This window comes from Jatrophihabitans lederbergiae (assembly GCF_031845305.1).
Lineage (GTDB): Bacteria > Actinomycetota > Actinomycetes > Mycobacteriales > Jatrophihabitantaceae > Jatrophihabitans_A > Jatrophihabitans_A lederbergiae.
In genome coordinates this window covers 1-57,671 of record NZ_JAVREH010000011.1, presented here as the reverse complement: position 1 = coordinate 57,671, position 57,671 = coordinate 1, and the positions used below count along the sequence as shown (strand labels likewise).

General features: G+C 68.4%; 42 protein-coding genes, 1 tRNA gene and 1 pseudogene (1 of these 44 running past the window's edge). 19 read left to right on the top strand and 25 right to left on the bottom strand.

Annotated elements, in window-relative coordinates:
• Nucleotides 1–2,424, bottom strand: the 5' portion of a protein-coding gene (locus tag RM423_RS10810; protein WP_311423038.1) for a bifunctional acetate--CoA ligase family protein/GNAT family N-acetyltransferase. Its footprint begins 237 nt before the window's first position; only the first 2,424 of its 2,661 coding nucleotides appear in the window; the start codon lies at nt 2,422–2,424; its stop codon lies beyond the left edge, outside the window.
• Entirely contained in the window at nt 2,417–3,607 is a 1,191-nt protein-coding gene (locus tag RM423_RS10805) for an acetoin utilization protein AcuC (RefSeq protein WP_396327681.1), read from the bottom strand. The genes RM423_RS10810 and RM423_RS10805 overlap by 8 nt, the downstream gene beginning before the upstream one ends.
• Before the next feature lie 226 nt (nt 3,608–3,833).
• Between RM423_RS10805 and RM423_RS10800 the strand changes: the two genes are divergently transcribed.
• The 4 genes from RM423_RS10800 to RM423_RS10785 all read left to right on the top strand — a co-directional run bounded on the left by RM423_RS10800 (nt 3,834) and on the right by RM423_RS10785 (nt 7,846).
• Nucleotides 3,834–4,127: a hypothetical protein gene (locus RM423_RS10800; protein WP_311423036.1), complete on the top strand. Its 294-nt coding sequence runs from the start codon at nt 3,834–3,836 to the stop codon at nt 4,125–4,127.
• An 83-nt stretch (nt 4,128–4,210) separates the two neighbouring features.
• Nucleotides 4,211–5,050 (top strand): hypothetical protein, encoded by an 840-nt coding sequence (locus RM423_RS10795; RefSeq protein ID WP_396327678.1) that lies wholly within the window; start codon nt 4,211–4,213, stop codon nt 5,048–5,050.
• 32 nt (nt 5,051–5,082) lie between these two features.
• Nucleotides 5,083–7,068 carry a fumarate reductase/succinate dehydrogenase flavoprotein subunit gene (locus RM423_RS10790; protein WP_311423034.1) on the top strand — a complete coding sequence of 662 codons (1,986 nt, stop codon included), beginning with the start codon at nt 5,083–5,085 and terminating at the stop codon, nt 7,066–7,068.
• A gap of 28 nt (nt 7,069–7,096) precedes the next feature.
• Nucleotides 7,097–7,846, top strand: a complete 750-nt coding sequence (locus RM423_RS10785; protein WP_311423033.1) for a succinate dehydrogenase/fumarate reductase iron-sulfur subunit — start codon at nt 7,097–7,099, stop codon at nt 7,844–7,846.
• Between the two features lie 28 nt (nt 7,847–7,874).
• On the opposite strand, the gene RM423_RS10780 is transcribed toward RM423_RS10785, so the two are convergent.
• Nucleotides 7,875–9,047 (bottom strand): cystathionine gamma-synthase, encoded by a 1,173-nt coding sequence (locus RM423_RS10780; RefSeq protein ID WP_311423032.1) that lies wholly within the window; start codon nt 9,045–9,047, stop codon nt 7,875–7,877.
• Between the two features lie 322 nt (nt 9,048–9,369).
• Here RM423_RS10780 and RM423_RS10775 point away from each other — a divergent pair, with 322 nt between their 5' ends.
• The gene (locus RM423_RS10775) at nt 9,370–10,098 is read left to right on the top strand and encodes a serine hydrolase (protein WP_311423031.1); all 729 of its coding nucleotides are present in this window, start codon (nt 9,370–9,372) and stop codon (nt 10,096–10,098) included.
• 34 nt (nt 10,099–10,132) lie between these two features.
• On the opposite strand, the gene RM423_RS10770 is transcribed toward RM423_RS10775, so the two are convergent.
• A complete protein-coding gene (locus RM423_RS10770; protein ID WP_311423030.1) occupies nt 10,133–11,527 on the bottom strand; it encodes a cystathionine beta-synthase in 1,395 nt (464 codons plus the stop codon).
• Between the two features lie 63 nt (nt 11,528–11,590).
• Between RM423_RS10770 and RM423_RS10765 the strand changes: the two genes are divergently transcribed.
• Complete coding sequence (locus tag RM423_RS10765) at nt 11,591–12,634, top strand: SGNH/GDSL hydrolase family protein (protein WP_311423029.1); 1,044 nt, start codon at nt 11,591–11,593, stop codon at nt 12,632–12,634.
• Nucleotides 12,635–12,681: 47 nt separating this feature from the next.
• Nucleotides 12,682–13,899: pseudogene (locus RM423_RS10760) on the top strand (acetyl-CoA C-acetyltransferase); the annotation flags it as partial.
• Between the two features lie 12 nt (nt 13,900–13,911).
• Here the strand turns inward: RM423_RS10760 and RM423_RS25580 are convergent.
• From RM423_RS25580 to RM423_RS10750, 3 genes are all read right to left on the bottom strand, one after another.
• Nucleotides 13,912–14,598, bottom strand: a complete 687-nt coding sequence (locus tag RM423_RS25580) for a Bax inhibitor-1/YccA family protein (protein ID WP_396327679.1) — start codon at nt 14,596–14,598, stop codon at nt 13,912–13,914.
• Nucleotides 14,599–15,097: 499 nt separating this feature from the next.
• Nucleotides 15,098–15,170 (bottom strand) — tRNA-Leu (locus tag RM423_RS10755).
• 55 nt (nt 15,171–15,225) lie between these two features.
• On the bottom strand, nt 15,226–16,539 hold the full coding sequence (locus tag RM423_RS10750) for an NAD(P)/FAD-dependent oxidoreductase (RefSeq protein ID WP_311423028.1): 1,314 nt from the start codon (nt 16,537–16,539) through the stop codon (nt 15,226–15,228).
• A gap of 162 nt (nt 16,540–16,701) precedes the next feature.
• On the opposite strand from RM423_RS10750, the gene RM423_RS10745 reads away from it, so the two are divergent.
• Nucleotides 16,702–17,040: a DUF4235 domain-containing protein gene (locus tag RM423_RS10745; RefSeq protein ID WP_311423027.1), complete on the top strand. Its 339-nt coding sequence runs from the start codon at nt 16,702–16,704 to the stop codon at nt 17,038–17,040.
• 17 nt (nt 17,041–17,057) lie between these two features.
• Here RM423_RS10745 and RM423_RS10740 read toward each other — a convergent pair whose 3' ends face one another.
• The 7 genes from RM423_RS10740 to RM423_RS10710 form a co-directional block, all read right to left on the bottom strand.
• Nucleotides 17,058–18,038, bottom strand: a complete 981-nt coding sequence (locus RM423_RS10740; RefSeq protein WP_311423026.1) for a Ppx/GppA phosphatase family protein — start codon at nt 18,036–18,038, stop codon at nt 17,058–17,060.
• Entirely contained in the window at nt 18,035–18,559 is a 525-nt protein-coding gene (locus tag RM423_RS10735) for a DUF501 domain-containing protein (RefSeq protein ID WP_311423025.1), read from the bottom strand. Before RM423_RS10735 ends, RM423_RS10740 begins: the two co-directional genes overlap by 4 nt.
• Entirely contained in the window at nt 18,556–18,906 is a 351-nt protein-coding gene (locus tag RM423_RS10730) for an FtsB family cell division protein (protein WP_311423024.1), read from the bottom strand. Before RM423_RS10730 ends, RM423_RS10735 begins: the two co-directional genes overlap by 4 nt.
• A gap of 117 nt (nt 18,907–19,023) precedes the next feature.
• Nucleotides 19,024–20,310 carry a phosphopyruvate hydratase gene (eno, locus tag RM423_RS10725; RefSeq protein WP_311423023.1) on the bottom strand — a complete coding sequence of 429 codons (1,287 nt, stop codon included), beginning with the start codon at nt 20,308–20,310 and terminating at the stop codon, nt 19,024–19,026.
• Between the two features lie 192 nt (nt 20,311–20,502).
• Entirely contained in the window at nt 20,503–21,231 is a 729-nt protein-coding gene (locus tag RM423_RS10720) for an ANTAR domain-containing protein (protein ID WP_311423022.1), read from the bottom strand.
• 152 nt (nt 21,232–21,383) lie between these two features.
• On the bottom strand, nt 21,384–22,220 hold the full coding sequence (locus RM423_RS10715) for a MazG family protein (RefSeq protein ID WP_449555806.1): 837 nt from the start codon (nt 22,218–22,220) through the stop codon (nt 21,384–21,386).
• Nucleotides 22,154–22,762: a hypothetical protein gene (locus RM423_RS10710; RefSeq protein ID WP_311423020.1), complete on the bottom strand. Its 609-nt coding sequence runs from the start codon at nt 22,760–22,762 to the stop codon at nt 22,154–22,156. Before RM423_RS10710 ends, RM423_RS10715 begins: the two co-directional genes overlap by 67 nt.
• A gap of 128 nt (nt 22,763–22,890) precedes the next feature.
• On the opposite strand from RM423_RS10710, the gene RM423_RS10705 reads away from it, so the two are divergent.
• Nucleotides 22,891–23,238, top strand: a complete 348-nt coding sequence (locus tag RM423_RS10705) for an MmcQ/YjbR family DNA-binding protein (RefSeq protein WP_311423019.1) — start codon at nt 22,891–22,893, stop codon at nt 23,236–23,238.
• Between the two features lie 83 nt (nt 23,239–23,321).
• Here RM423_RS10705 and RM423_RS10700 read toward each other — a convergent pair whose 3' ends face one another.
• Nucleotides 23,322–23,921 (bottom strand): YdeI/OmpD-associated family protein, encoded by a 600-nt coding sequence (locus RM423_RS10700; protein WP_311423018.1) that lies wholly within the window; start codon nt 23,919–23,921, stop codon nt 23,322–23,324.
• Between the two features lie 41 nt (nt 23,922–23,962).
• Nucleotides 23,963–27,559 (bottom strand): transcription-repair coupling factor, encoded by a 3,597-nt coding sequence (gene mfd, locus RM423_RS10695; RefSeq protein ID WP_311423017.1) that lies wholly within the window; start codon nt 27,557–27,559, stop codon nt 23,963–23,965.
• A 286-nt stretch (nt 27,560–27,845) separates the two neighbouring features.
• Between mfd and RM423_RS10690 the strand changes: the two genes are divergently transcribed.
• A complete protein-coding gene (locus tag RM423_RS10690; protein WP_311423016.1) occupies nt 27,846–29,366 on the top strand; it encodes a glycerophosphodiester phosphodiesterase in 1,521 nt (506 codons plus the stop codon).
• 39 nt (nt 29,367–29,405) lie between these two features.
• Here RM423_RS10690 and RM423_RS10685 read toward each other — a convergent pair whose 3' ends face one another.
• A complete protein-coding gene (locus RM423_RS10685; protein ID WP_311423015.1) occupies nt 29,406–29,858 on the bottom strand; it encodes an adenylyltransferase/cytidyltransferase family protein in 453 nt (150 codons plus the stop codon).
• Between the two features lie 136 nt (nt 29,859–29,994).
• On the opposite strand from RM423_RS10685, the gene galE reads away from it, so the two are divergent.
• From galE to RM423_RS10655, 6 genes are all read left to right on the top strand, one after another.
• Nucleotides 29,995–31,011 (top strand): UDP-glucose 4-epimerase GalE, encoded by a 1,017-nt coding sequence (galE, locus tag RM423_RS10680; RefSeq protein WP_311423014.1) that lies wholly within the window; start codon nt 29,995–29,997, stop codon nt 31,009–31,011.
• Nucleotides 31,008–31,793, top strand: a complete 786-nt coding sequence (locus tag RM423_RS10675; protein ID WP_311423013.1) for a CDP-alcohol phosphatidyltransferase family protein — start codon at nt 31,008–31,010, stop codon at nt 31,791–31,793. The genes galE and RM423_RS10675 overlap by 4 nt, the downstream gene beginning before the upstream one ends.
• Nucleotides 31,790–33,343, top strand: a complete 1,554-nt coding sequence (locus tag RM423_RS10670; RefSeq protein WP_311423012.1) for an oligosaccharide flippase family protein — start codon at nt 31,790–31,792, stop codon at nt 33,341–33,343. Before RM423_RS10675 ends, RM423_RS10670 begins: the two co-directional genes overlap by 4 nt.
• 164 nt (nt 33,344–33,507) lie before the next feature.
• Nucleotides 33,508–35,193 carry a Wzz/FepE/Etk N-terminal domain-containing protein gene (locus RM423_RS10665; RefSeq protein ID WP_311423011.1) on the top strand — a complete coding sequence of 562 codons (1,686 nt, stop codon included), beginning with the start codon at nt 33,508–33,510 and terminating at the stop codon, nt 35,191–35,193.
• Nucleotides 35,190–35,648 (top strand): PssD/Cps14F family polysaccharide biosynthesis glycosyltransferase, encoded by a 459-nt coding sequence (gene pssD, locus RM423_RS10660; protein WP_396327677.1) that lies wholly within the window; start codon nt 35,190–35,192, stop codon nt 35,646–35,648. Before RM423_RS10665 ends, pssD begins: the two co-directional genes overlap by 4 nt.
• Complete coding sequence (locus RM423_RS10655) at nt 35,591–36,196, top strand: glycosyltransferase (RefSeq protein WP_396327676.1); 606 nt, start codon at nt 35,591–35,593, stop codon at nt 36,194–36,196. Before pssD ends, RM423_RS10655 begins: the two co-directional genes overlap by 58 nt.
• Before the next feature lie 51 nt (nt 36,197–36,247).
• On the opposite strand, the gene RM423_RS10650 is transcribed toward RM423_RS10655, so the two are convergent.
• The 7 genes from RM423_RS10650 to RM423_RS10620 all read right to left on the bottom strand — a co-directional run bounded on the left by RM423_RS10650 (nt 36,248) and on the right by RM423_RS10620 (nt 51,524).
• A complete protein-coding gene (locus RM423_RS10650; protein ID WP_311423009.1) occupies nt 36,248–37,546 on the bottom strand; it encodes an O-antigen ligase family protein in 1,299 nt (432 codons plus the stop codon).
• 2 nt (nt 37,547–37,548) lie between these two features.
• Complete coding sequence (locus RM423_RS10645) at nt 37,549–38,505, bottom strand: glycosyltransferase family 2 protein (protein ID WP_311423008.1); 957 nt, start codon at nt 38,503–38,505, stop codon at nt 37,549–37,551.
• A 100-nt stretch (nt 38,506–38,605) separates the two neighbouring features.
• The gene (locus RM423_RS10640; protein ID WP_311423007.1) at nt 38,606–39,487 is read right to left on the bottom strand and encodes a glycoside hydrolase family 16 protein; all 882 of its coding nucleotides are present in this window, start codon (nt 39,485–39,487) and stop codon (nt 38,606–38,608) included.
• A 175-nt stretch (nt 39,488–39,662) separates the two neighbouring features.
• The gene (locus RM423_RS10635; RefSeq protein ID WP_311423006.1) at nt 39,663–41,075 is read right to left on the bottom strand and encodes a glycoside hydrolase family 16 protein; all 1,413 of its coding nucleotides are present in this window, start codon (nt 41,073–41,075) and stop codon (nt 39,663–39,665) included.
• Nucleotides 41,076–41,629: 554 nt separating this feature from the next.
• Nucleotides 41,630–45,256 carry a fibrinogen-like YCDxxxxGGGW domain-containing protein gene (locus tag RM423_RS10630; RefSeq protein WP_311423005.1) on the bottom strand — a complete coding sequence of 1,209 codons (3,627 nt, stop codon included), beginning with the start codon at nt 45,254–45,256 and terminating at the stop codon, nt 41,630–41,632.
• A gap of 100 nt (nt 45,257–45,356) precedes the next feature.
• Nucleotides 45,357–49,811, bottom strand: a complete 4,455-nt coding sequence (locus RM423_RS10625; protein ID WP_311423004.1) for an Ig-like domain-containing protein — start codon at nt 49,809–49,811, stop codon at nt 45,357–45,359.
• A gap of 267 nt (nt 49,812–50,078) precedes the next feature.
• On the bottom strand, nt 50,079–51,524 hold the full coding sequence (locus tag RM423_RS10620) for a sugar transferase (RefSeq protein WP_311423003.1): 1,446 nt from the start codon (nt 51,522–51,524) through the stop codon (nt 50,079–50,081).
• Between the two features lie 524 nt (nt 51,525–52,048).
• Here RM423_RS10620 and ppc point away from each other — a divergent pair.
• From ppc to RM423_RS10605, 3 genes are all read left to right on the top strand, one after another.
• Nucleotides 52,049–54,892 carry a phosphoenolpyruvate carboxylase gene (gene ppc, locus RM423_RS10615; RefSeq protein ID WP_311423096.1) on the top strand — a complete coding sequence of 948 codons (2,844 nt, stop codon included), beginning with the start codon at nt 52,049–52,051 and terminating at the stop codon, nt 54,890–54,892.
• 73 nt (nt 54,893–54,965) lie between these two features.
• A complete protein-coding gene (locus tag RM423_RS10610) occupies nt 54,966–56,501 on the top strand; it encodes an AlkA N-terminal domain-containing protein (RefSeq protein ID WP_311423002.1) in 1,536 nt (511 codons plus the stop codon).
• Complete coding sequence (locus RM423_RS10605; protein ID WP_311423001.1) at nt 56,498–56,971, top strand: methylated-DNA--[protein]-cysteine S-methyltransferase; 474 nt, start codon at nt 56,498–56,500, stop codon at nt 56,969–56,971. Before RM423_RS10610 ends, RM423_RS10605 begins: the two co-directional genes overlap by 4 nt.
• 16 nt (nt 56,972–56,987) lie before the next feature.
• On the opposite strand, the gene RM423_RS10600 is transcribed toward RM423_RS10605, so the two are convergent.
• Nucleotides 56,988–57,533, bottom strand: a complete 546-nt coding sequence (locus tag RM423_RS10600) for a hypothetical protein (protein WP_311423000.1) — start codon at nt 57,531–57,533, stop codon at nt 56,988–56,990.
• Nucleotides 57,534–57,671 lie beyond the last annotated feature (138 nt).

Below are 57,671 nucleotides of genomic sequence, written 5' to 3'. Positions count from 1 at the left end.
GGGACCACTGATCAATTCCGCGGCGTCCAGGGACGTCAGCGGCACCACCGCGTAGGCCCGGTCGTGGAGCAGATCGGTCGCCAGGCCGCCGACCCCGAAGGAGATCAGCGAGCCGAAGGAGCGATCGTCGTGCATCTGCAGGATGGTGTCGACGCCGCGTGGTGCCATGAGCTGGACGACGGCCTCGGATTGCCCGGTGAGGTCGAGGGATTGCCACGCCTCGGCGACATCACGGGCGCCGGCGAGGTGCAGCCGCACCGCGCCAGGGACCTTCAGCGCCACCGGCCAGCCGAGTTCGGCCGCCGCCGCGTCCACGGCGGCCGACTGCCCTCGTACGGTCCGGCAGGGCACCAACGTGATCCCGAAGTACCCGAGCAGGCGGTGTGATTGCGCCAGCGACAGGGCTTGGCCGGCCGGCTCGGCCGCCATCAGAGCGTCCGCGTACTGCCGTGCTGCCTCGGGATCGACGCCGGACAGTTCCGGAACCTGGCCACCATCTCGCCGCCGCCACTGGGCGTACCGCATCACCTGCGCCAGGGCGGTGACCGCACGTTCCGGTGAGGAGTACGACGGAATCGAGCCACGCGTCGGGAAGAACTCGCCCGGCACGGCGAGGGCTGCCGGAATGCCGTGGAATCCCAGGAAGGTGGACAACACCGGCTTCGCCTGTCCCCCGATGGCGCCGCGCAACTGCCGCGCCACCTCGTCCTCTTCGCCCCTGCGCATGGGGGGAACGAAGATGGTCACCACCGCATCCACGTCCTCGGCAGCAAGGGCAGTCCGCAGCGCGTCGCCGAACTCGACGGGGCTGGCGTCCACCCCGACATCGACGAGCCGGGCCAACGGCAGGCCGGCGGTGGCCAGCGCGTCGGCGACGAGTACGCCCAGGGCGGTGGAATGGCCCACCACGGCAACACGATCACCGGTGGGCAACGGCTGGGTGGTCAGCAGCATCGCCACGTCGAACAGTTCGGCAAGGGTTTCGGTACGGATCACCCCCGACGCCTCGAAGAGGGCCTGCACGCTCGCTTCAGGCACCTCCACGGAGGTGTGCTGCAGGCCTGCCACCATGGAGCCCCGGCCACTCTTGACTGCGACGATCGGCTTGCGCCTGGCGAACCGGCGAGCCAGCCTGGCGAACTTGCGCGGGTTGCCGAAACTTTCCAGGTACAGCAGCGCGATCTCGGTCGCCGGATCGCCTTCCCAGTACTGCAGCAGGTCATTGCCGGACACGTCGGCGCGGTTGCCGGCCGACACGAAGGTCGACACTCCGATTCCCCGGCGGGCGGCCTCGCCGAGCACCGCCACTCCGAGCGCCCCGGATTGGCAGAAGAATCCAACCCGTCCCGGCAGCGGGGCGACTGGCGCGAGCGAGGCGTTCAGCGAGACGCCGGCATCGGTGTTGATCACTCCGAGGCAGTTCGGGCCGACCACCCGCATTCCGTGCGCCCGCGCCTGCGAGACCAGCCGCCGCTGGGCGTCGTGTCCCTGGCTGCGCGAATGCTGGTCACCCGATTCGCCGAAGCCGGCGGAGATGACGATCAGTCCGTGCACGCCGCGCGCCCCGCACTCGGCCACCACCTCGCCGACGTCGGACGCCGGAACTACCAGTACCGCGAGGTCGACCTCGCCCGGGACATCACGGATGCTCGGGTAGGCCAGCACGCCATTGATCGAGCGGGCATGCGGATTGACCGGATAGATGGGACCGGTGAACGGCGTCCGCTGCAGATTCTCCAGCACCAGGTGGCCGATCTTGCCGGGGTCGGCGCTGGCGCCGATGACGGCCACCGACGTCGGGAACAGCAGCCGCCGGATCGAGCGGGATTCCGCGCGCAGCTCACGTTCCCGCATCACCTTCTCGGTCCGCTCGGTGGCGGCGATGTCGAACTCCAGAGTCACCTCGGAACCGTCACGGTGCCGGCTGGGTTGGAAGCCGGCGTCGAGGAACACCCGCATCATCGTGAGATTCTCAGCCAGCACCAGTGCCTCGAACCGCTCGATGCCGCGCTCGCGGCCGATCTGCGCCAGATGCTCCAGCAGCACCGAGCCGATGCCCCGTCCCTGATGCTCGTCGGCCACCACGAAGGCGACCTCGGCGACCCTGCCCAGCCGGGTCGGATCGTTGTCGGGCAATCGATCGAAGCGACCCACCGCGATGATCTCGCCGCCGAGCCACACCGCGAGCGCGACCCGATCGATGTGGTCCACATGGGTGAACCGGATCAGGTCCCGTTGCGGAATGATGGGATAGGCCGAGAAGTAGCGCAGGTAGCGGGTCCGGACGGACAGCCTTGCGTGAAAGGCCACCAGCGCGTCCGCGTCGCCGGGCGTCAGCGGCCGCAGGTGCACGGTGCCGCCGTCCGACGCCACCACATCGGCCTCCCAGCGCGGCGGGTAACCCTCGTGGTCCGCGTCAGTCACGGGGATCCTGGGGGTCCAGGCCCAGCAACGGGAAACTCGCGTTCCGGGTGGCCCAGATGGAGCGGTCGAGCCAGGACTCGCCACCGGGCATCCAGAGCTCCGGTGCGGGTGTCCGGCCCTCGCCCATGGTCTCGGGCAGTGTCGTGGTCACACCTCGCGAGCGCAGATTCCGCGACCAGGACGGGGGAATCTCGGTATCCGGACGAAGCGGCCGTCCGGACACTTCGGCCAGCAGGTGGGTCCAGGTCCGGGGTACGCAACGCAGCGCGCCGTAGCCGCCACCGCCGAGGGCCAGCCACTTGCCGGCCGCCGCCCGGTGTGCCAGCTGGTGCAATGCCGCGTAGGCCGCTCGCTGGCCGTCGACGGTGAGCGCCAGATCGGCCAGCGGGTCCTCGTGATGGGTGTCGCAACCGCACTGGGTCACCAGGATCTCCGGACGGAACGCGGTGACCGCGCTGGGCACCACGGCGTTGAACGCGCGCAACCAGCCGTCGTCGGCAGTCCCTGGTGGAACAGCCAGGTTCACCGCGGTGCCCTCACCCGCGCCGGTGCCGGTCTCGGTCGCCGTGCCGGTGCCTGGATAGAGCGTTCGCGGGTCCTGGTGCACCGACAGGGTCAGCACCCGCGGATCGTCGTAGAAGGCGGCCTGGACGCCGTCACCGTGGTGCACGTCGATGTCGACGTAGGCGATCCGCTGAGCCCCGGCATCCAGCAGCGCGCGGATGGCGACCACCACGTCGTTGATCACGCAGAATCCGGCCGCGCTGTCGCGCATCGCGTGGTGCAGCCCACCGGCGATGTTGACCGCGTGCTGGCTGCGACCGCTCCAGACGTCGAGCGCCGCCATCCGGGACCCACCGGCGATCAGCGAGGCGGCCTCGAACATCCCCTCGAACACCGGGTTGTCCGCGCTGCCGAGTCCGAAGCCGACGTAGCCCGGGTCAGCGCTCGCCGCGCTGATCGCGTCGAGGTAGTCCGGGCTGTGGACTTCGAGCAGCTGTGCGCGGTCGGCCGGGTGCGGCTCGATCACGGTGAGGTGGTCGAGCACGCCGAGCTCGCGCGCCAGCGAGACGGTCAGGTCCAGGCGCACCGGAGTCATCGGATGCTCGCCGAAGTCATATCCGAGGTAGCCGTCGCCCCACACGAACGTGGCGGCACAACCGGCCGTCCCGCGACTGAACATCTGATCGCTGCCGGTCTCGCGCTCTGAGCCCATGGCACTCACGGTATCGCCGCGATAGACATCCCACGGCGAGCACGCCTGCCGAGGCAGCCTCTTTTCGCGGCCTTCTCCACGCCGGCGAGCGGTCCATCTCGGTGATCCTCTTGGCTAGCTCGGTGATGTTCGCCATACTCACTGGTAGCTGTTCCTCAGTCGCGCAAACCTCGCCTGCTGATCGGAAGTGCCAATGATGTCGGTGTCCGTCGAGCTCAAGTCGTTCAACCGCGCTGTCGAGGACCTGCGCGCGGCCGTCCGGTCACTGCACGGCAGGTACGGCGACGTGCCGGCCGTGAGCCGGTTGCGCAACGACCTGGAGCGGCTCGAGATCGACGTCCGGGACCTGGCCGCGTTACCGATTCTGCGGTCCGGCACGGCCACCGTGGAGATGCAGCAGCTCACCGACGAGCCGTACGACACCGCGATGTGGGCCGAGGACGCCGACGACGAGGGCCTTGGCGGCTACCGCGGCACCTCGCGATGACCCGGATCGATCCGGTCGGCTCAGCAGCCGGTGGTCGCCACTCGCGGGAAGCGACCGCGGCAGCAGACACGGCAGCGACGGACATGGCGACACCGGCACCGATAGCGACAGCGGGCCCGGGTCGGCGACAGCGCGGAACCGGTGTGAACTCAGCCGGTCGGGCGCGCATCGGTGCTCGGACCCTGCGCACCGACCGCTGGTGGATGCCGCAGCTCATCACCGGCGCGGTGCTCGGATTGTTCGCGATCTACGCCACCCTGCGGGCGTTCCAGAACGGCGACTACTACTCCGAGCCGTACCTGACACCGCTGTACTCACCGTGCCTCAGCACGACGTGCGTGCCGAACTCCAGCGACTTCGGCACGCCGGTCGGTCATTGGTTCCCACTCTCGCCGGCGATCATCGTCTTGATCTTTCCGCTGGGCTTCCGGATGACCTGCTACTACTACCGCAAGGCGTACTACCGCGCGTTCTGGATGTCACCGCCTGCCTGCGCGGTGGCGGAGCCGCATGCCCGCTACAGCGGCGAGACACGGTTTCCCCTGATCCTGCAGAACATCCACCGGTACTTCTGGTACGTGGCCATGCTGTTCTCGGTCATCCTCAGCTACGACGCGATCCTGGGCTTCCGCGACGAGCGCGGGCGATGGGGCCACGCGGGGCTGGGCACCCTGATCCTGCTGGTGAACGCGGCGCTGATCTGGGCGTACACGCTGTCCTGCCACTCCTGCCGCCACATCACCGGAGGAAGGCTGAAGCACTTCTCGCAACACCCCATGCGGTACTGGGCCTGGACGAAGGTGTCCGCGCTCAATGCCCGGCACATGCAGCTCGCCTGGGTTTCGCTGGTGTGGCTGGTGGTGACCGACTTCTACATCCTGCTGCTCGCCCGCGGCGCCCTGTCCGACGTCCGATTCTTCTAGCAACGACACCTCAACACCGAGGGACCCCGCTGATGACCGAATACGAAGAGCACCGCTACGACGTCGTGATCATCGGCGCGGGTGGAGCGGGCCTGCGCGCCGCGATCGCCGCCCGTGAGGCCGGCATGCGGACCGCCATCATTTGCAAGTCGCTGTTCGGCAAGGCGCACACCGTGATGGCGGAGGGCGGCATCGCGGCATCGATGGGCAACGCCAACGCCCGGGACAACTGGCAGGTGCACTTCCGCGACACCATGCGCGGCGGCAAGTTCCTGAACAACCCGCGGATGGCCGAGCTGCACGCGAAGGAGGCGCCGGACCGGGTCTGGGAGCTCGAGACGTACGGGGCGCTGTTCGACCGGACCGCCGACGGCAAGATCAGCCAGCGAAACTTCGGCGGCCACGAGTACCCCCGGCTCGCGCACGTCGGCGACCGGACCGGCCTGGAGCTGATCCGCACGCTGCAGCAGAAGATCGTCTCACTCCAGCAGGATGACGGCGCGCACTCCGATGGCCGGCACTCCGACGGCGCGCATTCCAACGGCGTTCGCTCCAATGGCTCGCACTCGCATGCCGCCACGGCGTCCGAGGGCAAGCTCAAGGTCTTCGCCGAGCTGACCGTCACGGAGCTGCTGCGCGACGCCGGTGGCGCGATCGCCGGCGTGTTCGGCTACTGGCGCGAGTCCGGCAGGTTCGTAGTGCTGCGCGCGCCTGCCGTGGTGCTGGCGACCGGAGGAATCGGCAAATCGTTCAAGGTGACCTCGAACTCGTGGGAGTACACCGGCGACGGCCATGCCCTGGCGTTGCGGGCGGGTTCCACCTTGCTGAACATGGAGTTCGTCCAGTTTCACCCGACCGGAATGGTGTGGCCGCCGTCGGTGAAGGGCATTCTCGTCACCGAGTCGGTCCGCGGCGACGGCGGCGTACTGCGCAACTCCGAGGGCACCCGCTTCATGTTCGACTACGTTCCGGACGTCTTCCGCAAGAGCTACGCCCAGACCGAGGACGAGGCCGACCGCTGGTACTCAGACCCCGAGCACAACAAGCGGCCACCGGAGCTGCTGCCCCGCGATGAGGTTGCCCGAGCGATCAATTCCGAGGTCAAGGCGGGGCGCGGATCGCCGCACGGCGGGGTTTTCCTCGACGTCTCAACGCGATTGCCTGCCGAAGAGATCATCCGCCGACTGCCGTCGATGCACCACCAGTTCAAGGAGTTGGCCGATGTCGACATCACCAAGGAGCCGATGGAGGTCGGTCCCACCTGCCATTACGTGATGGGCGGTGTCGAGGTGAATCCCGACACCGCGGCCGCGACCGGGGTTCCGGGACTGTTCGCCGCCGGCGAGGTGGCGGGTGGCATGCACGGTTCGAATCGGCTCGGTGGCAACTCGCTGTCGGACCTGCTGGTGTTCGGTCGCCGGGCCGGGATCAGCGCCGCCGAGTACGTGACGGGGCTCGCGGGGCGGTACCCGGCGGTCAGCGAATCGTCGGTGGCGACGGCGGCCACCGCGGCTCTGGCACCGTTCCAGACGGACGCAGGCGAGAACCCGTACACACTGCACCAGGAACTGCAGCAGACGATGAACGACCTGGTGGGCATCATCCGCAAGGCCGCCGAGATGCGTCACGCTTTGGACCGGCTCGCTGACCTGAAGGTGCGGGCGACAAGAGTCTGCGTCGAGGGCCACCGTCAGTTCAATCCCGGCTGGCATCTGGCGCTGGATCTGCGCAACATGATCGCCGTCAGCGAATGCGTCGCTCGGGCCGCGCTGTTGCGCGAGGAGAGCCGCGGCGGGCACACCCGGGACGACTTCCCGGCGATGAGCGCGGAGTGGCGCCGCAAGAACCTGGTGTGTGCGGGCACGGTCACCCCGGCCGGCGTGGTTGACATCTCGGTGTCGGAGCAACCGATTCCCGACATCCGCCCGGACCTGTTGCGGCTGTTCGAGTCCGACGAGCTGTCGAAGTACCTGACCGAATCCGAACTCCCCGCACAGCTCGCCAAGGAGACCCGATGAGCGTTCGCGCGAAGGAAAAGGACCAGCGATGAGCTATGACGCGAAGTTCCGGGTCTGGCGCGGTGACGCGACGGCCGGGGAGCTGCGAGATTTCACCGTGGCGGTCAACGAGGGCGAGGTCGTCCTCGACATCATCCACCGGCTGCAGGCGACCCAGGCCTCGGACCTGGCGGTGCGCTGGAACTGCAAGGCCGGCAAGTGCGGTTCCTGCAGCGCGGAGATCAACGGGCGGCCGCGGCTGCTGTGCATGACCCGGATGTCCACCTTCACCGAGACCGAGACCATCACGGTCACACCGCTGCGCGCATTCCCGGTCATCCGCGACCTGGTCACCGACGTCTCGTTCAACTACCAGAAGGCCCGCGAGATCCCGTCCTTCGCGCCGCCGAAGGACCTCGCGCCGGGTGAGTACCGGATGCAGCAGGTCGACGTCCAGCGGTCCCAGGAGTTCCGCAAGTGCATCGAGTGCTTCCTGTGCCAGGACACCTGCCACGTGGTGCGTGACCACGAGGAGAACAAGGAGTCCTTCGCCGGGCCGCGGTTCCTGATGCGGATAGCGGAGCTGGACATGCACCCCCTGGACAGCCTGGACCGCAAACGCCAGGCCCAGGACGAGCACGGCCTCGGCTTCTGCAACATCACCAAGTGCTGCTCGGACGTCTGCCCGGAACACATCAAGATCACCGACAACGCGCTGATCCCGATGAAGGAACGGGTGGCCGACACCAGGTATGACCCGCTGGTGTGGCTGGGAAACAAGATCCGCCGCCGGAGCTAGCCCGCAACGAATGCCGGGCGAATAGCTCTCAGGCCAGCGCGGCGGTGAGGTCGGCGAGCAGGTCGTCGATGTCCTCGATGCCGACGGACAGCCGGATCAGGTCCGCGGGCACTTCGAGCAGGGAGCCGGCCACGCTCGCGTGAGTCATCCGGTGCGGGTGCTCGATCAGTGACTCGACCCCGCCGAGGGACTCCCCCAGCGTGAACACCTCGGTCAGCTCGCAGGCCTTCAACGCGGCCTCTTCGCCGGCGCGCACCCGGAACGACACCATGCCGCCGAAGCCGGTCATCTGACGCGCGGCAACCTCGTGGTTCGGGTGGCTGGGCAGCCCCGGGTACAGCACCGTGGACACCGCCGGGTGCTCGCCGAGGAACTCGACGATCCGCTCGGCGTTCGCGCAGTGCCGATCCATCCGTACGCCGAGGGTCTTGATGCCGCGCAGCACCAGCCAGGCGTCGAACGGCCCGCTGACGGCACCCATCGCGTTCTGGTGGAAGGCCAACTGCTCGCCGAGCTCGGCGTCGGCCGCGACCAGCGCGCCACCCACCACATCGGAGTGACCGCCCAGGTACTTGGTGGTGGAGTGCACGACGACGTCGGCGCCGAGCGCCAGGGGCTGCTGCAGGTACGGCGAGGCGAAGGTGTTGTCGACCACGACGGTGGCCTGCTGGCTGTGCCCGATCTCGGCCAGCGCGGCGATGTCGATGACGTTGAGCAACGGGTTGGTCGGCGTCTCGATCCAGACCACCGTGGTGTTCGGGCGCATCGCGGCCGCCACCGCGGCGGGATCGTGCATGGCGACGGGCGTGTGCTCGACACCCCATCGGCTCAGCACCCGGGAGATGAGCCGGAAGGTGCCGCCGTAGGCGTCGTTCGGCAGCAGCACGTGGTCACCCGGGGCGCACAGCGTCCGCAGCGCGGCGTCCTCCGCTGCCAAACCCGAGGCGAAGGCCAGCCCGCGGGCGCCGTTCTCCAGCGCCGCCAGGCATTCCTCCAGAGCGGTACGGGTCGGGTTCGCCGACCGGCTGTACTCATAACCCGATCGCAGCCCGCCGACACCGTCCTGCTTGTACGTCGATGTCTGGTAGATCGGCACCACAACGGCGCCGGTCGTGGCGTCCGCCTCTTGCCCCGCGTGGATCGCTCGGGTGTTGAAGCCACGGTGGTCTGCGGCTCCGCTGCCGCCGGAAGAAGAGGTCATGCCCCCACGATACGTGTCGACATTTGCCTCACACTGGACGCACAGCACTAGCCTGCGGGATACCGCTCGTCCTGACAGTATGGTGATCATGATGATGCGCAGGCGGGGCTCAGTCGCCGCGCTCGTCATCGGTGCCGGCGCGCTCACGCTTGCGGCGCATGGAATTACCAGTGGCGAGTCCCGCCTTGCCAGCACGGCCGGCTCATCGCCGTCTCCCAGGCACATCGAGATCGCGGCGCCCCTGCCGACGTCCTCCGCGACTTCATCGGCCCTACCCACACCATCAGCCACACCCACGCCGACGCCATCAGCCAGCCGATCGATGCCCCAGGACACCTCACCGGCCGGTATCGATGCCTCGCTGCTGCAGCTGTTCGGCTCACCTAGCGCGTACTCCGCCGCCGCGGTGGACCTGGTCACCGGACGCTCCGTCACGCTGGGCGCCGGCAGCGAGATGTACGCGGCGAGCGCCATCAAGCTGAACTTCCTGGAAACGATGCTCTATCAGCACCAGCAGAGCGGTGAGGAACTGACCAGCGACGAGCAGGCCGACGCCACCGCCATGATCGAGCAGAGCGACAACGACGCGGCCGACCGGGTCTGGCGCGACGCCGGAGCGAGCGACGGGATCAACGCCTACAACCAGATCGCCGGTCTCACCAGCACCACGATGGACCCGGACGGCTACTGGGGCCTGTCGACCTCCTCCGCGGCCGATCAGATCATCCTGCTGCGCAACCTGACGTCGTCCTCATCGCTGTTGAACGCGGCCTCGCGCGCGTACGCCCTCGACCTGATGAGCAACGTCGACCCGGATCAGCGGTGGGGTGTCAGCGTGGCGGCCGACGCGGGCACCGCGACGGCCGACAAGAACGGCTGGCTCGCCATCGATCCCGACAACGACCTGTGGGCGGTGAACAGCCTCGGCGTGCTCACCGTCCACGGGCATCCGGTGCTGATGGCGGTGCTCAGCCAGCACGAGCCGGACTTTCAGACGGGCGTGGACCGGGTCGAGCAGGCCGCGGCCGAGCTCTCCGCCGGGCTGGGCTGATCGCAGCGGACGCGCCCCCAGCCCGACGCCGAGGCTAGCGGCTGCTGGTGAGGTGGCCGAGCAGGTCCTGGCGGGTCAGCACGCCCGCCGGCTTGCCGTCGATGTGAACCAGCAGGGCGTCGGCGCTCTCCAGCGCGGTGACCGCGCTGCTGACCGGCTCTCCGGAGCCGATGATCGGGAGCACGGCCGACATGTGCTTCTCCAGCGGGTCCGCCAGGGTCGCGTCGCCGGCGAAGAGCGCGTCCAGCAGCACCTTCTCCGACACCGATCCGACGACCTCGCCGGCGGTGACCGGCGGTTCGGCCCCGACGACGGGCATCTGGGACACCCCGTACTCGCGCAGGATGTCGATGGCGTCGCGCACCGTCTCGTTGGGGTGGCCGTGGACCAGCGCCGGGGTTCCGCCGTCCTTGTCGAGCAGCACCTCGCCGACCGTGATCGCGCCCGGCGTCTCGAGGAATCCGTAGTCGCTCATCCACTTGTCCGAGAAGATCTTGGCCAGGTAGCCGCGGCCGCCGTCGGGCAGCAGGACGACGATGACGTCGTCCGGGGCGGCCTTCTCGGCGACCCGCAGCGCGGCGGCAACCGCCATGCCGCAGGAGCCGCCGACCAGCATGCCCTCCTCGCGAGCCAGCCGGCGAGTCATGTCGAACGAGTCGCGGTCGGACACCGCGATGATCTCGTCCGGGATGCTGCGGTCGAACGCCTCGGGCCAGAAGTCCTCACCGACCCCCTCGACCAGGTACGGACGGCCGGTACCGCCGGAGTACACCGAGCCCTCGGGGTCCGCGCCGATGATCCGGACGGGACCGCCCGCGCGGTGGGCCGACATCTCTTTCAGGTAGCGGCCGGTGCCCGAGATGGTGCCGCCGGTGCCGACCCCGGTGACGAAGTGGGTGATCCTGCCGTCCGTCTGGTCCCAGACCTCGGGGCCGGTGCTCTCGTAGTGCGACAGGGCGTTGCTGGGATTGGCGTACTGGTTGGGCTTCCACGCGCCCGGGATCTCACGGGTGAGGCGGTCCGACACCTGGTAGTAGGAACGCGGATCCTCGGGCGCGACCGCGGTGGGGCAGACCACCGTCCGGGCGCCGTAGGCCTGCAGAATGCTGATCTTGTCCGCGGCGACCTTGTCCGGCAGGACGAACACGCAGTCGTAGCCACGCTGCTGCGCCACGATGGCCAGCCCCACCCCGGTGTTTCCCGACGTCGGCTCGACGATGGTGCCGCCCGGCTTGAGAGCACCGGACTTCTCGGCCTCGTCGATCATCCGCACGGCGACCCGGTCCTTGACCGACCCGCCCGGATTGAAGTATTCGACCTTGGCCAGCACGATCGGTGCCTTCGCCGGGTCGAGGTGGCTGGTGACGCTGCGAAGCTGAACGAGCGGGGTGTCGCCGATCAGGTCCACGAGCGATGTGTAGTAGCGCATAGCGCAAAGGTTAACCTCGACAGTGCACCCAAGAGACCCGAACCCGCGGACGGGAAGTGACACATGAGCCGTGCCTCCCGAGCACGCCGGGTGGTCACCGCCGCGGCGTTCGGCGGCGGCGGTCTCGGCGCGTTGAGCGCGGCCGCCGTCGGCGTCATCTACGGCGAGACGAAGCTGGCACGCCGCCGGATCACCCCGGCCGAGACCGATCCGCCACGCGCCGACGGGACGTGGTCGGCACCCGCGCTCGACACCACCGCCGAGCCACTGGTGCTCGCCATGCTCGGTGACTCCTCCGCCGCCGGCTACGGCGTGCACGTCGACGCCGACACCCCGGCGGCGAAGATCGCGGTGGGGCTGTCCCGGCTCTCGCAGCGGCCGGTCCGGCTGCGAAACGTCGCGATGGTCGGCGCCCAGACCTCCGACCTGGTGCGCCAGGTGGCCTTGGTGATGCCCGAGCGGCCGGACCTGGCCGTGATCATGGTCGGGACGAACGACGTCACCCATCGCATCCGGGCCTCGGAGTCCGTTCGGCACCTCAATGCCGCGCTGGCCGCGCTGACCGAGGCCGACGTCGACTTCGTCCTGGGGACGTGCCCGGACCTGGGAACCATCCGCCCCATCGCCCAACCGCTGCGCTGGCTGGCTCGCCGGCTCTCGCGCACGCTGGCCGCCGCCCAGGCCGTGGCGGTGGTGGCCGCCGGCGGACGCGCCGTGAGTCTCGGCGACATCCTGGGCCGGGAGTTCGCGGCGCGGCGGGAGTTCTTCTCCGACGACCAGTTCCATCCGTCCGCGATCGGCTATGCCCGGGCGGCCGAGGTGCTGCTGCCCTCCGCCGCGGCGGCGCTCGGGCTGACCACCGTGTCGCAGCCGGCCGGACCGTTCACCTCGACCCGGGCCCGCCCGGTCGCCCGAGCCGCTGCCCGGGCGGCGAGCCTGCCCGGTACCGAGGTGGTCGGTGCCGAGGTGCGGGGCGAGCGCACCGGACGTCGCGGGCCGTGGGCGCGGTTGACCCGTCGGCGTACGGAAACCGTGATACCGACCACGTCCACCGACGCGGACCCCCGCCAGCCTGCCACCATGGGTCGGACCGACCAGTCGGTCTGACAGCCATCACACCGCGGCCTGGATCGGCCGCAGATCGGAGCCGGATCATGCCTGAGGCAGTCATCGTCGCCACCGCCCGCTCGCCCATCGGCCGAGCCGGCAAGGGATCACTGGCCACCATGCGCCCGGACGACCTCGCCGCCCAGATGGTGTCAGCCGCGCTGGCCAAGGTTCCCGAGCTGGACCCGAGGGACATCGACGACCTGATGCTCGGCTGTGGCCTGCCCGGCGGCGAGCAGGGCTACAACATGGCCAAGATCGTCTCCGGGCTGCTGGGCTACGACTTCCTGCCCGGGGTCACGGTGACCCGGTACTGCTCGTCGTCGCTGCAGACCACCCGGATGGCGATGCACGCGATCAAGGCCGGTGAGGGTGACGTGTTCATCTCGGCCGGCGTCGAGACGGTGTCCCGCTTCGGAAAGGGCTCGTCGGACGGCCTGCCCGACACCAAGAACCCCCTGTTCACCGACGCGCAGGCACGGACCGAGGCGGTTGCGGCCGAGGGGACCGACGAGTGGCAGGATCCGCGCGAGAGCGGTGAGCTACCCGACGCCTACATCCCGATGGGCCAGACGGCCGAGAACCTGGCGCGGCTGAGGGGCGTCTCGCGGGAAGAGATGGACCACTTCGGCGTCCGCTCGCAGAACCTGGCCGAGAAGGCGATCGCCAACGGCTTCTGGGCCAGAGAGATCACTCCGGTGACGCTGCCGTCCGGCGAGGTCGTCAGCTCCGACGACGGCCCCCGGGCCGGCGTGAACTACGAGGCCGTGTCGAAGCTCAAGCCGGTCTTCCGCCCGGACGGACGGATCACGGCCGGCAACTGCTGCGCGCTCAACGACGGGGCGGCCGCGCTGGTGATCATGAGTGAAACCAAGGCTGCCCAGCTCGGCCTGACCCCGCTGGCCCGGATCGTCTCGACCGGCGTGACCGCCCTGTCGCCCGAGATCATGGGCCTGGGACCGGTCGGTGCGTCGCAGCAGGCTCTGGCCCGCGCCGGGATGTCGATCGCGGACATCGACCTGGTCGAGATCAATGAGGCCTTTGCCGCGCAGGTGATCCCCTCGTATCAGGAGCTGGGCATCAACCTGGACCGGTTGAACGTCAACGGCGGGTCCATCGCGGTCGGGCACCCGTTCGGCATGACCGGAGCCCGCATCGCCACCACCCTGATCAACTCGTTGCAGACGCACGACAAGCAGTTCGGGCTCGAGACGATGTGCGTCGGCGGTGGCCAGGGCATGGCGATGATCCTCGAGCGGCTCTCGTTGTGTCTGGTGCTAGTCGTTTCGTCCGGTCAGGTAGCTGAGCAGTCGCAGGATCTCCAGGTACAGCCACACGAGGGTGACCAGCAGGCCCCACGACAGGTACCAGCCGACCTTCTCGTCCACGCCGCGGCGGACCGACTGCTCGATCATGTCGAAGTCGATGATCAGGTTCGACGCCGCGATCACGATGCACAGCAGGCTGAAACCGATCGCGATGACCGGGCTCTGCGCGTCACGCAGACCGAGCCCGCCAGGCGTGAAGAAGCCCGCGACGAGGTTGACCAGCATCAGGCCGGCCACACCCAGGGTCGAGGCGAACACGATCTTGGTGAACTTGGGAGTCACCCGCACCGCGCCGGTCTTGTAGACCACCAGCACGCCGCCAGCCACCATGATGGTTCCGGTGACCGCCTGTACGACGATGCCCGGCCACTGCCGGTTGAACAGCTCGCTGATGCCCCCGAGCGCCAAGCCTTCGAGCGCGGCGTACGCGACGGCCGTGCCCGCGTTGGCCTTACCCGAGAAGCCCATGTAGAGCCCGAGCCCGAGCGCACCGATAAAGCCGACGCCTACGGTCAGCCCGACGGCGCTGTCCGGAACCGCGAACCACGCGAAGCCGGCCGCGACCAGCAGCGTGCCGAGCAGCACCAGCGACCGGGTGACGACATCGTCGATGGTCAGGTAGCGCGACGGTGCCACCGGAGCGGGCGGCTGCCCGAAGGACGGCTGGGCATACCAGTCGTTGAGCTGTGACGCCGAGGGCGGTGGTGGCACCGCACGTCCGCCCTGACCATTGGGCGCGGCCACGCCGGGTCGCCCGGTCTTTTCAAAGCCCCGCAAGACAGGGTTACTGGCCACTGTTGTCCCTCCACTCGATACCGCATCCGCTAGGTGATGCGTCTAGGTACACAGTGATAACGCACGACAGGGTGCTCAGGGTTCCCGTCGCGACGGCCGGTGTGGCAGGTCAGTCCCCGAGCAACTCGCGAAGCCACTCCAGCTGCTCGTCGGAATGGTCGGGGGGTTGTAAATGCCGAAAGCTCGCCACCGACTCGGGCGCTCGCCCGGTGGCGCAGTTACCTACACTTCGCGCGCTCCTGCTCCTCAAGGGAGGCGATATTCGGGATGTCTGATGGTCCGGAAGGTCCTCCGAAGACGGTCCCGGGCCTGCTGCGGGCTAATACCACCGCACATGCGGTACCCCCGGTCGGACTCGAACCGACACTGTGCGGATTTTAAGTCCGCTGCCTCTGCCATTGGGCTACGGGGGCGCCCGACCACCCTAGCGACAGCAGCGGCCGGACCGGTGCCGGCTGGCGCGGCCGGTTACGAGATTGCGGCCGCCCGCGCGAAGTCACTGCGTGGGGTCTGGAGCTGCCCGAGCGACACCACCTCGCGCGGGAAGAACAGCGCGGCGGTCCAGTCGGCGAGCACCCGCACCTTGCGGTTGAACGTCGGCACCCGCGACAGGTGGTAGCTGCGGTGGATGAACCAGGCCAGCGGCCCGCGCACCTTCACGCCGTACAGCTCGGCGACGCCCCGGTACAGGCCGAGCGAGGCGACCGAACCCGCGTAGCCGTGCTTGTAGTCCTCGAGCGCCTGGCCGTTGACGGTGCGGACCAGGTTCTCACCGAGCACCCGGGCCTGGCGGACGGCGTGCTGTGCGGACGGGCCGCAGAGGGCGTTCGGGTCCTTCTTCGACAGGTCGGGCACCGCCGCCGTGTCACCGGCGGAGAACACACCGGTCAGGCCCTTCACGGTCAGGTTGGCGTTACAGGTGAGCCGGCCCCGCTCGTCCACCGGCAGCTTGGACTTCGCGGCCAGCGGGTGCGAGCGCACGCCGGCCGTCCACACCAGGGTGTCGGACTGGAATGCCTCGCCGTCGGACAGCACGATGTGACCGTCCACGGCGGAGTTCAGGCGAGTGTCCAGCCGGACGTCGATGTTGCGCTCGCGCAACCGGTCCGCGGTGTAGGAAGACAGGCCGACCGACACCTCGGGCATGATCCGGTTCGCCGCCTCGACCAGCACCCAGCGCATCTCGCTCGGGTCGATGGTCGCGTAGTAGCGGCAGGCGTACCGGGCCATGTCCTCGAGCTCGGCGAGCGCCTCGACGCCGGCATAACCGCCGCCGACGAAGACGAAACTGAGCGCCCGCTTGCGCGCCACCGGGTCCTCCACGGACGCGGCGAAGTCCAGCCGTCCGAGCACGTGGTTGCGCATGAAGATAGCCTCGCCGATGGTCTTGAAGCCGATGCCCTGCTCGGCCAAACCTGGGATGGGCAGCGTTCTGGCGATCGATCCGGGAGCGACCACGAGCAGGTCATAGCTCACGTCGTAGGACTCACCGACGCCCGGCCGCACCTGCACCGAGCGCCGCTCGTGGTCGATCTCGGTGACCGCGCCGGTGAGCACCCGGCACTTTTTCAGCACCCGGCGCAACGGCACCACGACGTGCCGGGGCTCGACGCTGCCGGCCGCCGCCTCGGGTAGGAAGGGCTGGTAGGTCATGTTGGGCTGGGGGTCTATCACGATGATTTCGGCGCTGCCCCGGGACAGTTTCTTCTGCGCCCGCAAGGCCGTGTACATGCCGACATACCCACCGCCGACGATGACGATCCGCTTCGGTCCGCTATTCATGTGCCAGCCCTCCTCGGGTCTGTTTCCACGTTACAGAGTTGGCTGTGGCTTTAGGGGTGATCGATCGCCGCCACCTAGTGCCCGCGGCTGGCCCACCGGGGCGCCCGTGCCCCACCGCTAGACTGGCCGAAAGATCGCGGGCTGGACTGAGAGGGATCGACGATGGCGGGCGCAGTAGGACGAATCAGCTTCAAACTGGTCGCCACCGTCGTGGCCATCCCGATCGGGCGGATCGTCACCAAGGCCACCCGCAAGGCGTGGGCGACCGCGCGGCCGAACAATCCGCCGGTGAACCCGAAAGAGGTCGACACCGACTGGAAGGACGCCATCGTCTGGGCCGGCCTGACCGGCGTCGGAGCAGGCGTCGCGCAGCTGCTCACCACCAAGGGCGCGGACACCCTGTGGCGGGCGATCACCGGAACACCATCGCCCCGGCCCAAGCACCCCGGCGTCAGCCCCGAGGTGGCGCGACGCACCGATTCGGACCTCGAAACCGCCTAGCGACTAGCGCGTAACGGTTAGGGCAACAGGCTCATCGCGATGCCGTCGAGGATGTCGTGCTCACTCGCGATCACCTCGTCCGCGCCGATGAATTCCATGACGGTCCGCAGCACCAGCGCACCGCCGCCGATCACATCCACCCGGCCGGGATGCATCACCGGCAGGGCGGCGCGCTCGGCATGCCGCATCCGCAGCAACATCTCGGTGACCTCGGCTACCCGCTCGTAGCTGACGACCGCGCCATGGATGGCGGCCGGGTCGTAGCCGGGAAGCTTCAGCGCCAGGGCGGCAATGGTCGTCACCGTCCCGGCGACCCCGACGAAGGCGGCGGTTTCGCGCACCGGAACCTCGGCCGTGGCCTCGGTCAGTGCCACCCGCAGGTCCGCGATCGTGGCCTGGATCTGGTCCGGCGTCGGCGGATCGGTCCGCAGGTGGCGCTCGGTCATCCGCACGCATCCGACGTCCATGCTGTGCGAGGCGATCACGCGGGGACCGGCCTGGACGTGCCCAACCTGCGCCGAGCGTGGTGAGCCCCTACCCGGAGAGCCCAGCACCAGCTCGGTGGAGCCGCCCCCGATGTCGGCCACCAGCAGCGGGTCCGCCACGCCAGGAAGCCCGGCGACCGCTCCGCTGAACGACAGCGCGGCCTCTTCGGCACCGGAGATGACCTCGGCCTCGGCTCCGAGGGTTGCCCGAACCATGGCGCGGAAGTCCTCGGCGTTCTCGGCATCACGCGACGCCGACGTTGCCACCATCCGGACGGCCCCGGCGCCCAGTCCGCGGATCCGGTCGGCGTAGTCCACCAGCGCCAGCCTGGTCCGTTCGAGTGCTTCGGGCGCAAGTCGGCCGGTGCGGTCGACTCCTTGACCCAGCCGGACGACCCGCATCTCGCGGTGCACGTCCACCAGGCCGGATTTCCCCGGGTCGGCGACGAGCAACCGGATGGAGTTGGTCCCACAGTCGATCCCGGCCACCCGGCCTGTGGTCGTACTGCTCATCGGGACTCCTCCGTCACCGTGTCGGCCACCACGCACGGACCGTCGGCCCACCACTGTGGCAGCAGCGCGAGCGCCTCGTCGCCGAGCGGGTTGACGCCCCGCCCCGCCGCCAGCGAGTGCGCGACCAGGACGTGCAGGCACTTCACCCGGTCCGGCATGCCCCCGGCCGAGATGCCCTCGATCTCGGGCACCGGGCCATGGCTGCCGCGCCGGGCCAGGTAGGCCTCGTGAGCCGCCCGGTAGGAGCCGGTGAGTTCCGGTTCGGACCGGAGCCGCTGGGTCATCTCGGTCATCAGACCGGATGCCTCCAGAGTGCCGATCGCCGACGATGCCTTGGGGCAGGTCAGGTAGAACAGCGTCGGAAAGGGCGAGCCGTCCGGTAGCCGCGATGCCGTCTCGACCACGTCAGGATTGCCGCAGGGGCAGCGGTGCGCGACCGAGCGGATCGCCCTGGGGGCGCGCCGCAACTGCTCGGCAACGATGTCCAGATCACGCTGATCGATGGCGGCATCAGAACTCACTTGGCGTTGTCGGCCTCTTCGACGCTGGTCCACAGGGTGGCATTCCAGTTCGGCTGGTGCCCCGCTCGGGCCACTTTCGTACTGCTGGACGTCGACGCACTGGTGCGCGGCGTGCCATCGGCGTTCAGCACGGTGTACAGGGTGTCGCCCGGACGGATGTACTGCAGCCGAACCCGGGCCTGCCGTTCGACGAAGGCTGGGTCCTGCCACTGCGCCGTTTGGTGCTGCAACTGCGCCACCTGGGCGTTGAGTTGCTGTTGCTGGCGCTCGGAGTTCGCCACCGACGCGCGCCGGCCGAGGTAGGTCTGAAGCGGCGATGCCAGGATGACCAACAGGAAGAGCGCCATGGCGGCGATCATCATGTTCCGTCCGGTCAGCCACGGACGCCGCGACGGCGACCTGTCCGGTCGCGTCGACCGTGCTCGGCCGGCCGGTCCGGCATCGCCGCGTCGATCTGCCATTGGCTAGCTGCCTGCCGGGTTGTAGCGGGGGAACGCAGCGGCGCCGGCGTATCGGGCCGCGTCGTCCAACTCTTCCTCGATGCGTAGCAGCTGGTTGTACTTGGCGACCCGCTCCGAGCGCGCTGGGGCCCCGGTCTTGATCTGACCGCAGTTGGTCGCCACCGCGAGGTCGGCGATGGTGGTGTCCTCGGTCTCGCCCGAACGGTGACTCATCATGCAGCGGTATCCGGAGCGGTGCGCCAGATCCACGGCGTCGAGGGTCTCGGTCAGCGTGCCGATCTGGTTCACCTTCACCAGCAGGGCGTTCGCCGCTCCGGTGGCGATGCCGCGGGCGAGCCGCTCCGGGTTCGTCACGAACAGGTCGTCGCCGACGATCTGCAGCGCCTCGTCCAGCTCGGTGGTCAGCGAGATCCAGCCGTCCCAGTCCTCTTCCGACATCGGGTCCTCGAGCGACACGATCGGGTAGCTGCTGACCAGGTCCTTGTAGTAGGCGACCATCTGCTCCGAGGTCTTGGGAGCGCCCTCGAACTGGTAGTGGCCGTCGGAGTAGAACTCGGTGGCGGCGACATCCATCGCGAAGACGATGTCGGTGCCGACGCGCAGGCCGGCCTTCTCGACCGCCTCGGTGATGACGTCGAGCGCCGTCCGGTTGGACTCCAGGCTGGGCGCGAAGCCGCCCTCGTCGCCCAGGCCGGTGGACAGCCCCTTGGACTTCAGCACCGACTTCAGAGCGTGGTACACCTCGGTGCCCTGGCGCAGGCCCTCGGCGAAGGTCGGGGCACCGATGGGGGCGATCATGAACTCCTGCACGTCGACGTTGGAGTCAGCGTGCGCGCCGCCGTTGAGGATGTTGAGCATCGGCACCGGCAGCAGGTACGCGTTCGGCCCGCCGACGTAGCGGAACAGCGGCAAGCCGGACGAGGCTGCAGCCGCGCGGGCGACGGCGAGCGAGACGCCCAGGATGGCGTTCGCGCCGAACTTCGACTTGTCGGGCGTGCCGTCGAGGTCGATCAGCGCGGCATCGACCAGCCGCTGCTCACTGGCCTCGAAGCCGAGCAGTTCCGGGCCGATGTCGTCCAGGACCGCCGACACCGCCTTGCGGACCCCCTTACCGCCGTAGCGGGCGTCACCGTCGCGTAGCTCGACAGCCTCGAAGGCGCCGGTGGACGCTCCGGAGGGAACCGCCGCCCGGGCAAGGGTCCCGTCGTCAAGGGCCACCTCTACTTCGACGGTGGGGTTTCCCCGGGAATCCAGGATTTCACGGGCGCCTACGGCCTCGATGCTGGCCACAACTGGTCCTCTCGACGTTCTTGCACACTGGTTCGCTCAGCCCGCGCGACGTTGCAGGACCGATGGTCAGCCTATCTGGCACGGGCGGGGAAGCCGCAGGTACTCGCCGGGGCCGGACCACGCAGAACCGGGCGGGGACGCGCAGAAAGACACCGAAGATACCCAGCAGGTAAGGGACCCGGGGCAAGCGCCTCAGGCCGTCCCGCTGCCGACCCCGGTAACGGTGACGTCCCTGGCGAGTGGCGGCAGGTCCGGCAGAGCGCCGGTTTCGGCGACCACGGCGGCCACGTCGCGCAGCTTGCGGTGCAGGTGCTGGCTGGCCGTCCGGAGCATGGTGAAGGCCTGCTCCTCGGTGACCTTGTGGTGCGCCATCAGAATGCCCATCGCGGTACCGATCTGACGGCTGCTTTGCAGCGCCGTGGCCAGGTGCTGGCGCTGGTCCTCGGACTGGCTGAGCGCCACCAGTCCGGTGGCATGCGCGGCGAACACCGTGGCCGCGGCGATGGCGTCGTCGTCGAAGGCAGCCGGCTCGGTGGCGTACAGGTTGAGCGCTGACTGCTCCGATCCGGCCAGTCGGATGGCCAGGACGCACCGCACCGGCGTGTCCCGCGACGCGGCTGCCACGAAGAGCGGCCAGCGCGACTCGTGCTCCACGTCGAACAACAGGCAGTTGGCGGCGTGGGTCGCCGACTCCACGCACGGGCCTTGACCCAGTTGGTGCTGCAAGGCATCGATGCTCGTGGCCACGGCGTCCGACGTCGCGATACTGACGCCCTTGCCGTGCCGGATGGACGTGATGCTGGCGGAGATGCAGCCGGGAATGTGCTTGACCGCGAGTTCCACCAGCCGCTGCAGCGCCGCACCGTTGTCACCATCGCCCTGGATGGCGGCTGCCAGGTCGGCGAACTCGGTCGCCATCATTACCATTTCGTCTGATTCCACTGCGGTCCTTCGGTAGGTCGCGAGATCGCCGCAGCGTGTCCTCAGCTGGCAGCGCACAGAAGATCGGGGCTTACTTCAAAACCCGCGACGTGATCTTAACGCGCACTGACCGTACGGCCACCACAAGCGGCTCAGGAACCCGGCCGGACTCGTCGCTCCTCGTCGAGGATCGCCTCGCGGTAGGCCCGCGCCGTCTCCCGTAGGGCGTGCTCCGGGTCCACTCCCGCCCGCACCGCGGCGTCCACCAGCGAAAGCAACTGCTCGCCGAAGCCGTCGCCGGCAGGCACCGGCACGGCGAGACCCGCCTTGCCGGAGCGTCCGACCAGCTTGGCAGCCAGCGCCAGCGCGGGCTGACCGAGCGGCACCCCGTCGGTCACCGACTCCCGCTGCTTCTCGACCTTCTTGATCTCATCCCAGCTCTGCGCGACTTGCGCTGCGGACAGTCCACCATCGGCTGGATCGGCTGGATCGGCTGGATCGGCTGGATCGGCTGGATCGGCTGGATCGGCTGGATCGGCTGGATCGGTTGGATCGGCTGGATCGGCTCGGTCCGCTGGGTCGGCGAACACGTGCGGATGCCGGCGGACCAGCTTGGCGACCAGATCGCGGGCTACGTCATCGATGGTGAAGCGCTCGGCTTCCGGTGCCTCATCAGCCAGTCGGGCATGGAACAGCACCTGCAGCAGCAGGTCCCCGAGCTCCTCGCGCAACGAGGTGAGGTCGTCGGACTCGATGGCGTCCAGCGTCTCGTAGGCCTCTTCCAGCAGGTACGGCGCGAGCGACTGGTGAGTCTGGTCCGCGTCCCACGGGCAGCCACCGGGCGAGCGCAGCCGGTCCATGATCTGGACGGCGCGCAGCAATTGGGCGCCGGGGGTGGAGTCCTCGGCGGGGCCAGGCCGGCTCACTGCTGGGTGGGCAGCTTCACGTCGCCGGGCAGGGTGCCCTCGAAACTCAGCACGGACGGCAATTGTTTCTTGCCGACGCCGACCAGCGAGAGGCTCTGCTGGTTCCAGCTGCCGTACCGGGGGCTGATCGAAACGCCCTGTCTCAGCTTCGCGATGGCAGCGGTCGCCTGCTGGTTGGAGGTCAATTTCGCCTGCAGGATGGTGAGCAGCTCGTGGTTGCGCAGCACCACGGGCTCGAACTTCGACGTGAAGCCTGCCTTGGTGATCTGGTCGGTGAGAACCTGCTCGTCGCCGCCGTGCAGCACGCTGGTCTTGGCCGTGGCAAGGTCGGCCTCGGTAACCGGAGAGCCGTTCGCCGCGAGCAGTGCGGAGAAAACCTCGTTCTGGACGAGGTACTGCAGCGCGAAGGTCTTCGCCGCGATGCTGCTGGAACCGTCACTGCTCCGGACCGGAGGCGCGTCCGGGCGAAGGTAGCTCGACAGCTGGGTCTCTGAGATCTTGTGGCCACTCACCACCGCGGCGGTCCCCGCTTTGGAGTCACAGCCAGTCAGACCGACACAGGCCAGCGAGAGGACGGGCAGCACTGCCACCAGGCGGATCTTCACTCGACGATCTCCGACTTCCAATTTTCGACGGGGCAACCGACACGCGGCCTTCTCCAGTTTCGCATGTTGGCCGTCGTCAACCCAGCTCAGGGCTGTCCGGGTCCGGGTCGGCGTGCTAGAACTCACCGATGGACGGCGACGGCGCTCTGGCCTACGCGCTCAGCCTGCCGGGCGCCTGGGCTGACAATCCCTTTCACGAGGACCGGCAGCTCGCCAAGGTCGGCCCGAAGATCTTCTGCTTCCCGGGCGCGCTCGACGACCGGCCGGCCATCTCGGTGAAGAACACGGCCGAGGCGGTCGCCGAGCTCAAGCAACGGCTGCCCGATCATGCCGGCATCGCCCCGTACCTGAACAAACGCCTGTGGGTACGGGTGCTGCTCGACGGCCTCGACGACGACGAGGTGTACGAGCTCATCGAGGACAGCTACGACCTCGTGGTGGCCACCCTTCCCAAACACCTCCGCCCTCAACGGTGACTGCCCTCGGCATGAGCGGGGCGCAGTGCTATCGAGGGATGGCCCGTGAGCGCACCTCAGACTCGTTGGCGGATCGCCTTGCGCTATTCATCGGCGGACGGGCGGGCGCGCTGGGGGTGTGGCGTCTCGCCGCGAGCCAGCATCTCGACAAAGGTGGCGATCCGTCGCGCTCGCGTCTCCGGGCGCTTGACCTCGTTCACCCGGTACGTCAGCGCGTACCGGTTCGCCGCCGACAGGCTCTGATACGCCTGCCGGGCCGACGGATTCGCCGCAATCGCCTCCAGCAGGTCGTCGGGCGCCTCCGCCGTCGCCTGGCCCCGGTAGGCGGCCTGCCACCGTCCGTCCGCCTTCGCCGCGTCGACGGCCGCCTGACCGGTGGGCCGCACCCGTCCCGCTTCGGTCAGCACCCGCACCCGCTCGACATTCTTCAGCGACCACGGGCTCTTCGACGTGCGCGGGGTGAACCGCTGGCGGTAGCTGCCTTCGTCCCGCCTGCCGAGCTGGCCGTCGATCCATCCCACGCACAGTGCCTCGTTGAGCGCCTGCTCATAGGTCAGCTCGGTGACCGATCCGCCTTTCTTGTGCAGCACCAGCCAAACCCCTGGCGAGCTGGTGTGGAACTCCGCCAGCCAGTCGCGCCAGGCGCCGGCGTCGAGCAGCAGCTCGGGCAGCTCGATCGGCATCCGCACCCCTCAGTCGCACAGCGCCTCAGTCGGGATAGCACTTAGTTGGACAGCACAGCCTGCAGAACCGGACCCAGAATGGTGTCGAGCAGGTCGACGCACCAGGTCAGCAGCGCCTGGTCGCGTACCGGCTCGCCCCCGAACTTGGTCTCGGCGAAGCTGCCATCGGCCTTCGTGATGCCCTTGGGGCGAGCCGCCGCCATGGTCGACACGGCAGGCTTGTAGATGGTCTTGTCATACATTCGCTGTAGCCGGATCTGGGCCGACTCGGGCAGCAGCACCGGCGAGAACCGCACCGACTGCCCCTGCAGCGACACCTCGGTGATGCCGTACTTGCGACAGACGACCTTGAACCGCGCGACGGCGAGCAGGTTGTCGACCTCGAGCGGCAGCGGCCCGAAGCGGTCCAACAGCTCCAACCGGACCGCATCCACGGCCTCGTTGGTGGTAGCCGCCGCCAGCGACCGGTAGGCCTCGAGCCGCAACCGCTCCCCCGGCAGGTAGTCCTGCGGCAGGTTGGCGTTGATCGGCAGGTCGACCTTGACCTCGCTGAACTGCTCCTGTTGCTCACCGCGAAACTCCGAGACCGCCTCGCCGACGAGCCGGATGTAGAGGTCGAACCCGACCCCGGCGATGTGACCGGACTGCTCGCCGCCGAGCAGGTTTCCGGCACCGCGGATCTCGAGATCCTTCAGCGCCACCGCCATGCCGGCGCCGAGTTCGGTGTGCTGGGCGATGGTGGCAAGGCGGTCGTGCGCCAGTTCGGTGAGCGGCTTCTCCGGCGGGTACAGGAAGTAGGCGTAGCCACGCTCGCGCGCCCGTCCCACCCGGCCGCGCATCTGGTGCAGCTGGGACAGCCCGAAGGTGTCCGCCCGGTCCACGATCAGGGTGTTGGCGTTGGGGATGTCGAGTCCGGACTCCACGATGGTGGTCGAGACCAGCACGTCGAAGTCGTTCTCCCAGAAGCCCACCATGATCTTCTCGAGCGCGTCCTGGCCCATCTGCCCGTGTGCCACGGCGATGCGTGCCTCGGGTACCAGTTCGGCGAGGTTGGCCGCCACCCGGTTGATCGACTCCACCCGGTTGTGGATGAAGAAGACCTGGCCGTCACGCAGCAGTTCCCGGCGGATGGCGGCCGAGATCTGGCGCGGGTCGTAGGCACCGACGAAGGTGAGGATCGGGTGCCGCTCCTCGGGCGGGGTGAGGATCGTCGTCATCTCGCGGATGCCGGTCAGCGACATCTCCAGCGTCCGTGGGATCGGGGTGGCCGACATGGTGAGGACGTCGACCGCGGTGCGCATCGACTTCAGGTACTCCTTGTGCTCCACCCCGAACCGCTGTTCCTCGTCGACGATCACCAGGCCCAGGTCTTTGAACCGGACGGTCTGCTGCAGCAGCCGGTGGGTACCGATGACGATGTCCACGCTGCCGTCGGCGACTCCGGCCAGGATCTGGTCGACCTCGGCGGCGTGGGTGAACCGGGACAGTTCCTTGATGGTGACGGGGAACTGACTCATCCGGCCGGCGAAGGTCTGGATGTGCTGATGCGCCAGCAGCGTCGTCGGAACCAGCACCGCGACCTGCTTGCCGTCCTGCACCGCCTTGAACGCCGCGCGCACGGCCACCTCGGTCTTGCCGTAGCCGACGTCGCCGCAGATCACCCGGTCCATCGGCAGGGATTTCTGCATGTCGGCCTTGACCTCGTCGATGGCGGCCATCTGATCCGGCGTCTCCACATAGGGAAACGCGTCCTCCAGCTCGCGTTGCCATGGCGTGTCAGGGCCGAAGGCGTGGCCCTTGGTCGCCATCCGAGCCGAGTACAGCCGGATGAGTTCGGCCGCGATCTCCTTGACCGCCTTGCGAGCGCGGCCCTTCGTCTTCGCCCAGTCGGCACCACCCAGGCGCGACATGGACGGAGCCTCGCCACCCACGTACTTCGTGACCTGGTCGAGGGAATCCGTCGGTACGAACAGCCGATCGCCGGGTTGGCCCTTCTTCGCGGCGGCGTACTCGATGATCAGGTACTCGCGCTCGCCGCCGTTGATGGTGCGCCGAACCATCTCGACGTAGCGGCCGACACCGTGCTGCTCGTGCACCACGTAATCGCCGGACTTGAGCTGGATCGGGTCGATGGCGTTGCGCCGGCGCGACGGCATCCGGGACTTGTCCAGAGCGGTGACGCCCCGCTGCCCGGTCAGGTCGGATTCGGTCAGGACGGCCAGCCTCAACTCCGCCGACACCAGCCCGGACGCGAGGTGGCCCTTGGCCACACTGACGACTCCGGCGTCCAGCGACTCGATCGCTGCCACCATGCGTGCCGGGATGTCGGCCCCGCGCAGGCGCTCCAGCGCCCGCTCGGCGGTTCCATGGCCGTCGAAGACCAGCGCGATCCGCCAGCCCTGCGCGGCCCAGCCACCGATGTCGCCCAGCACCGTGTCGGTATCGCCACGGTAGGAGGGCGCGGCCTCGAACGACGAGGTGACCGCCGCGATCGCGTCGGAACCGGGGCTCAGCAGATCGTTGTCGGTACTGAACGGCGACAGCGACCACCACGGCAGGCCGAGGTTGATGGCCCCGTCGCGGACCTCGTCCAGCGAGCGCAGCGAAGCCGAACCGAGGTCCACCGGGGCCTTGCCGCCACCGGCCGCGGCCGCCCAGGAAGCGGCCAGGAACTCCTGGGAGGTGGCCACCAGATCGGCGGCGCGCGCCCGCACTTTCTCGGGATCGCAGATCAGGATGTGCGTGCCTGCCGGAAACTCGTCCAGCACCAGCCGCAACTCGTCGACCAGCACGGGCGCGAGAGACTCCATGCCCTCGACCTGAACCCCCTGGCTGATCGGTTCCAGCAACTCCCCCAGCTCCGGGTGTTCGACCAGCAGCGCCGCCGCCCGGGCGCGGACCGACTCGGTGAGGGCCATCTCACGGCACGGCGGCGCCCAGACACCGGCGGTCGCGATCTCCAGCGAGCGCTGGTCGGCGACCTTGAAGTACCGGATCTCTTCGACCTCGTCACCCCAGAACTCCACGCGCAGCGGGTGATCCTCGGTGGGCGGGAAGACGTCGAGAATGCCGCCGCGAACGGCGAAGTCGCCGCGCTTCTCGACCAGCTCGACGCGTGCGTACCCGGCCGTGGCGAGCGCCGACACGATGTCATCCAGCTCACGGCCGGAGTCCCCGATGGCGATACGCACCGGCTCCAGGTCACCGAGGCCGGGCACCTGCGGCTGCAGGACCGAGCGGACGGGAGCGACCACGACCTTCAGCGGCCCGGTGCTGGAGTCCCCGGCGTCCGGGTGCCGAAGCCGGCGGAGTACGGCCAGCCGGCGGCCGATGGTGTCCGCGCGCGGTGACAGCCGTTCGTGCGGCAGCGTCTCCCAGCCCGGATAGAGCGCGACGGAGTCACCGGGCAGCAGGCATTGCAACGATTCCAGCAGGTCATCGGCCTCGCGGGCGGTGCTGGTCACGGCGAGCACGGTACGTCCGGCGGGCCCCGCGAGGGTGGCCACGGCGAGCGGCTGCAGCGCGGACGGACCGGAGATCGCCAGGGTCGAGGACCCCACCGCACTCAGCATCGTCGTCAGGGCCGGATCGCCGGCGGGGGGTGTGGCCGCTTCCGAGATCAGGCCGGCCAGCGTCATGCAACCAGCCTACGGCGACGCCGGACCCTGCTGTCGGGACGGGGTTGCGGCCGCTGAGGGAGGCAGACAGCGCCGAGGTGCCCGATAGCCGTCGGTGCGGCGGACGCGATCGTTACCGAGGCAATACCTCTGTTAAACGCGCGTAAACGCGCGTTGTTAAGTTACGCTCTCTACGTATCAACCTGGGGAAGCCGAAATGCCGCCAGAGTCTCGGTGAGCAGCCGGTTTCCGCTGACACAGCCGCTCAGGTCGGCTGCCACGGCGCCGATCTGTACGGAGTGAGCTTATGAATCTGCCGAGGCACTCCGCCTGGAGCCGCCGGACCTTTCTCGCCACGGTGGGGGCGGGGGTCGTCGCGGCGGCCGCTGCCTGCCGCTCTGGCGTTGCCGCACCGTCCCAGGCCGGTTCGTCGATGAACGCCACGACTGCTGCGCAAGGCGTTGTCGAAGCGTGGGTACACACGCGACACAGCCCGTACTACATCGCGCATCGTGGCGCCGGTGACGTCTACCCCGAACATACGATGCCCTCGTACCAGGCAGCTGTCGGGTGGGGGGCACCGGCCATAGAGGTCAGTACCAGCTCCAGTGCGGACAACGTGCTGGTCTGTATGCACGACCTGACATTGGACCGCACCACCGACGCAACCGGACCGATCAAGGCCCGCACGTGGGGGGAGTTGCAGAACATCGGAGTTGTGCAGCCGCAGCTCGGCCCGAAGTGGACGGCCCCTCCGCTGCCGACGATTCCTTCGTTCGAACAGGTGCTGAAGGCATTCGGAGACAAGACCGTGCTGTGCGTGGAGGCGAAGGCCGACACCGACTATCCGCTGATGATCAGCTTGATAGAGAAGTACGGGCTGCAGCACAACGTGATCGTCAAGTTGTTCCACCGCAGCTCTCGAATAGCCGAAGCGAAGGCAGCCGGGTACCCGGTATTCGTCTACCTGGGAGGCGAGGACACCAGCGCCGCCACCATCCGCTCCGCCGCACGCAATCTCGACAAGGCGACCGACTACCTCGTGCTGCCCACCACGTCCGTCGCTCAACACGGTGCCGAGATTCCGGACGCCACCATCAGGACGGCGGTGGAAACGGGCATTGCGACCTGGGTCTATCCCGTGCACCGGCGCAGTGAAGCCGAGCGCTACCACCAGCTGGGCGTGGAAGGCATCGTCACATCGAGCCTGCAGTACGTCAGTGGGCGCTCAGCCCCGGCGACCGCGGACAGCTGGTCCTCGAAGGCGATCGCCCCCGGCGAGCTGACGCGGCACCCCGACCGGTCCGAGAACGGCCCCTCCTGGACGGGTCAGGACGAGCTGACGCTGGACCGAAACGGCGCCCAGCAGTTCATCACCCTTGGCCAGCTGGCTCCGCTTGCGGACCCGCAGGGGCGCTACCGGTTGTCTTTCGACCTGCGGTGGAACGAGCTGCCGACCGACGTGACGCAGACCTTCACGCTCGCCGTGGGCCATGTCGACGACGCCTACTACGAGCACCGGTTGGGGGTGAGCAACGGCTATCACGCAATCTACCGGGCCAACGGGGCCCTCACGATCTTCTCGCACACAGCAGGGGTCAAGGAAGGGCTCCAGCTGAGTGGAATCACCAAGACGGCGATCAAGACCGGTGAATGGATGTCGATGCGGCTGGAGGTCAGTCCCTCGACGCTGGTGTGGTCCCGGCTCGGCACAGACGGCACCTCGAGCGTTGTCGCGACGGATCCGAGCTTCCGCGGCGGCTACCTGCACATCGGCCGAAGCGCGAGCGACGGCAGCCTCAGCCTGCGCCGCCTCCGGATCGAGTAGCTCGAAGTCCCGCCTGTAGCTCGAAGTCCCGCCTGACCTCTAGATCGCCGCGTCCCGGGCTGCGATCTGGAGGTTCAACGCCTGGCGCAGCAGAGTGCTGGACGTGTGCACCGTGTACGGCAGATAGCACACCTCGACACCCAGCGGCGCAAAGTCCCGCTCGAGTCGGTCGCCCTTCTCGGTGCCCCGCCAGTCGTCACCCTTGATGATGACGTCGAAGCGCAGCCGCTGCCACATCTCGAGCTTGCTGCGAACGTCCTCTTCAACCGCTTCGTCGACGAACCGGATGCTGCTCACGATCTCGAGGCGCTCGGCAAGTGGCACCACGGGGGCTTTGCCCTTCGCGCGCAGGCTCATCTCGTCCGAGACGACGCCGGCGATCAGGTAGTCGCAGGACAACCGTGAATTGCGCAGGATGTTCAGGTGGCCGATGTGGAACATGTCGTATACGCCTGGTGCGTAACCCACCCGACCGGATCGAACCGCGTTCATTATTCCCCCCGTAAGCCTGCGGCACGTATCCGCAACGCGTGCAGGCGCTGTTAAGATTAGCTGATTCAAGCGACGGTGTCATGCCGCGAGATCACCGCGCAGGCCGTGTACGGACCGAAGTGGAAAGGTCGACCGTGTGACAACCTGGTTGGTGGCCGGTGGCGCAGGCTACATCGGAGCCCACGTGGTACGCAGCTTGCAAGCAGCCGGTGCGCAGCCGGTGGTACTCGACGATCTCAGCACCGGGGATCCGCTGCGAGTCGGCGTTCCCCTGATCAAAGGTGACATCGCCGACACCGAGCTGGTCGTTGACACCCTGCGTCGCTACCAGGTCGCCGGTGTGATTCAGCTCGCGGCCGACAAGCAGGTCGAGCAGTCGATGCGGCAGCCGCTCACCTATTACCGGCGCAATGTGGTCAACCTGCTGCAACTGCTCACCGCGATGCAAGAGGTGGGAGTCGCCAAACTCGTCTTCTCCTCCAGCGCGGCGGTCTACGGCATGATCGAGGGCGACGACGTGCGTGAGAGCGACGAGACTGCGCCCATCAATCCCTACGGCGAAACCAAGCTGATCGGCGAGTGGCTGATACAGGACCAGGCCCGCGCCGCAGGCCTGCGCTATGCCGCCCTTCGTTACTTCAACGTCGTGGGCGCCGGATCGTCCGAATTGGCCGACCACGGCAGGACGAACCTGGTTCCCATGGTGCTCGACGCCATGCGCCGGAAAGCACGGCCGGTGATCTTCGGCGACGACCATCCCACACCGGACGGAACCTGCGTCCGCGACTACATCCACGTCTCCGATCTGGCGGATGCCCATGTGGCCGCGATCGGCGCACTGGCGCAACCGGGCGCTTCGCACGTGCTCAACGTCGGATGCGGGCGCGGCTACTCCGTGCGAGAGGTCATCGACATGGTCGCCCAGGTCTCGGGGCACCCCCTCGATCCGATCGTGGGCGACCGGCGGCCCGGTGATCCCGCGAGCGTCGTGGCAAACACGGACCTGATCTCGGCAACGCTGGGCTGGCGTGCGCGCCATGATCTTCGCGACATGGTTCGCAGCGCGTGGGAAGCCGAGCTCCGGACCGCTTCGTTACCCTCCCCCGCGCCGTCTCCGGACGCGTCCGGTTCCACGAGCGAAGGCAAGCGATGAGTGGCACCCCACCGACAAGCGCCATGCAGCTGGGCTCCGCCGGCGCTCGATTCTACGCCGCTCGCTCACGCCTGGCCGGCGCGCAGAAGTCCAATGCCTCCGTGCCCGCGTACCTGCGCTTCGTGAACCGCAAGGCCGGCGGCCTTCTCGCCGCCCTCGGGTACGCGGTGGGGCTCACCCCCACCGCGGTGACCCTGCTGAGTTCCGCATGTTCCTTCTTGGGCATTGCGCTTCTGATCCTGATCCACCCCTCCATCGCCGCTGGAATCGCGATCTCGCTGTTTTTGCTGCTCGGCTACGCGCTCGACTCAGCCGATGGTCAGCTCGCCAGGGTCCGGGGCGGTGGCACCAAGGCGGGCGAGTGGCTCGACCATGTGGTGGACATCGCCAAGATCACGTCGTTGCACAGCGCGGTGGCAATTTCACTGCTGCGCTATTTCGACTTCGACTCCTTGTGGCCGGTGGCCATTCCGGTGGTCTTCCTCATTGCGAACGTCACTCAGTTCTTCGGCATGATGCTGCGTGACAAGCTGATCGCGGGCGGCACGAGGCGGCAACCGGCAGGCGTCGGAAAGCAATCCTCCTCGGCGCTGGTGGCATGGGTACTGCTGCCGCTCGATCACGGAACCCTGTGCCTCGCCCTGCTCGTACTGGGCGCACATACACTCTTCCTCTGGTGCTACGGGTTCCTCGGACTCTGCACCGCGGCCTTCGCGGCGCGTTCCCTCAGCCGGGCCTACCGGCAACTGCTCGCACTCGATCCCGGCACCCAGCCCGGATGAGCGTCACCGCCGCCGCGGCCCGACCGCCGGGCAACCCACTCGGCGCGGTAGCCCGGGGTGGGTCCTTCGCAGCGCTGGGCACCGGCGCCGGCTCCATCCTGGGCTTCGTTCTGACGCTGGTGGTGACCCGCGGCCTGTCGACGACCTCGGCGGGGCAGTTCTTCAGCGCTACCGCCGTTTTCATCGTTCTGCAGACCTTCCTCTCCTTCGGTGTGGGCGCCGGGCTCGTGCGCTTCGTCCCGCGGTTTCGTGCCCTGGGGCGGCATGCTGACGTCCCGGCGCTACTTGCCGTCGCCTTCGTGCCGGTCGCCGCGCTGGGCGTGCTCGGCACCGTCGGCATGTGGTTCGCCTCGCCCGTCCTGGCGCAGCACGTGGGGCACGACGACTCGGCAGCGGCGCTGGGCAGCTTTCGAGTGCTCGCACTGCTGTTCCTGCCTGGAATGCTGGAGGTCGCCGCGGTCGAGTGCACCCGGGCATTCGGCAGTATCCGGAAGTACGTTCTGGTCCAGCAACTCGGTGTCCCAGCCCTGCGGCCGCTGTTGGTCGGTCTGGGGGTCGCCTTCGGGGCCCCGCTGTGGGTGCTCGTGCTCGCATGGATGGTCCCGCTGGTATTGGCGCTGGTCGTAGCCGCCGCCATGGTGGGACAAAGCCTGAAGAAGTCCTATGGCCGCCGCCTCGCGTGGCCCGAGCGCTCGACGTCAGTGCGTGAGATCGGCCTGGAGTACTGGCGCTTCACCGCCGCGCGTGGCCTTTCCAGCGTCATGGAGATTCTACTGAACTGGCTCGATATCCTGCTCGTCGCGACGATGGTGTCAGCCACCCAGGCCGCTATCTACGCCGCTGCCAGCCGGTTCATCACGTCCGGAACGCTCGTGTTGCAGGCGCTGCGGCTGGCCATCGCCGGTGACGTGAGCGCTGCGCTGGCACGGCGGGACACCGAGCGGGTCAGCCAGATCTATCACGCCGCCTCACAGTGGGTGGTCCTGAGCTCCTGGCCGCTGTACCTGGTGATGGCGATATTCGCCCCCACGGTGCTCAGAATCTTCGGCGCTTCGTACTCTGCCGGCGCCAGCGCGCTCACAGTGCTCTGCCTTGCCATGTTGCTCAATCTCGCTGCCGGAAACGTCGGGACGGTGCTGCTCATGGGCGGCAAGAGCAGCTGGGTACTGGGCGACAAGGGCGCGAGTCTCGCGATCAACGTCGCCGCGAACCTCATCCTGGTTCCCCACTTCGGCATCACTGGCGCCGCGGTGGCCTGGGCTGTGACGATCGTGCTCGACAGCGGACTGGCATTCGCCCAGGTTCGCTGGGGTATGGGGATCGGCGGCCGGCTACGCGGCATCACGATCGCGGGCCTGCTCGCACTCGGTTGTTTCGGTGTGCTGCCGCTGGCGGTCCGCGCGGCCTTCGGCAGCTCGCTGCCGACCATGCTCGCGGGTATCGCACTGGGACTCGTCAGTTACCTGCCGTTGGCCTGGATGGGCCGGGATATGCTCGGTGTTCGTGCTCTGATCCAGGGCTTCACGTCGCGAGGCGCCCAGGTCAGTTGATGGCAACGCACAGGCAGCTCGGTCGAGGTAACGCACAGGGTCGAGAGACCATGCAGGTTTCATGAAGCTGTGGCGTGAAAATAACGTAAACTTGACACACACCTCTCGCTCTGAGGGACGTTCTTGGGAGATTTCGTGATTGCGCTGTCGAATCTGGACCTTCGGTGACCGGCCAGAGCCCCGTGGGCGTGCGTCCAGTGGGTGTCAGCTCCCAGCCGACGCAACCGGTGGCAACGATCGGGCAATTTCTCAGCCTGCTGAGGCGTCGGCTCACCGCCGTGCTGGCGTGCGTGTTCCTCGGTCTGGTCCTCGCCGGCGCCCTGCTGGTGCACACGCCGAACAAATACCAGGCCACCGCAGTGGTCGACGTCTCGCCGATCTTCGGCACCAGCAGTAGCACCACCAGTACCTCCAACGCGACGGCGGTAAGCACCATCACCGAGACGCGGATCGCGACATCCACCTCGGTAGCCCTGATTGCCCGGCGCACGCTCGGTTTCCAGGGCACCGCCAGCCAGCTGAGCGAGCACGTCGCCGTCACCTCACCGCTCGACAGCCGCGTGCTGAACGTGACCTTCACTTCCAACACGCCGACGGGAGCCGCGGACGGAGCGAATGCCTTCGCCGACGCTTACCTCGAGTACCGGACCACCACAGTGCAAGCGGCGCTGAAGTCCCGCGTTGCGCTGATCGGCTCGCAGGTCGCCGACTTGGAGAGGGGAATCCGAGCGCTCAAGCCGCCGCCCGCCGGGACGGACACCTCTCAGTACACCTCGCAACGCAACTCCATCCAGAGCCAGATCCAACAACTGCAGGGTCAGATCAACACGTACCAGACCTCGGTGGTCAAGCCGGGTCAGGTCGCCGGCGCCGCCTCCGTCCCGTCGGCAGCCAGTTCACCGAAGCCGTCTCTCTACCTCGCCGGTGGCTTCCTGCTCGGGCTCCTGCTCGGCATTTTCGTGGCCGTCGTCCGCGACGGGCGGGACAACACCGTCCACGACTCGGCAGTGGTGGAGCGGAGCCTGGGCGCGCCGGTGCTTGCCGAAACGGTGACGTCGGGTGACTCGAGCACGCTGGCGGCCTTGGCGGCACCCCGCAGCGCCGAGGCTGACGCGTACCGAACCGTGGCGACGACCGTGGCGTCCGAAACGACAAGTCACCAGGTGGTCCTGCTCTGCGGTGCCGGTGCCGTGGCGAGCAACCTCGCCGCGATGAACCTCGCCATCACCTTCGCCGACCAGGGGTTGCGAACGGTCCTTGCCGGGCCTCGCGCCGCGGTCGAGCCCGCCACCCACCTGCTGGCAGTCAACCCCGTACCGCAGAGCGGCCGGTCGCTCCTCTCCCATCAGCTGGCCGCGTCGGCGAACGTGCCCGGCCTTTCCGTGCTGTCGTTGGGCGATGAGGTATCCCTGGGCGCTACCCTGCGAGCCAACGGGGACAACCTCGCCGATGTGCTCAGCACGGCCGACATGGTCGTGCTGGACGGTGTGAACATCGACTTCCCCAGCACGTTGCTGCGCCTGGGGCACCTCGCCAACGAGGCCGTGGTCGTCGTGCACAAGAACCAGACGACCTCCGCCGAGGTCGAGCGAGTGGCTCAGCAGCTGGCCCAGGCGCGGACCACCGTGCTCGGCAGCATCCTGCTGAACTACCCGTCCGGTCTGCGACGCCGCGCCCGCTCCGCCACGCCGATGCAGTCGTCCCGTCCTCTCGTCGATCAAGCCGGCGTCGTCAGCCGCGCCGGGGCAGCAAACGACGTCGTTCCCACCGGCGGTTCAGCACCTGAGGACCGTGGCGACGGTGATACCGATTCATTCAGCACCGCGTCGGCAACCACCAGAAGGTCTTGAGGGTGGTACGCGTCCTGCTCGCCGGCTCGACCGGAGGTCACCTGAGTCAGCTTTACGCGCTGAGGCCCTGGTGGTCCGAGCACGATCGACACTGGATCACCTTCGACAAGCCGGATGCCCGTTCGCTGCTCGCCGGCGAATCGATCACCTGGGCCTTTCATCCGACCACTCGCAACATCCCGAATCTTCTCCGTAATTTCGGCGTGGCCGCCAAGGCACTGCGCCGCTTCCGTCCTGACGTGGTCGTGTCGACGGGAGCGGCCGTCGCGGTGCCGGTCTTCTACCTGGCCAGGTTGCTGAATATTCGAACGGTGTATATCGAGGTGTATGACCGCATCGACACTGCCACGCTGACCGGCCGGTTGTGCCACCCGGTGTCCGATCTGTTCCTCGTGCAATGGGAAGAGCAGCTGAAGATGTATCCGAAGGCCACCGTTATCGGGCAACTGATGTGACCGGCACTCGTCCGGCTCGAGGCGTGGTGACAGTAGGGACCGACCACCACCAGTTCAATCGCCTGATGGACTGGCTCGATCAGTGGAATCGCGCCAACCCGGCCGCCGTGGAATGGACCGTCCAACATGGCTCGTCGCGGCCGCTTACCGGCATCGACGGTTACAGCCTCAAGCCGCATACAGAGCTTCTCGAGGATCTCCGGCAGGCCGATCTGGTGGTGACTCAGGGAGGACCGGGCGGCATCATGGACAGCCGCGCGTGTGGTGTGCTGCCCATCGTCGTCCCGCGCCTGGCCCGCCTGAACGAGGTTGTCGACGACCATCAGGTGGCGTTCGCCCGCCAGCTCGCAGGCAAGGGGCTCATCGAGCTCGCGCAGTCCGAATCCGAGCTGCACGCCGTACTCGACCGAGCCGTCCGCGCGCCCGATCAGTTCGCGCTGACAGCCGGGTCCAGCGACGTAGCCCAGACTGTGTCGACGTTCGGGGCAGTGGTAGACGCGCTGGTGAGCAGCACACCAGCTTGCCGGTGGCGCCTCCGCCGCCGCTGAGCGAGTCCGGCTACCAGGCGGAGCTCCGGGTCAGCCGTTGTCCATGCCGGATCAGCTGGGTAGTGTCGCCAATCCGCTCTCCGCACCGACAGCACCGTCAGCCGCCGGGCGCTCAGGAGCCCCACGTACCGCCAGTCCGGCAGCCACCATCACCACGGTCAACTGGATGCCGTCGTAGCCGTAATAGAGGAAGGTGAGCAGGCTCACCACCAGGGTGGCGTGCACCCACAGGAAGCCCTCACCCCGAGCCTGGATGCTCTTGATCGCCGCCCATGCGAACCATGCCAAGAAAAATGCGAGCGCGATGAAGCCATAGCTGAACATCAGGTTCCAGACCTGGCCCTGGGTGCCGATAGACACGCTGACCGTCTGCGACGGCTGCGGAGCGCCGTGCCCGAAGAGCGGCGACTGCATAGCGCCATCGAACGCCTCGCGATAGATCGCCTGACGCCCCACGTTCGTCTGGCTGTAATGCAGTCGCTCCTGGATGAGGGCCCATACGCCGAGCGAGACGGCGACCGCCAGGCCGATCACTGTCGCGCCGATCACTGCCACCAGCGGTGCCAGCTGGCCGCGGAGCGCAAGCCGGATGGCGACGTAGGCAAGCAAAAACCCCAGGGCGAGGAACATCCCCCGGTTCAGGGTCGCGAAGGCAGGGACGCAGGCTGCCGCCAGCAGCACCGCCATGACCAGCCGGCTACGCCGCCTGCGAGCCGCCACGATCGCCGAGATCACCAGCGGCACCAGCAACGCGACGTTGCAACCCCAGCTGTTGGTGTAGGGAAACGGTGCGCTGGGGCGGTAGAACACTCGCGGCGAACCGTAGGGGTGCTGCACCTCGGCGAAGTGCGGGTGCACGAGCGCCCCGACGTACTCGTTGTTGGCGATGCTGGCCGGCAGCAGCGACTGGGCCGGCGTGCTGAGATTGCCGTGCGGAAACAGCACGCCGAGGTAGCCGCCGAAGACCACGAATGCGAAGAACAGCACCAGTGCCTGCCGGACCTTGCGGTCGCTCAGCCGCTCGCGGGCGTTGTAGACGTAGAGAAAGACGATGCCCGAGCCCACGTAGTTGCTCATCCGGACGCTGAATCCGATCAGCCGCGACTGCGAGGACAGCTCCAACGCCGCGGCGCAGGCCCAGACGACGAAACCGATCCAGAGCCAGAAGGCCGGCGGCACCTCGACCACCCGGCGCTGCACCAGCAGGATCAGCATCGGAACGGCGGTGAAGACCACCGCGAACGCGCCGAGACCGAGCACCCACCAGAGCGGAAACCCGGCGAACAGCACGTACAGCGGCCAGGACGGCAGCTGCCGCGGCGCTGGCGGCACTGCCAGTGGCCGGCTCATCCTCAGATCCCGCGACCGAACCGGCGGGCGCCCGCCAGCACCCGGTCGGCACTGACCAGCCGGCCGGCCACCAGCAGCGCGGCATAACTCTGCCGTGCGCGACGGGACTTGCGCAGTGACCGCAGCGCGTACGTCGCCGCCTGACGCCGGTTGCCCAGCGCCGCCTGGGAGAACGCCAGCTGGCCTTCGATGCGGGCCAGCCCGGCCGGGTCCTGCCGGAACTCGGGAACCCGTTCCAGCAGGTACACCAGGGCATCGTTGATGGTCTGCCATCGGCTGGCGAAGAACGACGAGTCATGCAGGTACACCCGCGACTGCGGCTCGGGCACGCAGACGATCGGCCCGAACCTGGCCGCCCGCAGCAGCAGCTCGTAGTCCTCGGCGTAGCCGCCGGGCAGTTTCTCGTCCACCAGCCCGATCTTGTCGACCAGTGCCGAGCGCGGGATCAGGTAGGTCGAGGCATTGGCCTCCAGATGCCGGTCGTTGAGCAGGTCCGCGAAGGTCAGCGCGGGCTTGTCCGCCTGCCGCGCGATCTCCTTGCCGCGGTAGGAGTAGACGAAGCCGGAGGCGGCCGCGCTGGCCTCGGGGTGCTCGCGCAGCAGCGCCACCTGGGCGCGCAACTTGCCGGGCAGCCACTCGTCGTCGTCGTCGCAGGAGCCCACCAGCTCGCCGGTCCCGGCGAGATATCCGGTGTTGCGGTTGCCGGCCAGACCTGGCGTCCGGTTGTTGACGAGCACCTGCACCGTCCGCCCGGCACGAGTGCGAACCTGCGGGGCGATCGGCTCGGTGCCGTCGAAGACCACCAGGCATTCGATGTCGCCGGGGTAGTCCTGATCGATCACCGACTGGACGGCGCGCGCGAGCAGCTGCGGCCGGTCCTTGGTGGGAACGACCGCGGTGACCAGCGGCCAGGCCTGCTCGTCGGATCGCCAGTGAGAGGCACCCGGGGACTGACTCACGACGGCAACACCACGCCTTCCACGTTGCCGGCGGCGCCCGTGGTGGCGAACACCCAGCTGCTGTCGGCAAATATAGCCCGGGCGGCAGGCACCCGTGCGGTCACCGCCACTGGTAGACCTTCACCCAGTCGATGGCCATGTCGGCCGGAAAGCGCGTGGCCGGGCCGGGCTCGCCGGGAAAGGTGCCACCGACCGCCAGGTTCAGCCGGATGAAGAAGTCGCCGGCGAAGGCCTTGTCGATCCACGGCGCGGTCGACCGATCCCGGTGGAAAGTCAGCTGGTTGTCGACGAACCAGCGCAGCTGGCCGGCGCGCCACTCGACGGCATAGGTGTGAAAGCCACTCGCGGGTCCACCGGCTACCGGAGCGACGTGGGACTGCTTGGGATAGGTCTTCTTCTCGTCATACCACAGTGTCTGGTGCACCGAACCGGCTTCCGGATCCTGGGGATCGGCACTGCCGATGGCCTCCATCACGTCCAACTCGCCATCGGCGGGACCGCTGACCGGACGCATCCAGAAGGCCGGCCACAGGCCCTTCGACGAGCCGGCGGCCAGCGGCAGCTTCGCCCGGATCTCGAAGCGACCCTGATGCCAGGACGCCTTGCCGCGGGTGCTGATCATCGCCGAGGTGTAGGAACGGCCCTGCGGAAAGCGGGTGTCGTCCGCGCCGCATTTCACCGGCGCGGGCTCCCGGACGGCACGCAGGCTGAGCTGGCCGCCGGCCACGACGATGTTCTGCGGACGGTCCATCAGGCATGCCAGCTCCAGGTTGCCGTTGCCGAACGTGGATTCGTTCTCGGCGCTCCACTTGGACCGGTCCAGGCTCGAGCCGTTGAAGTCGTCTGACCAGCTGAGCTGCCAGCCGGAGCGGTGCCGCTGGCTGATCAGAGCGCCCGCACCGGCCACCATGAGCAGTACGACCACCGCGGCTACCAACCAGCGACGGCGACCCATCCCCGGTCCGGTCGGCTGCGCTGTCACCGGTACCGTCCTGGGCTGAGCCGCCACTGCGTCGTGCGTGCCGTCGGACCGCGCCGCCGTCGTGTCATCCATCGTCTCTCTGCCCCCGTGGGCCCGACTCCTGGATCCGCGGGTCGGGATCAGGAGAAGCATATGTCACATCCAAGATCACTCTCTCGGCCGCGACGCTCACCGGCTAGCGCTGCTGGTACACCCGTACGTAGTCGATGACGTAGTCACTGGCGCCGAGCGGAGCTCCGTTGACCGGCTTCTGGTAGTAGGCGGGCATGCTGCCACCGACCTGCAGGTTGAGCCGGATGTTCATCGGTTCGCTGAAGGCATCTTCCAGCCAGCTGAGGGTCGACACGGTCTTGGAGAACACCAGCCGGTCATCGACGTACCACTTCACCGAGCCCGGCTCACGGTCCACCGCGTAGGTGTGCCAGTCGCTGAAGGTGTCGCTGGGCAGGACGTCCTCGTGCCCGGACCTGGCCATGTCGCCATTGGTGGACTGGTGGATCGTCTGCACCGTGTGGTTCACCATGCCGCCGACGGCCTCCATGATGTCGAGCTCCCCGAGGCCGCTGTTGTCGCGCAGCCAGAAGGCCGGCCACATGCCCTGCGCCGCCGGCAGCTTGGCGCGCATCTCGATGCGGCCGTACTGCCATGATGCGCGGCCGATGGTGTCGAGGTAGCCCGAGGTGTACTGCCGGGTGGTGCCGTAGGCGCTGTAGTTCTCCTTGATGGCCCGCAGCGTGAGCGCGCCGTTGGCGACGAAGACGTTCTCCGGACGGGAGGTGTCGATCGACTCCTCGTTGTGCGCCCAGGAGTTGTTGCGCACGTTCCACTTCGACCTGTCTATCGAGTCGAAGTCATCGGACCAGACGAGCTGGTAGCCGGTGGGTACGGGCGCAGAGATCGGTGGCACCGGAGCCGGTGTAATCGGAGCCGGTGCAGTCGGAGCCGGTGCAGTCGGAGCGGGTGTGGTCGGAGCCGGTGTGGTCGGAGCCGGTGCAGTCGGAGCCGGAGCAGTCGGAGCCGGAGCAGGCTTCGTCGAAGTCGGCGGCGCGGGAACCGTCAGAACCACCAGACTCGGGTCGCTCATGACGAAACTCTTGTGAGGCGGAAGCGTCCAGGTGAGCATGTTCAGATCCAGCGACGCTCCCGAACTCTTCGCGGTGTAATTCACCGTCACCTGAGCCCACGCGGTGCTCCGCATCCACTTACTCGCCAACGCGGATCCTCGGTTGGTCGAACCGGCGTACTCCATCAGGCGGACGGCGGACGACACGCCTGGGCTGTCGGTCTGCAGCCATGCGCTGGCCCGGTAGACAGCGCCTGCCTTGGTCGATGCAACCGTGTTGACCTTGTCGTTGAGCGCGATGGTCAGCGTCCTGGCCGTGGTGTTCAGCACCCGGACCGCCCGGCCACCATCGTGGCCGGTGACCACGGAAAGCGCACCGCCGCCGGTGACTGTCCACGCTGAGGTACCGGTTGCCAGGCCCGGGTCTTTCACCATATTCGGTGACGAGGTCGATGCGGCGGCCGGCGACGAGTCGGTTGCCGTCATCAGCGCCAGGCAGGTGGCACCGACGACCGCTGTGCTCACCAATAGCTTCTTGTTCTTACCTAATCGCTCAACTCGAACACGGGACACTTTGATCACTCCTAGTAGTCGTTACCCCTTACATCGTCCAACCGAATACTGATCTGAGCTCTCGCTCGCGCGGGTGTTAAGTCTTCGTCAGGTCCAGATTGGAGCGTTGAGGTAGTTGCGGCCTCGGTGCGGCCGATACCTAGGCCCACACCACGCAGCGCGTGCAAAGATCTAGCAAGATCAATTAGCAAAGTCCTTTACGTCAATGGACCAGGGAAACTTGCTACGGACTGTGACAGGGCCTGTCTGGAGGGGCCGTTAGCTGACGAGCCGGAAGCACCTGACGACCATCTCAAATCCTCCAAGCGGAACTCGGAAGAGCTGATTCGCGACATTCGGCCAGCTTGCACCGTCGGCGGTCAGCTGCGATTGATACGGAGACGTTTCAAGTGTCGACGTGGCCGATCACACAAATGACAAACCCGACGGATTGTCGACATCACAACGAATTAGGGGACGGGCGCCCAGCGCCCGTCCCCTGATTCGTGCCCGCAGAGCGGCAACCGTTACTCAGCGTTGCCGATGGACAGATCGTCGAAGGCCACAGACTTGGCACCTACGTTGGTCCCACCGCGGACCACGGAGAGGAACAGCTGCCCGGCGGTGGCCACGCTGGTGTCGGTGTTGGTGGACTTCCAGGTGGTCGGCTCGGTGCTGCCATCGGTCCAGATCTTGAACTGGACCGTCGAACCACTGACCCGCAACCGCAGCCACTGCTTGGCCGTCGTCAGCGCCTGGCCACCGGTCACCGACTGCACCGTGCTGGTGACACTGTTGACATTCTTCTGCACGACGACGGTGCCCGAGTTGGACTGCAGCTGCAAGCCGTAGCCGTTCTTCGGCCGGTAGGCGTTCTGCCAGCCACCCGATCCCCGCAGGTAGATGGTCAGGTAACTCAGCGCGGTGTTGGACGACCAGCTGAACGAGGTCAGCAGCTCGCTGTCCGAGCGGACGGCCAGGCCGGTGAGCTGCGTCCTGGCATAAGCCCCCGAGACGTCGTCGACCGCGATGCGACCCGCACCGGACCGGGTGTCGACCGTGCCGCTCGCCGCGCTCGACGTCCAGGCCGGCGACCAGGCCGCGCCGTCGGTACCGGGCCACGACTCGGCGAACAGCGGGGCGACCTGCGAACTGGTGGTCACCGCAACCGCATTGCTGTCCGGGCCGACGTTGCCGGCCGCGTCCACCGCCCGCACCGTGTAGGTGTACGTGGTCCCCGCTGTCAGGCCGGTGTCGGTGTAGCTGAGCGCGGTGGTCTGCCCGACCACCGTGGCGTTGCGCAGCACCTGGTAGCCGGCCACCGCACGGTCATCGGTCGCCGCCGACCAGGACAGGGTCGCGGCTGTGGTGGTCACCCCGGTGGAGCTCAGCGCGCCGGGAGCGCTCGGCGCCGTGGTGTCCGGCGGCACCGTCACAGTGACCGAAGTCGACGCACCGGTGTTGCCCGCGGCGTCATGCGCCACCACCTGCAAGGTGTGGCTGCCGACCGCGGTCGCCGACCAGTTGAAGCTGTACGGAGCGGTGGTGGAGGTGGCCAGCACCGCGCCGTCGACCAGCAGGTCCACGGACGAGACGGCGCGGTCGTCGGCAGCCGTGGCGGTCACCGTGACCGGCCCGTAGACCGAGGCACCGCTCGCCGGGCTGGTGATCGAGGCCGTCGGCGCCGTGGTGTCCGGCGCCTGCATGGTCACCATCGCGGTGGTGGCCGACCGGTTACCGCCGTTGTCCACCGCGCGAACCCAGTAGTTGGCGGGCAGCGAGCCGGTGGTGTCGATGTAGGACAGGCCCGTGGTGGCACCGATCACCCGGTCACCGCGCAGCACCTCGTAGTGCACCGCTCCAGAATTGTCGGTGGCGGCGTTCCAACTGAGCCTGGTGCCGCCGGTGCTCGCGGTCGCCACTGTCAGGTTGGCCGGCGTCGTCGGCGCGACGGAGTCCCGGGGGCAGAACTTGCCGAAGCCGCCGAGCCACTGGTAGCCGGTGCTCTGGTAGGAGCCCTGCTTGAAGTCGCCACCGAACCACAGGCAGCCGTTGGAGTCAGGCGTGAGTTCCCAGCCGCCGATGCCCGAGCGGGTGTCCAGCGCGCCCGGGTAGAAGTCGGGCAGGTACTGCCCGGTCACCTCGTCCCAGGCACCGATGTACTTGATGTTGTTGACGTCCGAGGCGTACGGGATCGGGTTGTCGTAGTGCAGGTCGTTGGAGTAGGCGTAGTTGCCGCAGTGGCAGCTGGCGTAGACGACTCCGTTGTAAATCGCAATCGTCTGGATGTCGCCACCGGCCTTGGTGATGTCCGAGCTCTTCAGTGCGTAGCTGCTGCGGTCGTACTGGCCCAGGACGTGCTCCGAGCCGCCCTGCCAGACGTAGTTGCCGTCTTCCTTGATCGCCTGCTGGTACGTCTTGACGCCCGAGCCGATGCTGGGCTGCCAGGCCGCGAGGCCGGGAACGGAGGCCGCGCCCGCGGCGGTGCTGATCACGCCGATGTTCTTCGAGGCGACGCCGTTGACATTGTTGAAGTAGCCGGAGAAATAGACCCGGTCGCCCTTGGCGCTGGCGTCCAGCTCGATCACCGAGCCGTCGAAGTTCGGCTTCCAGGTGCCGTCGGGCTGGCCGTCGGAGACCCGCAGCCGGGCCGCCCGGCCCACCGTGACCGGCCCCCTGACGGGGGTGCCGCCGGTGACCCGGTTGAACCGGCCGCCGATGTAGAGCCAGCCGTCCTGGTAGTCGATCGCCTTGACCTGCGGCCCGGGATTGCCGACCTCGGTGTTGATGTACTCGACAGAGGCGTTCCAGGTCGACACCTTGGCTCCGGTGATCGGGTCCAGCTCGGTGATCCCGGTCGAGCCGGTCGCACCGTTGACGGTGGTGAACTCACCGCCGACCACGAGCTTGCCGTCCGGGGTCGCCTGCAGGTCCCAGACCCGGTTGTTCAGGGCGGGCCGGAAGCTCGAGATCCAGGCACCCGTGTTGACGTCGAAGGCGGCCAGCCACGGCTGGGCGATCTTGTCCGCCGCGGCTGGGTTGGCGCCCTTCTGCACGTACTGAAAGCCGCCGCCGACGTACATCACGTTGCCGATCTGGGCGAAGGTCTCGACCTCCATGTTGAGCTCGCTGGGCGTGCCGACGATGCCGGTCACCCCCCACGGAGTATTGGGTGAGGTCGTGGACGAGGCCAGCGGCCGGACCGTGGAGGCAGGCAGGCCTGCCGCCGGAATCGGCTGGTAGCTGGAGGTGGTCAGCTTGGGTCGCAACCAGACCTGGCTGAAGGGGAGCGCGCCGTTCTCGACGCCGTACTGCCAGAGGTAGCTGGTGGCGTTGTTCTGCCCGACGACGGTGCTGTTGTTGATCGGCGGGGTGCCGCCGTTGTTGGCGCCGTCGCCGTAGCCGAAGCCCATCTTGTAGTTGTGCATCTTCGACTCAGTGGTGTAGAGCCGGAACAGCCCTTTTTCGGTGCTGGCGGTGGCCCAGGACTGGGTGTTGCCGCCGGAGTAGTTGAGCCCGTCGACTGAGACGGCGGAGGTCAGCACGCCGCCACCGATCGCCCACGTCCAGTTGGCACGGTTGGCGGGCTTGAGGCGCAGCTCCTGGTAGGCGGTGCCCGCGACATTCGTCGCCCGGCGAACCCGGATGCCGTCGGTCAGGGCATCGACCCGGCCACCGCCGAGCAGTCCCTCGACGGTCGCGGCCGACAGCGTCGCCGGGGCGAACACGCCGGTGCCGGTGGGCGTGTTGCGCAGCGCTGCCGTGCTGCCCTGGCCGCCGTAGGCCCAGGTCCAGTTTTCCCGCCCGCGGCCGGCCAGCACCCAGCCGCCGCCGTCGGTCGTCATGTCGCAGTAGAACTGCTCCGGCGCGATCAGCTGCGCAGTCTGCAGCCAGTAGACGCCGTCGGTGCTCGTCGGCTTCTGCTGCTTGATCGCCCAGCAGGAGGGGGCCGCGAGCGAGGATTGCGAGCCGTCGAGCACCACCGGGGTGCCGGCGGTGGCCGGCGCCGCGGTGCCGACGCCGACCAGACCGCCGGCGAGCACGCCGGCAGTGACCGCCACGGTGGTCGCCAGGGTGCGGCTGCGCCGGATCAGCGCGGCCAGTCCGGCGTGGTTGCGTCCGGCGGCCGGGCCCTGCATGTTGCGACTGCTCATATCCGAATTCCCTCGTGAAGAAAGGCCGCGCCCCCCGGGTGCGGACTTGCCAGGTATGAGCAGGGCGGGCGCTGGGTGCGCCCGTCCTGCCTGCTGCGAACTACTGCTGGGCGTCTCGGATCGACAGGTCATCGAACGAGACTGCCTTCGAGCCGATGTTGGAGCTGCCCCGGTTGGAGGAGATGAACAGCTGGCCCGCCGCGCTGACACCGGTGTCGGTGTTGGTGGACTTCCAGACCGCCGGCTCGGTGCTGCCATCGGTCCAGATCTTGAACTGGATCGTCGAACCACTGACCCGCAACCGCAGCCACTGCTTGGCCGTCGTCAGCGCCTGACCACCAGCCACCGACTGCACCGCACTCGTCGTGCCATTGACACTTTTCTGCACGGTCACCGTCGCGGAGTTGGACTGCAGCTCCAAGCCGTAACCGTTCTTCGGCCGGTAGGCGTTCTGCCAGCCACCCGACCCCCGCAGGTAGACGTCGAGGTAGCTCAGCGCGGTGTTGGACGACCAGTTGAACGACGTCAGCAGCTCGCTGTTGGAGCGGGCAGCCAGCCCGGTCAGCTGAACCCGGCCGTAGGCACCGGCCACATCGTTCAGGGCGATCCGACCGGTGCCGGACTGGGTGTTCACCGTGGCGTTGCTGCTGCCGGCGGTCCAGGCCGAGGACCACGGCGCACCGTCTGCCGCTGACCAGCTGTCGGAGAACAGCACCGGGTTGCCGGACAGCGTGGTGATGAGGACCTGGTTGCTGTCCGGGCCGACGTTGCCGGCCGCGTCCACCGCCCGCACCGTGTAGGTGTAGGCCGTGCCCGCTGTCAGGCCGGTGTCGGTGTAACTGAGGCCCGTCACCGTGCCGGCCAGCACCGTGCCGTTGCGGACCACCCGGTAACCGGCGACCGAGCGGTCATCGGTCGCGGCGGTCCAGGACAGCGTCACCGACGAGGTGGTGACCTGCGAGGCGGTCAACGAGCCGGGCGCGGTCGGCGGCGTGGTGTCGGCAGGCGCCGTCACCGTGACCGTCACCGGCGCCGACTGGCCGCTGTTGCCGGCGGCATCGGTCGCCACCGTCCGCAGGGTGTGCGAGCCGACCGCGGTGGCGTTCCAGCTGAAGCTGTACGGCGCGGTCGTGTCGGTGGCCACCGTGGTGCCGTCGACCTGCAGCGCGACCGAGGCCACGCCGGTGTCGTCGGTGGCCGTGGCGGTGACCGTCGTCGGGCCGTAGACGGTGTCCCCGGCGACCGGCGAGGTGATCGCCGTTGTCGGGTTCGTCGTGTCGGGCGCGGTGGCGGTGACGTGCACGAGCGCCGAACTGCCGGTGTTGGCGGCCGCGTCGTGGGCGATGGTCTGCAGCGTGTGCGAGCCGCTGCCGGCACTCCAGCTGAAGGTGTAGGGCGCGGCGGTGTCGGTTGCCACCATGGTGCCGTCGACCCGCAGGTCCACCGCAGTCACGCCGACGTTGTCCGAGGCCGTCGCGGTGACGGTCACGGTGCCGGTGCCGACCGTCGCGCCGTCGGCCGGCGAGCTGATCGACGTGGTGGGCGCCACCGCGTCCGGGCCGCTGCGGCCCGAGGCGGTGTAGTGGGCATCGACCTGACCGGCGCTCAGCACGCTGTCATAGATGGCGACCTCGTCGACGGTGCCCGCGAAGTACGCGCTGCTGGGCTGGTCCGGCCAGGCGTTGAGGTTGTCGCCGCCGACCCGCCAGTAACCGCTGTAGCCCTGGTTGGCCGAGGCGCCGTTGGTGCCCACCAGGTGGTCATCGACATAGAGCGCCATTCCGGCCGAACCCTGGGTCGCGACGACCTGGTGCCACTGGTTGTCGTTGAAGCCGGCCGGCGAGTACACGGTGTCGAAGCCGTTGTTGTACACGCCGAAGACCAGCCGGCCGTCGTTGGTGAGGTAGACCTGCTTGTCGTAGCTACCGCTCATACCGGTCTGGGCGTCGCCGAAGCCGATCAGCTTGCCGCCGTTGGTGGTACCGGTCTTGAACCACAGCTCGGTCGAGTACGACGACGGTCCGCTGCGCTGGGAGCCGAGCGCGACGTTGCCGGTGCTGCCGTCGAAGGTCGCGGCGGTGCCAGTGCTGATCGCGCCGCCGGCGCCCTGGACCACACCGCCGACATAACTGCCGATGCTGCCGTTGTCCGAGGAGTCCGCCGCCGTGGTGCCCGAGGTCTCGTCCAGGCGCCAGAAGGTCGACGGCACGTCGTTGTAGACGGCCTTGCCGTAGGCGTCCGTCGGAGCAGTGGAGGGCGGCGGGGTGCGGCCGGAGGCGGCGTAGTGGTTCTGCACCGCGCTCAGGCCGAGTGCGTGGTCATACACGGCCGTCTCGTCGATCGATCCGGCGAAGAAATTGCTGGTCGGCTGGTTGGGCCAGCCGTTGAGGTTGTCGCCGCCGATCCGCCAGTACCCGGCGAAGGACTGGTTCTGGGTCTGGGTGTCGTGGCCGACCTTGGCCCCGTCGACGTAGAGGGTCAGGCCCAGGGGGCCCTGGGTGCCCACCACCTGGTGCCACTGCCCGTCGTTGTAGGCGTTGGCCGAGGTCAGGGTGTCGGCGTAACCGACGTAGACGCCGAACACCAGGTGCCCGTCGTTGGTCAGGTAGACCTGCTTGTCGTAGGAACCGCTCTGCACCGGGTTGCCGCCGAAGTCCAGGCCGCCCTGCTGGTCACCGAAGCCGATGAGCTTGCCGCCGGCGGTGCTGGTGGTCTTGAACCAGGTCTCGACCGAGTAGGTCGAGGGTGAGGCCTGCTTGACGGTGGAGGAGGCATACCCGGTCGAGCCGTTGGTGGTGATCGCGGTGTTGCCGGGCACCGCACCAGCGGCGCCGTAGCTCACCGCGGCACCACCGAAGGCGAGGCCCGCGTTCTTGCTGGCGGAGGAGTCGGCCAGCACCGGGCCGGCGGCGTCGCCGAGACGCCAGTCCAGCGCCGGGTTGTCGGCGGCGACCGCCGCTTCGTAGGTCGGCGGGGTGGTCACCACGGTGACCGCCCGGCTGGCCGAGGACTTCGGGCCGGCGTTGGAACCATAGGTCTCGATCGCGTCGGCAGTGTAGGTGTGGCTGCTGCCGACAGCCAGGCCGTCGTCGCTGAATGCCAGCACCGGCTGCTTCCAGAACAGCGAGTGCACCGCCGCGGTGGCGATCGGGGCGCTGGCGCCGTCGCGGTAGAGCCGGACCGTCATATCGGTGTCATCGGTGTCCAGCGGGGCCTGCACGAAGATGGAGACCTTGCCGCCGGCCCGGGCAACCACCGTGGGCGTGGCCGGACGAGCCGGTGCGGCCAGGTCGCCGGTAGCCGGGTCGAATCGGGCGAAGCCCTGCTGCGCGAGCCCGTTGACGGTCGTGAACTCGCCGCCGACGAAGAGCCGGCTGCCGTCGGTGGCCAGCACCCGCGGGCCGAGGGCCGCGGTCTGGCCGGCCGGGGCGATGCCGCCGTTGGTGTTCGGGTACCAGTTGGACACCAGGCCACCGCTGGTGGTGCGCGACAGCAGGTGCCGCGAGACACCCTTGGACCAGCCCACCTCTGGGAACGCGTCCGGGTCGGTGCCCTGGTCGGCGCTGCAGTCGTGGCTGTGCGAGCCGGTGTAGAGGATGCCACCGATCGGCTGCACCGCCTGGGTGGCGCCGAGGCACCTGCTCTGCCAGCGCAGCGAGCCGTCCCCGCCGTTCACGCCGAAGGTGCCGTCGAAGCAACCCGGGCCGGTGCCCTCGACGCCGAAGTAGGCGCCGCCGGAGTCGGTCTTGACGGACTTGGCCTCGACGATGCACGCATCCGTCTTCGGCGGGATGATCGAACCGGCGGAGAACGGCAGGGTGGCACCGGTGGCGGTGTCCACGACTGCCGCGGCGTGGTAGCTGGTGTCGCCGTTGACGCTCAGGAACGCACCGGCGAGGTAGAGCTTGTCACCCTGGGGCGAGACAGCGAGCTGGTAGACGATATTGTCGGGCGTCGTGTTGAACGTGCCCAGCGCGGCGCCGGTGCTCGGGCTCAGCGCGGCGACCCGGCGCTCGGTCCGTCCACCGATGGTGGAGAAGGAGCCACCGACATAGACGGTGGAGGCGGTCGCGGCAATGCCGGCCACTCTGCCATTGGCGTTCGGGTTCCAGGCCGACATCGCACCGGACGAAGCCGTGAACGCGGCGATCCGGTTGCGGGTGGTCCCGTCCACGGTGGTGAAGTCACCGCCGGCATATACCGTCTGCCCGTCAGCGCTGATCGACAGCACCTTCACCGCGGCATTGACGTTGTGGTTGAACGAGGTGATGAGCGCGCCGGTGCTGGCGTTGAACGCCGCCAAGTGGTTGCGCGCAACCTCGCCCGAGCCCGCCACGGCGCCGGGCGGCCGGACGCTGGTGAAGTCACCGCCGACGTAGACCACCCCGTTGGTGGCCGCGATCGCCGACACGGCACCGTTGGTCTGCCAACTCGGCGCCACCGTGGAAGGCACCGTCCCCTCCAGTGCGGCCGCCGGCGTCGCCGTCGCCACGACGAGAAGCCCTAAGACCCCCGTGGCAGCGGCAGTGATCCCGGCGATCAGCCTTACGCCCATCAGTTCCCCCCTGTTGGAGCATTTCTCTGTCCAGCCTGAGCGAGTCAGCGGCTCAGACCAGCCCATCCCCGGGGATTCCCCCGTTACGCGACAACCTCGTCAGCAATGGTGCCTTCAGGTGACGGTCCGTAACCGGACGACTCCCGAAGTGAAGTTCCTGCTAAGTCTTGCTGACGATAGCCGACACCGTCCCCCAATGCAAAAGTTGACCGGCTCGATTGGCGTTATTTCTTAAGCCAAAACTATTGTTACGCACAGCTACCGGAATCAGTACGCTCCGGAGCCGGCTATCACGGCGCGCGCGGTCTTCCACAGGATCAACAAGTCCTCGGCGAGCGACCAATTCTCGACGTAGCGCAGGTCCAGCCGAACCGACTCCTCCCAGCTGAGGTCGCTACGACCGCTGACCTGCCACAAGCCGGTCAACCCCGGCTTCACCAGCAGCCGGCGGTGGACGTGATCCTCGTAGCGCGCAACCTCCAGCGGCAACGGCGGCCGTGGTCCCACCAGCGACATCGTGCCCCGCACGACGTTGACAAGCTGCGGCAACTCGTCCAGGGAGTACTTGCGCAGGAACCGACCGACCGGGGTGACGCGCGGATCGTCGCGCATCTTGAACAGGAGCCCGTCGCCGTGATGGCTGTGGCCGCGAAGGCCCGCCAGCCGCGCTTCGGCATCGGTGTACATGGACCGGAACTTCAGCATCAGGAAGGTGCCCCCTGCCCGGCCCACCCGGACCTGACGGAACAGAGCCGGGCCAGGGCTACTGACTTGGACCGCCACGGCGAGCACCAAGAACAGTGGTGAGAGCAACAGCAGCGCCAACGCGGCGACGCTACGGTCGAACGCTCCCTTGAGCACCCTGCGGAAACCCGTGAACTGTGGTTCCTCGACATGCAACAGCGGCAGTCCGGCCACCGGGCGGATGTGCAGCCGCGGACCAGCCACTTCGGTCAAACCGGGCGATACCACCAGGTCGGTCGACGTGCCCTCAAGCTGCCAGGAGATGGAGCGCAACTTCTCCGGGCCGAGCACTCCGGAGGAGACGACGGCGACAGTGTCGGCTTGACTGATCGAAACCGCGGCACGAATGCAGTCGACGTCACCCAGGATAGGAACGTCGATGGCATTGAGCGTGGTGATCGTCACCTCGTCGATGGCGAGTTCCCCGGGAACACACGCACCGACCACACGCATGCCGGCGTAGCGGTCCCGGCGGACCATGGACGTGAAGTCCTCGATGGCGCTCGCGTCACCGACGACGAGAACCGAGCTCAGCGCACGGCCGCTTCCACGCTGACGGTGCAGCCACTTGCGGGCTCCATAACGGCCGATGATGGTGAACAGCAGGGCCAGCGGCAACGCCAACAGGACGAACCCGCGGGCCAGGTCAGCCTTCGTGACGAACGAGGTGAAGGCAACCACTGCCGTCAGCTGCAGGAATGCCTGGAAGATGCGCTGGAACTCCGTTGCGCCCACGCCGACGAAACGCGCCTCGTACCCGCGGTTCGTCGACACCGCGGCGACCCACGCCACCGGAGCGAGCGCGGTCAGAACCAGGTAGAACCGCCCACCGGCGGAATCGTCGACAGAGCCGAACCGGAACGCGAACGAAGCGACGACCGCTGCTGTGGCCGCGAGGAGATCGACTATCACCAGGCTGAGCTGGTAGCGGCGGAACCACTTGGCGCGACGCTTCGCCGGCTGCGACACCTCCTCAGCGCTGACGGCGTCCGGACGCCTGTGGTGGACCGGCCCGACCCGCGTCACAGGGGCCGGCCGCCGAACGCCCTCTCGGGGTGCAAACCGCGTCATCGTGCGTTCCGCCGAGTCGACAGTGAATCCGGGCCGGTCTGCGATACCGTCCGCAATAGTCGACCCGCCCTTGGCCTCGTCAGGCGCAAAAGGGCCACTCTTGAACATCTGTCCCCCGTTTCTGCCGATCGGCGAGAAGCCGAACGACAGGTCCCCCCCGTAACCGCAACTCACACTCGGTCTAGCTTTCCCCGTGGACACATTCCCGGCAACTCGACTTTCGTCGCTGGATGGCCCCCTAGTGTTTATACCGTGTTAGCCCACTGTTTGGAAGCGCTATTTCCTTTACGTAAGGGCCTTCCCCGGGAACGTGACATTTTGCCAGCGCTGCGTAAGCGGACGTTTGCGCAGGGTGACCGACGACCCGCGGGTAACCATCCGCCCGGTCGCCGAAATCTGCGATGCGGGAGAATTCGGCCGTGATGACGCGCACAGTGGCTGCTGACCAGCACCTCGACGGTTCGACCACGGAAGACGACACGCCCCTGCGGCGTGACGTCCGGCGAGTCGGCGAACTTCTCGGCGCCTCCCTGGTGCGCCAGCACGGCCCCGAGCTGCTGGACCTCGTAGAACGGGTTCGGGCGCTCACCAAGCAGAGCAAGGACTCCACCCGGGTGGAGGATCGCAACACCGCCCGGGACGAGGTCCGCTCCCTGCTGGCCGGCCTGCCGATCGAGACGGCGTCCGCGCTGGTGCGGGCCTTCTCCGCGTACTTCCACCTGGCCAATGTCGCCGAGCAGGTGCACCGGGTCCGCAGCCTGCGTGAGCGCCCGGCCGAGGAGGGTTGGCTGGCCAGTGCGGTCGCGGCCGTCGCCGAGCAGGCCGGGCCGGACGGGTTGACCCACGCTGTGCAGGCACTCGCCGTCCGTCCCGTGTTCACCGCTCACCCGACCGAGGCGAGCCGACGCTCCATCCTCGGCAAGCTCCGGCGGCTGGCCGATGTGCTCGCCACCCCCACCGAGCCCGGCAGCGCCGCCCGCGAGCGGCAGGACCGCACGCTGGCCGAGATCATCGACCTGATCTGGCAGACCGACGAGTTGCGCCGGCACCGGCCCACCCCGGTGGACGAGGCACGCAACGCCGTCTACTACCTGCAGGAGCTGATCGACGAGACGCTGCCCGACTTCACCGTCGACCTCGCCGCCGAGCTGAGCAGGCACGGCGCGACGCTGGACTCCGACGCCCGGCCGCTGACGTTCGGGTCCTGGATCGGAGGCGACCGGGACGGCAATCCGAACGTCACCGCCGCAGTCACCAGCGAGGTGCTGCGCCTGCAGCATCAGGTTGCCGTTCGTTCGGCTTTGCAGGAAATCGACGCACTCGTCCTGGAGCTGTCCTCGTCCAGTTCCATCGTCGGGGTCAGTGACGAACTCGTCAGCTCCATCCAGGCCGACCTCGCGAATCTGCCGGAGCTCGACCCACGGGTGCTCACGGTGAACGAGACCGAGCCGTACCGGCTGAAGCTGTCCTGCATCCGGCAGAAGATCCGTAACACCCGCGAGCGCGTCGAGACCGGGACGCCGCATCTGCCCGGCCACGATTACCTCGGCCGCGGCGAGGTAATCGCGGAGCTGCGGCTGATCGGCGAGTCCCTGCGCGACAACGCCGGCTCCCTCATCGCCGACGGCCTGCTCGTACGGGTGCAGCGGACGATCTCGATCTTCGGCCTGCACCTGGCCACCCTGGACATTCGCGAGCACGCCGAGGCCCACCACCACGCGGTCGGTCAGCTGATCGACCGGTTGAAAGAGGAGCACTGGCTCTACGCCGACCTGCCTCGCGACTACCGGACCAGGCTGCTGTCCAAGGAGCTGGCCTCCCGGCGCCCGCTCGCGCCGACCCCGCCGCCGCTGGACGCCGCCGGTGCCACGACGTTCGCGGTGTTCGACGAGATCCGGCACGCCCTGGACACCTACGGGGTGGACGTGATCGAGAGCTACATCGTGTCGATGACCATGGGCTCCGATGACGTGCTGGCCGCTGTCGTCCTCGCGCGCGAGGCCGGGCTGGTGGACGTGCACGGCAACGGCGACACCCTGCCGTTCGCCCGGATCGGCTTCGTCCCGCTGCTCGAGACCGTCGATGAGCTGCGGCGCAGCGGCGAGGTGCTGGACGAGCTGCTGTCCGATCCCACCTACCGGCTGATCGTCCGGCTGCGCGGTGACGTCCAGGAGGTGATGCTCGGCTACTCCGACTCCAACAAGGACGCCGGCATCACCACCTCGCAGTGGGAGATCCACAAGACCCAGCGAACGCTGCGGGACGTCGCCGCCCGGCACGGCGTCCGGCTGCGGCTGTTCCACGGCCGCGGCGGAACCGTCGGACGCGGCGGCGGCCCGACGTACGACTCGATCCTGGCCCAGCCGTGGGGCGTGCTGGCAGGCGAGATCAAGTTCACCGAGCAGGGCGAGGTGATCAGCGACAAGTACGCGCTTCCCGAGCTGGCCCGGGAGAACCTGGAGCTCACCGTCTCGGCGGTGCTGCGGGCCTCGACGCTGCACCTGCGCCCGCGCCAGGGGCCGGCTCAGCTGCAGACCTGGGACCAGACCATGGAGCTGGTCAGCGACGCCGCCTTCGCCGCCTACCGCCGGTTCATCGACGACCCGGGGCTGCCCGGGTACTTCCTGGCGTCCACGCCGGTGGAACAGCTCGGCTCGCTGAACATCGGCTCACGCCCGTCCCGGCGGCCGGACTCTGGCGGCGGCATCTCGGGGCTGCGAGCGATTCCGTGGGTGTTCGGCTGGACCCAGTCCCGCCAGATCGTCCCCGGCTGGTTCGGTGTCGGCTCAGGCCTGAAGGCCGCGCGCGAGGCCGGCATGCAGACCGCGCTGAGCGACATGCACACGAACTGGCACTTCTTCCGCACGTTCATCTCCAACGTCGAGATGACGCTGTCGAAGACGGACCTGGAAATCGCCTCGCACTACGTCTCCACCCTGGTGCCCGAGGACCTCCAGCGGCTGTTCGAGCTGGTCAAGGCGGAGCACGAACTGACCGTGGACGAGGTGCTCCGGGTCACCGGCGAGCAGTTCCTGCTCGACAACCAGCCACTGTTGCAGCGGACGCTGAGCGTTCGGGACGCCTACCTCGACCCGATCTCGTACGCCCAGGTCGACCTGCTGTCCCGGGTGCGCTCGCTGGAGGCCGGCTCATCGGCTACCGGAACGGCCGGCCCGGACGAGCCGGACGACGACACCGCCCAACTGCGCCGCGCGCTGCTGCTGACCATGAACGGTGTCGCCGCGGGGCTGCGCAACACCGGCTGAGGCCTTTCGACGGTTGCCATCGGCGTGTCCGAACCCGCCAGCCAGCGCGCCGGCGGTGCGGCAGACTGCGGGTATGGCCATCGACGAGGAGTCCGCGTACCGGGCGGTGCGCAGCCGGGACCGGCGCTTCGACGGCATGTTCTACACCGGCGTGCGCACCACCGGCATCTACTGCCGGCCCTCCTGTTCGGCACGCACCCCGCACCGCCGCAACGTCGGCTTCTATGCCAGCGCCGCGGCCGCCCAGCGGGCCGGCTTCCGGGCCTGCAAGCTGTGCCGGCCCGATGCCACGCCCGGCTCGGCGGAATGGAACGTCCGGGCGGACCTCGCCGGTCGCGCCAGCCGACTGATCTGCGACGGAGTGCTCGACCGCGATGGCGTGGCGGGGCTCGCCCGGCGACTGGGCTATTCCGAACGCCAGGTCAGCCGGGCAGTCGTCAGCGAGCTCGGTGCCCCGCCGCTGGCGCTGGCCCGGGCCCAGCGCGCGCAGACCGCCCGCATCCTGCTGGAGACCAGCTCGCTGCCTGCCTCCGACGTCGCGTTCGCGGCGGGGTTCGCCAGCGTCCGGCAGTTCAACGACACCATCCGCGAGGTGTTCGACGCGACCCCGACCGGCCTGCGCGCCCATCGCCAGGGCCGCGCGGCCAACGCGCCGGCCGCCGGCTTGCTCGACCTGCGGCTGCCCTACCGAGTCCCCATGACGTTGGCGACCACGCTCGCGTTTCTGGCCAGGCGCGCGATTCCGGGGGTGGAGGACTTCGACGGGACGACATACACCCGGACCGTGCCCCTGCCGCACGGACCCGGCCTGATCGCGGTGACCGAGCGCTCCGCCGCCTGCTGCGCGGACGGTCAACGCCCCGGCGGCACGCCGCACGTGCACGTCCGGTTGCGGCTCACCGACCACCGGGACCTCGCGGCGGCCGTCGCCCGGACCCGGCGATTGCTCGACCTCGACGCCGATCCCGTCGCGGTCGACGAGGTGCTCCGGTCCGATCCGAGGGTGCGGCCACTGGCCCTCGCCTTCCCCGGCCTGCGCTCTCCCGGCGCCGTGGACGGTTTCGAGATGGCGGTCCGCGCGGTGGTCGGCCAGCAGGTGTCGGTCGCCGCGGCCCGGACCGTCCTGGGCCGGATCGCGGCCGACCATGGCAGCCCGGCGTTCGACGGCGAGCCGGGCTGGTTGTCGTTTCCGCACCCGTCGGTACTGGCCGAGGCGGATCCCGCACGCTTGCCGATGCCGGTGGCACGCGGCCGGACCATCGTCTCGCTCGCGGCACGGATGGCCGGCGGCGAGCTGGTGCTGGACGCCGGGGCGGACCGCGACGCCGCCCGTGCCGCGTTGCTGGAACTGCGCGGGATCGGGCCCTGGACTGCCGAGTACCTTCAGATGCGGGCAACCGGGGACCCCGACGTCTTCCTGGCATCAGACCTCGGCGTTCGGCACGCGTTGACCGCGCTCGGTGGCGAGCCGGCTGAGTCCGCCTCGGCGTTCGCACCGTGGCGCAGCTACCTGACCCATCAGCTCTGGGCGTCCCTACCGGCGCCGCCCGGCGCCGCCCGACGGACCTATAGTTCACCGACAGCACGCTCCGCAAAGGACATCCGATGACCCACAGCATCCTCGCGTCCCCGATCGGCGACATCCTGCTGACCGGCGACCGACACGGTCTCTCCGGCCTGTACACCGCTCAGCACGGCAAGAAGCCGACCGACATCGGCGAGCGGGTGGACAGCGACTTCGCCGAGGTACGCCGGCAGCTCGACGAGTACTTCGCCGGTGAGCGCGACATGTTCGATGTGGTGCTGAGCCCCGTCGGCACGATGTTCCAGCGCAGGGTGTGGGAGGCGCTGCGCCGCATCGACTACGGCAGCACGGTCAGCTACACCCAGCTGGCGAACCAGATTGGCAACCCGAAGGCCGTCCGGGCCGTCGGCGGGGCGAACGGGCGCAACCCGATCTCGATCATCGTGCCGTGCCACCGGGTGGTGGGCGCCGACGGCAAGATCGTCGGCTACGCGGGCGGCTTCCACGCCAAGCGCTGGCTCCTCGACCACGAGATCGCGCACCTGAGCCGGTAACCACCCCGACCAATCGCTAGCGCACCGTCACGGTGCGGCAGCCGAGGTTGGGGTTGGCGGTGCCCTTACCGATGTTCAGCGCGTACGCGCACACGCTGTGGGCACCCCTGGCCAGCTTGGTGGCGGTGTAGCCGAAGCCCTGGTTCGGTCCGGCGCCGATCGCGCGCGCGACGTCCGGTCGCGACAGCCCGGTGGCTACCCGGGCGCGCATCTTCTTGTCGACATAGACATCTACCTGCAGCCGGGTCGACAGCGCGTCCGGGTCCGCGGCCCAGCCCACGACCTTCGCGGTGCCGGCACCGGCGGTGACCGAGTCGACGTTGCCACGCGGGTTGCGCAGCGCCGCGGCCGCGTTCGCGTCGGTGATCAGGGACGTGGCCTGGGCTCCCACTCCGATCGAGATGACCGGATGCGCCGCCGGAGTCAGCCACCGCATCACCACGTCGAGCGACGCGGCGGAGATCGCCACGCAGCCGGCGGTGGGCCGGCCGTTGGTCACGTGCAGGAAGAAGGCGGAGCCGGCACCGGCCACTACCGGAAAGCGGTTGTAGTCGATGACCACGGCGTGGGCGTAGGGACCTGACCCCGAGTAGTGGACACGCTCAATCCCTGCTTCGGTGGGGTGGAAGCGAGATGATCCACTCATGGCGAGGAAGAACTACTCCGAGGAGTTTCGCCGCGACGCTGTCGAGTTGTATCG

What these genes read in the sequence shown, in the direction of transcription:
- RM423_RS10705 (WP_311423019.1), top strand. Translation starts at nt 22,891, where the DNA reads ATGGACGGCGACGGCGCTCTGGCCTACGCGCTCAGCCTGCCGGGCGCC.
- RM423_RS10675 (WP_311423013.1), top strand. Translation starts at nt 31,008, where the DNA reads ATGAGTGGCACCCCACCGACAAGCGCCATGCAGCTGGGCTCCGCCGGC.
- RM423_RS10650 (WP_311423009.1), bottom strand. Translation starts at nt 37,546, where the DNA reads ATGAGCCGGCCACTGGCAGTGCCGCCAGCGCCGCGGCAGCTGCCGTCC.
- RM423_RS10740 (WP_311423026.1), bottom strand. Translation starts at nt 18,038, where the DNA reads ATGAGCAGTACGACCACAGGCCGGGTGGCCGGGATCGACTGTGGGACC.
- RM423_RS10770 (WP_311423030.1), bottom strand. Translation starts at nt 11,527, where the DNA reads ATGCGCTACTACACATCGCTCGTGGACCTGATCGGCGACACCCCGCTC.
- RM423_RS10655 (WP_396327676.1), top strand. Translation starts at nt 35,591, where the DNA reads ATGGGAAGAGCAGCTGAAGATGTATCCGAAGGCCACCGTTATCGGGCA.
- RM423_RS10605 (WP_311423001.1), top strand. Translation starts at nt 56,498, where the DNA reads ATGACCCACAGCATCCTCGCGTCCCCGATCGGCGACATCCTGCTGACC.
- RM423_RS10750 (WP_311423028.1), bottom strand. Translation starts at nt 16,539, where the DNA reads ATGAATAGCGGACCGAAGCGGATCGTCATCGTCGGCGGTGGGTATGTC.
- RM423_RS10610 (WP_311423002.1), top strand. Translation starts at nt 54,966, where the DNA reads ATGGCCATCGACGAGGAGTCCGCGTACCGGGCGGTGCGCAGCCGGGAC.
- RM423_RS10685 (WP_311423015.1), bottom strand. Translation starts at nt 29,858, where the DNA reads ATGAACGCGGTTCGATCCGGTCGGGTGGGTTACGCACCAGGCGTATAC.
- RM423_RS10630 (WP_311423005.1), bottom strand. Translation starts at nt 45,256, where the DNA reads ATGAGCAGTCGCAACATGCAGGGCCCGGCCGCCGGACGCAACCACGCC.
- RM423_RS10805 (WP_396327681.1), bottom strand. Translation starts at nt 3,607, where the DNA reads ATGTTCAGTCGCGGGACGGCCGGTTGTGCCGCCACGTTCGTGTGGGGC.
- RM423_RS10720 (WP_311423022.1), bottom strand. Translation starts at nt 21,231, where the DNA reads ATGATGGCGACCGAGTTCGCCGACCTGGCAGCCGCCATCCAGGGCGAT.
- RM423_RS10780 (WP_311423032.1), bottom strand. Translation starts at nt 9,047, where the DNA reads ATGACCTCTTCTTCCGGCGGCAGCGGAGCCGCAGACCACCGTGGCTTC.
- mfd (WP_311423017.1), bottom strand. Translation starts at nt 27,559, where the DNA reads ATGACGCTGGCCGGCCTGATCTCGGAAGCGGCCACACCCCCCGCCGGC.
- RM423_RS10790 (WP_311423034.1), top strand. Translation starts at nt 5,083, where the DNA reads ATGACCGAATACGAAGAGCACCGCTACGACGTCGTGATCATCGGCGCG.
- RM423_RS10690 (WP_311423016.1), top strand. Translation starts at nt 27,846, where the DNA reads ATGAATCTGCCGAGGCACTCCGCCTGGAGCCGCCGGACCTTTCTCGCC.
- RM423_RS10800 (WP_311423036.1), top strand. Translation starts at nt 3,834, where the DNA reads ATGATGTCGGTGTCCGTCGAGCTCAAGTCGTTCAACCGCGCTGTCGAG.
- ppc (WP_311423096.1), top strand. Translation starts at nt 52,049, where the DNA reads ATGACGCGCACAGTGGCTGCTGACCAGCACCTCGACGGTTCGACCACG.
- RM423_RS10785 (WP_311423033.1), top strand. Translation starts at nt 7,097, where the DNA reads ATGAGCTATGACGCGAAGTTCCGGGTCTGGCGCGGTGACGCGACGGCC.
- RM423_RS10745 (WP_311423027.1), top strand. Translation starts at nt 16,702, where the DNA reads ATGGCGGGCGCAGTAGGACGAATCAGCTTCAAACTGGTCGCCACCGTC.
- RM423_RS10775 (WP_311423031.1), top strand. Translation starts at nt 9,370, where the DNA reads ATGCCCCAGGACACCTCACCGGCCGGTATCGATGCCTCGCTGCTGCAG.
- RM423_RS10730 (WP_311423024.1), bottom strand. Translation starts at nt 18,906, where the DNA reads ATGGCGCTCTTCCTGTTGGTCATCCTGGCATCGCCGCTTCAGACCTAC.
- RM423_RS10795 (WP_396327678.1), top strand. Translation starts at nt 4,211, where the DNA reads ATGGCGACACCGGCACCGATAGCGACAGCGGGCCCGGGTCGGCGACAG.
- RM423_RS10670 (WP_311423012.1), top strand. Translation starts at nt 31,790, where the DNA reads ATGAGCGTCACCGCCGCCGCGGCCCGACCGCCGGGCAACCCACTCGGC.
- RM423_RS10625 (WP_311423004.1), bottom strand. Translation starts at nt 49,811, where the DNA reads ATGGGCGTAAGGCTGATCGCCGGGATCACTGCCGCTGCCACGGGGGTC.
- RM423_RS10765 (WP_311423029.1), top strand. Translation starts at nt 11,591, where the DNA reads ATGAGCCGTGCCTCCCGAGCACGCCGGGTGGTCACCGCCGCGGCGTTC.
- RM423_RS10700 (WP_311423018.1), bottom strand. Translation starts at nt 23,921, where the DNA reads ATGCCGATCGAGCTGCCCGAGCTGCTGCTCGACGCCGGCGCCTGGCGC.